56 protein-coding genes and 1 pseudogene (2 of these 57 running past the window's edge) are annotated in these 56,144 nt (G+C 72.0%); 10 read left to right on the top strand and 47 right to left on the bottom strand.

From position 1 onward, the window contains the following. Positions 1-1,024, bottom strand: the 5' portion of a protein-coding gene (rlmN, locus tag AMK18_RS15325; protein ID WP_018102368.1) for a 23S rRNA (adenine(2503)-C(2))-methyltransferase RlmN. Its footprint begins 83 nt before the window's first position; 1,024 of the gene's 1,107 nt are visible here — the first part of the coding sequence; it begins with the start codon at positions 1,022-1,024; its stop codon lies beyond the left edge, outside the window. Positions 1,025-1,132: 108 nt separating this feature from the next. Here rlmN and AMK18_RS15320 point away from each other — a divergent pair, with 108 nt between their 5' ends. Further along, on the top strand, positions 1,133-1,669 hold the full coding sequence (locus AMK18_RS15320; protein WP_018102369.1) for a hypothetical protein: 537 nt from the start codon (positions 1,133-1,135) through the stop codon (positions 1,667-1,669). A 65-nt stretch (positions 1,670-1,734) separates the two neighbouring features. Here the strand turns inward: AMK18_RS15320 and AMK18_RS15315 are convergent, their stop codons facing one another. The 5 genes from AMK18_RS15315 to rpsB form a co-directional block, all read right to left on the bottom strand. After that, entirely contained in the window at positions 1,735-2,832 is a 1,098-nt protein-coding gene (locus AMK18_RS15315) for a phosphatidate cytidylyltransferase (protein WP_026171421.1), read from the bottom strand. Next, a complete protein-coding gene (gene frr / locus AMK18_RS15310; protein WP_018102371.1) occupies positions 2,832-3,389 on the bottom strand; it encodes a ribosome recycling factor in 558 nt (185 codons plus the stop codon). Before frr ends, AMK18_RS15315 begins: the two co-directional genes overlap by 1 nt. Positions 3,390-3,546: 157 nt before the next feature. After that, positions 3,547-4,323, bottom strand: coding sequence for a UMP kinase (pyrH, locus tag AMK18_RS15305; protein WP_018102372.1), 777 nt, complete (start codon positions 4,321-4,323; stop codon positions 3,547-3,549). A gap of 156 nt (positions 4,324-4,479) precedes the next feature. Continuing rightward, positions 4,480-5,316 (bottom strand): translation elongation factor Ts, encoded by an 837-nt coding sequence (tsf, locus tag AMK18_RS15300; RefSeq protein WP_018102373.1) that lies wholly within the window; start codon positions 5,314-5,316, stop codon positions 4,480-4,482. Positions 5,317-5,413: 97 nt separating this feature from the next. Continuing rightward, a complete protein-coding gene (rpsB, locus tag AMK18_RS15295) occupies positions 5,414-6,322 on the bottom strand; it encodes a 30S ribosomal protein S2 (RefSeq protein WP_018102374.1) in 909 nt (302 codons plus the stop codon). Between the two features lie 276 nt (positions 6,323-6,598). Here rpsB and AMK18_RS15290 point away from each other — a divergent pair. After that, positions 6,599-7,018: pseudogene (locus AMK18_RS15290) on the top strand (murein hydrolase activator EnvC family protein); the annotation flags it as partial. Positions 7,019-7,293: 275 nt separating this feature from the next. Here AMK18_RS15290 and AMK18_RS15285 read toward each other — a convergent pair. The 18 genes from AMK18_RS15285 to AMK18_RS15200 form a co-directional block, all read right to left on the bottom strand. Further along, positions 7,294-7,866 (bottom strand): TetR/AcrR family transcriptional regulator, encoded by a 573-nt coding sequence (locus tag AMK18_RS15285; protein ID WP_073863156.1) that lies wholly within the window; start codon positions 7,864-7,866, stop codon positions 7,294-7,296. A gap of 104 nt (positions 7,867-7,970) precedes the next feature. After that, positions 7,971-8,807 carry an RNA polymerase sigma factor WhiG gene (whiG, locus tag AMK18_RS15280; RefSeq protein ID WP_026171422.1) on the bottom strand — a complete coding sequence of 279 codons (837 nt, stop codon included), beginning with the start codon at positions 8,805-8,807 and terminating at the stop codon, positions 7,971-7,973. Positions 8,808-9,002: 195 nt separating this feature from the next. Beyond that, positions 9,003-10,199, bottom strand: coding sequence for a DNA-processing protein DprA (gene dprA, locus AMK18_RS15275; RefSeq protein WP_107422343.1), 1,197 nt, complete (start codon positions 10,197-10,199; stop codon positions 9,003-9,005). Between the two features lie 92 nt (positions 10,200-10,291). After that, on the bottom strand, positions 10,292-11,917 hold the full coding sequence (locus AMK18_RS15270) for a YifB family Mg chelatase-like AAA ATPase (RefSeq protein WP_073863154.1): 1,626 nt from the start codon (positions 11,915-11,917) through the stop codon (positions 10,292-10,294). Between the two features lies 1 nt (position 11,918). Beyond that, a complete protein-coding gene (locus tag AMK18_RS15265) occupies positions 11,919-12,278 on the bottom strand; it encodes a YraN family protein (protein WP_018102379.1) in 360 nt (119 codons plus the stop codon). 84 nt (positions 12,279-12,362) lie between these two features. Beyond that, a complete protein-coding gene (locus AMK18_RS15260) occupies positions 12,363-12,671 on the bottom strand; it encodes a DUF2469 domain-containing protein (protein ID WP_018102380.1) in 309 nt (102 codons plus the stop codon). A gap of 63 nt (positions 12,672-12,734) precedes the next feature. Next, the gene (locus AMK18_RS15255; protein WP_018102381.1) at positions 12,735-13,223 is read right to left on the bottom strand and encodes an NUDIX hydrolase; all 489 of its coding nucleotides are present in this window, start codon (positions 13,221-13,223) and stop codon (positions 12,735-12,737) included. Further along, positions 13,213-13,962 (bottom strand): signal peptidase I, encoded by a 750-nt coding sequence (gene lepB / locus AMK18_RS15250; protein ID WP_073863256.1) that lies wholly within the window; start codon positions 13,960-13,962, stop codon positions 13,213-13,215. The genes AMK18_RS15255 and lepB (AMK18_RS15250) overlap by 11 nt, the downstream gene beginning before the upstream one ends. Before the next feature lie 51 nt (positions 13,963-14,013). Further along, a complete protein-coding gene (lepB, locus tag AMK18_RS15245; protein ID WP_073863153.1) occupies positions 14,014-14,871 on the bottom strand; it encodes a signal peptidase I in 858 nt (285 codons plus the stop codon). Then, complete coding sequence (lepB, locus tag AMK18_RS15240; protein WP_073863255.1) at positions 14,868-15,794, bottom strand: signal peptidase I; 927 nt, start codon at positions 15,792-15,794, stop codon at positions 14,868-14,870. The genes lepB (AMK18_RS15245) and lepB (AMK18_RS15240) overlap by 4 nt, the downstream gene beginning before the upstream one ends. Beyond that, positions 15,676-16,737 (bottom strand): signal peptidase I, encoded by a 1,062-nt coding sequence (gene lepB, locus AMK18_RS15235; protein WP_073863152.1) that lies wholly within the window; start codon positions 16,735-16,737, stop codon positions 15,676-15,678. Before lepB (AMK18_RS15235) ends, lepB (AMK18_RS15240) begins: the two co-directional genes overlap by 119 nt. Then, positions 16,730-17,512 carry a signal peptidase I gene (gene lepB / locus AMK18_RS15230; RefSeq protein WP_073863151.1) on the bottom strand — a complete coding sequence of 261 codons (783 nt, stop codon included), beginning with the start codon at positions 17,510-17,512 and terminating at the stop codon, positions 16,730-16,732. The genes lepB (AMK18_RS15235) and lepB (AMK18_RS15230) overlap by 8 nt, the downstream gene beginning before the upstream one ends. A gap of 45 nt (positions 17,513-17,557) precedes the next feature. After that, positions 17,558-17,908, bottom strand: coding sequence for a 50S ribosomal protein L19 (gene rplS / locus AMK18_RS15225; RefSeq protein ID WP_018102387.1), 351 nt, complete (start codon positions 17,906-17,908; stop codon positions 17,558-17,560). 129 nt (positions 17,909-18,037) lie between these two features. Then, the gene (trmD, locus tag AMK18_RS15220) at positions 18,038-18,859 is read right to left on the bottom strand and encodes a tRNA (guanosine(37)-N1)-methyltransferase TrmD (protein WP_073863150.1); all 822 of its coding nucleotides are present in this window, start codon (positions 18,857-18,859) and stop codon (positions 18,038-18,040) included. Next, entirely contained in the window at positions 18,859-19,443 is a 585-nt protein-coding gene (gene rimM, locus AMK18_RS15215; RefSeq protein WP_018102389.1) for a ribosome maturation factor RimM, read from the bottom strand. Before rimM ends, trmD begins: the two co-directional genes overlap by 1 nt. Positions 19,444-19,523: 80 nt before the next feature. Next, on the bottom strand, positions 19,524-19,763 hold the full coding sequence (locus tag AMK18_RS15210) for an RNA-binding protein (RefSeq protein WP_005311361.1): 240 nt from the start codon (positions 19,761-19,763) through the stop codon (positions 19,524-19,526). A gap of 2 nt (positions 19,764-19,765) precedes the next feature. Then, positions 19,766-20,200: a 30S ribosomal protein S16 gene (gene rpsP / locus AMK18_RS15205; protein WP_018102390.1), complete on the bottom strand. Its 435-nt coding sequence runs from the start codon at positions 20,198-20,200 to the stop codon at positions 19,766-19,768. A gap of 157 nt (positions 20,201-20,357) precedes the next feature. Continuing rightward, on the bottom strand, positions 20,358-20,951 hold the full coding sequence (locus AMK18_RS15200) for a hypothetical protein (RefSeq protein WP_018521397.1): 594 nt from the start codon (positions 20,949-20,951) through the stop codon (positions 20,358-20,360). 515 nt (positions 20,952-21,466) lie between these two features. Here AMK18_RS15200 and AMK18_RS15195 point away from each other — a divergent pair. Next, positions 21,467-22,312: a class I SAM-dependent methyltransferase gene (locus tag AMK18_RS15195; protein WP_073863149.1), complete on the top strand. Its 846-nt coding sequence runs from the start codon at positions 21,467-21,469 to the stop codon at positions 22,310-22,312. Positions 22,313-22,376: 64 nt separating this feature from the next. Here AMK18_RS15195 and ffh read toward each other — a convergent pair whose 3' ends face one another. The 5 genes from ffh to nsdA form a co-directional block, all read right to left on the bottom strand. After that, complete coding sequence (gene ffh, locus AMK18_RS15190; RefSeq protein ID WP_018102393.1) at positions 22,377-23,924, bottom strand: signal recognition particle protein; 1,548 nt, start codon at positions 23,922-23,924, stop codon at positions 22,377-22,379. A 98-nt stretch (positions 23,925-24,022) separates the two neighbouring features. After that, on the bottom strand, positions 24,023-26,476 hold the full coding sequence (locus AMK18_RS15185) for a [protein-PII] uridylyltransferase (RefSeq protein ID WP_073863148.1): 2,454 nt from the start codon (positions 26,474-26,476) through the stop codon (positions 24,023-24,025). A 52-nt stretch (positions 26,477-26,528) separates the two neighbouring features. After that, the gene (locus AMK18_RS15180; RefSeq protein ID WP_018102395.1) at positions 26,529-26,867 is read right to left on the bottom strand and encodes a P-II family nitrogen regulator; all 339 of its coding nucleotides are present in this window, start codon (positions 26,865-26,867) and stop codon (positions 26,529-26,531) included. Next, complete coding sequence (locus tag AMK18_RS15175) at positions 26,864-28,213, bottom strand: ammonium transporter (protein ID WP_073863147.1); 1,350 nt, start codon at positions 28,211-28,213, stop codon at positions 26,864-26,866. The genes AMK18_RS15180 and AMK18_RS15175 overlap by 4 nt, the downstream gene beginning before the upstream one ends. A gap of 377 nt (positions 28,214-28,590) precedes the next feature. Next, complete coding sequence (gene nsdA, locus AMK18_RS15170; protein WP_026171426.1) at positions 28,591-30,063, bottom strand: transcriptional repressor NsdA; 1,473 nt, start codon at positions 30,061-30,063, stop codon at positions 28,591-28,593. Positions 30,064-30,424: 361 nt separating this feature from the next. Between nsdA and AMK18_RS15165 the strand changes: the two genes are divergently transcribed. Continuing rightward, positions 30,425-31,087: a bifunctional DNA primase/polymerase gene (locus AMK18_RS15165; protein ID WP_073863146.1), complete on the top strand. Its 663-nt coding sequence runs from the start codon at positions 30,425-30,427 to the stop codon at positions 31,085-31,087. Positions 31,088-31,159: 72 nt separating this feature from the next. On the opposite strand, the gene ftsY is transcribed toward AMK18_RS15165, so the two are convergent. Further along, a complete protein-coding gene (ftsY, locus tag AMK18_RS15160; protein WP_018102399.1) occupies positions 31,160-32,350 on the bottom strand; it encodes a signal recognition particle-docking protein FtsY in 1,191 nt (396 codons plus the stop codon). 124 nt (positions 32,351-32,474) lie between these two features. On the opposite strand from ftsY, the gene AMK18_RS15155 reads away from it, so the two are divergent. Continuing rightward, on the top strand, positions 32,475-33,854 hold the full coding sequence (locus AMK18_RS15155) for a purine-cytosine permease family protein (protein WP_073863145.1): 1,380 nt from the start codon (positions 32,475-32,477) through the stop codon (positions 33,852-33,854). Here AMK18_RS15155 and AMK18_RS15150 read toward each other — a convergent pair. From AMK18_RS15150 to AMK18_RS15130, 4 genes are all read right to left on the bottom strand, one after another. After that, positions 33,851-35,275 (bottom strand): sugar porter family MFS transporter, encoded by a 1,425-nt coding sequence (locus AMK18_RS15150; protein ID WP_018102401.1) that lies wholly within the window; start codon positions 35,273-35,275, stop codon positions 33,851-33,853. The two genes, AMK18_RS15155 and AMK18_RS15150, sit on opposite strands and share 4 nt — an antisense overlap. A 100-nt stretch (positions 35,276-35,375) precedes the next feature. Then, positions 35,376-39,107, bottom strand: coding sequence for an AAA family ATPase (locus tag AMK18_RS15145; protein WP_073863144.1), 3,732 nt, complete (start codon positions 39,105-39,107; stop codon positions 35,376-35,378). Between the two features lie 229 nt (positions 39,108-39,336). Next, positions 39,337-39,546, bottom strand: a complete 210-nt coding sequence (locus AMK18_RS15140) for a hypothetical protein (protein ID WP_018102403.1) — start codon at positions 39,544-39,546, stop codon at positions 39,337-39,339. 437 nt (positions 39,547-39,983) lie between these two features. Continuing rightward, positions 39,984-40,265 (bottom strand): acylphosphatase, encoded by a 282-nt coding sequence (locus AMK18_RS15130; protein ID WP_051093064.1) that lies wholly within the window; start codon positions 40,263-40,265, stop codon positions 39,984-39,986. Positions 40,266-40,407: 142 nt separating this feature from the next. On the opposite strand from AMK18_RS15130, the gene AMK18_RS15125 reads away from it, so the two are divergent. Both AMK18_RS15125 and AMK18_RS15120 read left to right on the top strand, forming a co-directional pair. Further along, on the top strand, positions 40,408-41,433 hold the full coding sequence (locus tag AMK18_RS15125) for a CAP domain-containing protein (protein WP_073863143.1): 1,026 nt from the start codon (positions 40,408-40,410) through the stop codon (positions 41,431-41,433). A gap of 98 nt (positions 41,434-41,531) precedes the next feature. Next, positions 41,532-41,933 carry a winged helix-turn-helix transcriptional regulator gene (locus tag AMK18_RS15120; protein WP_018102406.1) on the top strand — a complete coding sequence of 134 codons (402 nt, stop codon included), beginning with the start codon at positions 41,532-41,534 and terminating at the stop codon, positions 41,931-41,933. Here the strand turns inward: AMK18_RS15120 and mutM are convergent. The 9 genes from mutM to AMK18_RS15075 all read right to left on the bottom strand — a co-directional run bounded on the left by mutM (position 41,930) and on the right by AMK18_RS15075 (position 51,002). Beyond that, the gene (gene mutM / locus AMK18_RS15115; RefSeq protein WP_018102407.1) at positions 41,930-42,787 is read right to left on the bottom strand and encodes a bifunctional DNA-formamidopyrimidine glycosylase/DNA-(apurinic or apyrimidinic site) lyase; all 858 of its coding nucleotides are present in this window, start codon (positions 42,785-42,787) and stop codon (positions 41,930-41,932) included. The genes AMK18_RS15120 and mutM overlap by 4 nt on opposite strands. A gap of 83 nt (positions 42,788-42,870) precedes the next feature. Beyond that, on the bottom strand, positions 42,871-43,695 hold the full coding sequence (gene rnc, locus AMK18_RS15110; protein WP_026171428.1) for a ribonuclease III: 825 nt from the start codon (positions 43,693-43,695) through the stop codon (positions 42,871-42,873). 19 nt (positions 43,696-43,714) lie between these two features. Next, positions 43,715-43,888, bottom strand: coding sequence for a 50S ribosomal protein L32 (rpmF, locus tag AMK18_RS15105; RefSeq protein ID WP_003965982.1), 174 nt, complete (start codon positions 43,886-43,888; stop codon positions 43,715-43,717). Positions 43,889-43,890: 2 nt separating this feature from the next. Further along, positions 43,891-44,499: a YceD family protein gene (locus AMK18_RS15100; RefSeq protein WP_018102409.1), complete on the bottom strand. Its 609-nt coding sequence runs from the start codon at positions 44,497-44,499 to the stop codon at positions 43,891-43,893. 189 nt (positions 44,500-44,688) lie between these two features. Beyond that, positions 44,689-45,780, bottom strand: a complete 1,092-nt coding sequence (locus AMK18_RS15095; protein WP_073863142.1) for a cell division initiation protein — start codon at positions 45,778-45,780, stop codon at positions 44,689-44,691. Between the two features lie 110 nt (positions 45,781-45,890). Beyond that, positions 45,891-46,370 (bottom strand): pantetheine-phosphate adenylyltransferase, encoded by a 480-nt coding sequence (gene coaD, locus AMK18_RS15090; protein WP_198957001.1) that lies wholly within the window; start codon positions 46,368-46,370, stop codon positions 45,891-45,893. 26 nt (positions 46,371-46,396) lie between these two features. Further along, the gene (rsmD, locus tag AMK18_RS15085) at positions 46,397-46,981 is read right to left on the bottom strand and encodes a 16S rRNA (guanine(966)-N(2))-methyltransferase RsmD (protein WP_073863140.1); all 585 of its coding nucleotides are present in this window, start codon (positions 46,979-46,981) and stop codon (positions 46,397-46,399) included. Positions 46,982-47,084: 103 nt separating this feature from the next. Beyond that, positions 47,085-49,301, bottom strand: a complete 2,217-nt coding sequence (gene recG, locus AMK18_RS15080) for an ATP-dependent DNA helicase RecG (RefSeq protein ID WP_198957000.1) — start codon at positions 49,299-49,301, stop codon at positions 47,085-47,087. A gap of 63 nt (positions 49,302-49,364) precedes the next feature. Continuing rightward, on the bottom strand, positions 49,365-51,002 hold the full coding sequence (locus AMK18_RS15075) for a DAK2 domain-containing protein (protein WP_018102414.1): 1,638 nt from the start codon (positions 51,000-51,002) through the stop codon (positions 49,365-49,367). 279 nt (positions 51,003-51,281) lie between these two features. Here AMK18_RS15075 and rpmB point away from each other — a divergent pair, with 279 nt between their 5' ends. Then, positions 51,282-51,467 (top strand): 50S ribosomal protein L28, encoded by a 186-nt coding sequence (rpmB, locus tag AMK18_RS15070; RefSeq protein WP_026171429.1) that lies wholly within the window; start codon positions 51,282-51,284, stop codon positions 51,465-51,467. Between the two features lie 98 nt (positions 51,468-51,565). On the opposite strand, the gene thiD is transcribed toward rpmB, so the two are convergent. Both thiD and AMK18_RS15060 read right to left on the bottom strand, forming a co-directional pair. After that, positions 51,566-52,375, bottom strand: a complete 810-nt coding sequence (gene thiD / locus AMK18_RS15065; protein WP_073863138.1) for a bifunctional hydroxymethylpyrimidine kinase/phosphomethylpyrimidine kinase — start codon at positions 52,373-52,375, stop codon at positions 51,566-51,568. A 49-nt stretch (positions 52,376-52,424) separates the two neighbouring features. After that, positions 52,425-53,393, bottom strand: coding sequence for a thiamine-phosphate kinase (locus AMK18_RS15060; protein WP_018102416.1), 969 nt, complete (start codon positions 53,391-53,393; stop codon positions 52,425-52,427). Between the two features lie 240 nt (positions 53,394-53,633). On the opposite strand from AMK18_RS15060, the gene AMK18_RS15055 reads away from it, so the two are divergent. Together AMK18_RS15055 and AMK18_RS15050 are read left to right on the top strand one after the other, a co-directional pair. After that, entirely contained in the window at positions 53,634-53,867 is a 234-nt protein-coding gene (locus AMK18_RS15055) for an Lrp/AsnC ligand binding domain-containing protein (RefSeq protein WP_018102417.1), read from the top strand. Between the two features lie 20 nt (positions 53,868-53,887). Beyond that, positions 53,888-54,373 (top strand): DUF3515 domain-containing protein, encoded by a 486-nt coding sequence (locus AMK18_RS15050; protein WP_241836562.1) that lies wholly within the window; start codon positions 53,888-53,890, stop codon positions 54,371-54,373. A 46-nt stretch (positions 54,374-54,419) separates the two neighbouring features. On the opposite strand, the gene AMK18_RS15045 is transcribed toward AMK18_RS15050, so the two are convergent. Continuing rightward, positions 54,420-55,577, bottom strand: coding sequence for a D-alanine--D-alanine ligase family protein (locus AMK18_RS15045; RefSeq protein WP_073863137.1), 1,158 nt, complete (start codon positions 55,575-55,577; stop codon positions 54,420-54,422). A 79-nt stretch (positions 55,578-55,656) separates the two neighbouring features. Continuing rightward, on the bottom strand, positions 55,657-56,144 hold the 3' end of the coding sequence (locus AMK18_RS15040) for an NAD(P)H-dependent glycerol-3-phosphate dehydrogenase (RefSeq protein ID WP_018102420.1). It continues 523 nt past the right edge of the window; only the last 488 of its 1,011 coding nucleotides appear in the window; the start codon falls outside the window, past its right edge — the gene reads right to left on this strand; it ends in the stop codon at positions 55,657-55,659.

Raw genomic sequence — 56,144 nt, 5'->3', positions numbered from 1 at the left:
GATTGGCGATGGCCTCCACGAACGCCCGCTCGTCCTCGGGCCGCGAGGCGGTCCACTTGGAGCCGGGGGTCGGGTTCAGCGGGATCAGGTTGACGTGGACCCGCTTGCCCTTGAGGAGGCGGCCCAGCAGGTCGCCGCGCCACGCCTGGTCGTTGATGTCGCGGATCAGGGCGTACTCGATGGAGATGCGGCGGCCCGACTTCTCCGCGTACTCCCATGCGGCGTCCAGCACCTCGCGCACCTTCCACCGGGTGTTCACCGGCACGAGGGTGTCGCGCAGCTCGTCGTCCGGGGCGTGCAGCGAGACCGCGAGGCGGCACTTGAAGCCCTCGTCGGCGAACCGCAGCATCGCGGGCACCAGGCCGACGGTGGAGACGGTGATCCCGCGCTGCGAGAGGCCGAGGCCGTCGGGCTCCGGGTCGGTCAGCCGGCGGATCGCGCCGACGACGCGGTTGTAGTTGGCCAGCGGCTCGCCCATGCCCATGAAGACGATGTTGGAGAGCCGGGCGGGCCCGCCGGGGACCTCGCCGTCGCGCAGGGCGCGCATGCCGTCGACGATCTGGTGGACGATCTCCGCGGTGGAGAGGTTCCGGTCGAGACCGGCCTGCCCGGTCGCGCAGAACGGGCAGTTCATCCCGCAGCCGGCCTGTGAGGAGATGCACATCGTGACCCGCTCCGGGTAGCGCATCAGGACGGACTCGACCAGCGTCCCGTCGTGCAGCTTCCAGAGGGTCTTACGGGTGGTGTCGTCGTCGCAGCTGATGTGCCGGACGACGGACATCAGGTCGGGGAACATCGCCTCGGCGAGCTTGTCCCGCGATCCGGCCGGGATGTTGGTCCACTCGGCCGGGTCGTGCGCGTACCGCGCGAAGTAGTGCTGCGAGAGCTGCTGCGCGCGGAACGGCTTCTCGCCGATCGCGGCGACGGCCTCCCTGCGCTCGGCGGGCGTGAGGTCGGCGAGGTGCCGCGGCGGCTTCTTGGCTCCGCGGGGCGCGACGAAAGTGAGTTCTCCGGGCTTAGGCATGGTTCCTCCAGTGTCGCAGACGCGCGAAGGTGCCCGTGTGCGTCGCGGTGAGGGGCGGCTCACGGGGTAACCGGGACAGCACAGGGAGTTCCGAAGCCGCCGCGGGAGGTGGGTGCCGTGCACACCGTCAAACACTGGTTCAACGACAGCCTGATCGGTCAGGGCCTGGTGGTCTTCGGACTCGGTGTGGGCCTGAACGCGCTGTTGCGCCACGACGACCCCCCGGCCATGTGGCTGGTCCAGGGCGCCGTCTACACCGTCGTCGTGATGGTGGCCGTGGCCCTCCAGCGGAGGCGGACGAGCCGGGTCACGGGCGCCTCCCCGAGCGCCGTCGCCGGGCTCCTGCGGAAGATCCGCCACCACGAGGTGCCGCGCGACCCGCGGGAGCGGGCCGTGCTGCGGCGGCTCGTCGACGACCAGCTGGGCCGGATCGAGCGGAGCAGGCGGTGGCTGCCGTACTGGCTGGGCGCCATGGGCCTGGTCGCGATCGGTCTGCTCGTCCTCGGCGCCACCGGTGGCTCCCTCGGGTACGCCCTGCTCTTCGCCGCCTTCGTGGCGGTGTTCTGTGCCTGGATCCTGTGGATGCGCCGCCGGGCGGTGGCCCTCTACCGCGACATGCGGGTGGCGCTGCGCGAACAGGGCTGACGCCACATGGCTGAGGGGCTACCGCTCGCGAGCGGTAGCCCCTCAGCCATGTACGGACGCCGGTCTCAGCCGGAGCCGACGAACAGCACCAGCAGCAGCCACACCACCGGGGCGGTCGGCAGCAGCGAGTCCAGCCGGTCCATGATCCCGCCGTGGCCGGGCAGCAGCGTGCCCATGTCCTTGATCCCGAGGTCCCGCTTGATCATGGACTCGCCCAGGTCGCCCAGGGTGGCGCTGGCCGCGACCGCGAGGCCCAGCAGCAGCCCCTGCCACCAGGAACCGTCGTCGATCAGGAACTGCATGCACAGCGCACCGGCCACCATGGCGAAGGTGACCGCCCCGAACAGGCCCTCGCGGGTCTTGCCGGGGCTGATGCGCGGAGCCAGCTTGTGCTTGCCGAACCGCCAGCCGACCGCGTACGCCCCCGTGTCGCTGACCACGGTCAGCAGCAGGAAGGTCAGCACCCGCTGCGGGCCGTCGTCGGCGGTCAGGAGCATGGCGACGAAGGTGGCCAGGAAGGGCACGTAGAACGCGGCGAAGATGCCCGCCGTGACGTCCCTGAGGTAGTCCTCGGGCGGCTGCGCCATCCGCCACACGAGCACCGCCAGGGCGGTCAGGGCCATGGCGACCCAGGCGCCCTCGGCCCCGCGCGCGTACCCGGCGATCACCATGGCGGCGCCGCCGACGGCGAGCGGCACGAGGGGCGCCTTGATGCCCTTGCGCTCCTCCAGCCGGGAGGTGAGCTCCCACAGGCCGACCACGACGGCGAGCACGATGACGCCGACGAAGACGGCCTTGACGACGAAGAGCGAGACGACGACCAGGGCACCGAGCCCCAGGCCGACCCCTATGGCGGCTCCCAGGTCCCGGCCCGCGCGCTTCTTCTGCGGCGGCGGGGGCGGGGGCGGCGGCGCGGTCGGCATGGGCTCCTGCGGCTTCTCGTCGCGGAACAGGGGGCCGCCGCTCAGGCGTCCGGCCCCCTGGTCCCGGTGATCACGGTCTTCAGCGTCTCTACCTGCGTCGGGAACGTCCGGCACGATGGGCATGGGCCGAGTCTGCTGGGCGTCGTGCACATCGTAGGCAGGACCCGCCGCAGCACCCTGCATCTCCGGCGCGACCCGGTGGCCGGCGCCCTGCGGAGCGCCCCAGGAAGAGTCGTTCATCAGACTTCGAGCAGCTCGGCTTCCTTGTGCTTCAGCAGCTCGTCCACCTGCGCGACGTACTTCGCGGTGGTGTCGTCGAGCTCCTTCTCGGCGCGGCGCACCTCGTCCTCGCCGGACTCCTTGTCCTTGACCAGCTTGTCGAGCGCTTCCTTGGCCTTGCGGCGGACGGCGCGGATCGAGATCTTGGAGTCCTCGGCCTTCGTCTTCGCGACCTTGATGTAGTCGCGGCGGCGCTCCTCGGTCAGCTCGGGGAAGTTGACCCGGATGATATTGCCGTCGTTGCTCGGGTTGACGCCGAGGTCCGAGTCGCGGATGGCCTGCTCGATGTTGCGCAGCGCGGTCTTGTCGAACGGCGTCACGACGGCCATACGGGGCTCGGGCACCGAGAACGAGGCCAGCTGGTTGATCGGGGTCGGCGCACCGTAGTAGTCGGCGACGATCTTGTTGAACATCGCCGGGTGCGCACGGCCGGTGCGGATCGCGGCGAAGTCCTCTTTCGCGACGACGACGGCCTTCTCCATCTTCTCCTCGGCCTCGAGGAGGGTTTCTTCGATCACCACGTGCTCCTGCGTGTCTTGAACGGGCCCGGCGGGCCCGGCGGGTCCTGCGTCGCGTCCTCACCTGCACGGTGTCCGACCGGCAGGCCGTTGTCCATCTTCCGGGGCGGTCCCGCGCCCCTGTTCCACCGGGCCTCACCGGTGGACGCGCCGGTGGTCAGGCGCGGGTGTCCTGGTCGCTCACGAGCGTGCCGATCTTCTCACCCTTGACGGCGCGGGCGATATTGCCTGCGGCGGTGAGCTCGAAGACGAGGATGGGCAGCTCGTTGTCACGGCAGAGCGTGATGGCGGTGGCGTCGGCGACCTTGAGGTCGCGGGCGAGCACCTCGCTGTACTCCAGCGCGTCGAACTTGACCGCGGCGGGGTTGGTCTTCGGGTCGGAGTCGTAGACCCCGTCCACGCCGTTCTTCCCCATGAGCAGCGCCTCGGCGTCGATCTCCAGGGCGCGCTGGGCGGCGGTGGTGTCGGTGGAGAAGTAGGGCATGCCCATGCCCGCGCCGAAGATCACGACGCGGCCCTTCTCCAGGTGCCGCACGGCACGCAGCGGGATGTACGGCTCCGCGACCTGGCCCATGGTGATGGCGGTCTGGACGCGGGAGTCGATGCCCTCCTTCTCCAGGAAGTCCTGGAGGGCGAGGCAGTTCATCACGGTGCCGAGCATGCCCATGTAGTCGGAGCGCGCCCGGTCCATGCCCCGCTGCTGGAGCTCGGCGCCGCGGAAGAAGTTGCCGCCGCCGATGACGACCGCGATCTCCGCGCCGTCCCGGACGACGGCCGCGATCTCGCGGGCGATGGCGTGCACGACGTCGGGGTCGACACCGAGGCCCCCGCCGCCGGCGAACGCCTCTCCGGACAGCTTCAGCATGAAGCGTCCGCGTACCTTGCCGTCCTCGCGCTTGTCGTCGTCTTTGGCGGCGTCCGCGCCCTTGTTCATGGGGATTCTCCTCGTGCACATACGAAGAAGGCCATTGCCGATGGGTCTGGTGTCCCTTGCGGCAATGGCCTCCTCGTCAGATCTGCGGTCGTACGGCGGTGTGCGGCCGTCGACTGCACCAGACCCTACCGGGTCCGCCGTTTTTCGCGGACGGACTCAGATGCCGACCTTGATACGCGTGAAGCGCTTCAGGGTGACACCGGCCTCGTCCAGAACCTTCTGGACCGACTTCTTGTTGTCCAGCGCGTACGGCTGGCCGAGGAGGGTGGCCTCCTTGAAGAAGCCGTTGACGCGACCCTCGACGATCTTCGGGAGGGCGGCCTCGGGCTTGCCCTCGGCGCGGGTGGTCTCCTCGGCGACGCGGCGCTCGGCCTCGACGACCTCGGCCGGGACGTCCTCGCGGGAGAGGTACTTCGGCGCGAAGGCGGCGATGTGCTGGGCGAGGCCCTTGGCCAGGTCGGCGTCGGCCTTGTCCAGCTCGACCATCACACCGATCTGCGGGGGCAGGTCGGGCATGGTGCGGTGCATGTAGACCGAGACGAAGGCACCCTGGAACTGCGCGAAGCGGTCCAGGACGATCTTCTCGCCGAGGTTGGCGTTGGCCTCGTCCACGTACGCCTGGACGGTCTTGCCGGGCTCGATCTCGGAGGCGAGCAGCGCCTCGATGTCGGCCGGGGAGGTCGCGGCGACGTGCGCGGCGAGGGCGTTGGCGACGGCCTGGAACTTGTCGCCCTTGGCGACGAAGTCGGTCTCGCACTTGAGCTCGACCAGAACGCCGGAGGTCTTGTCCTCGGAGACGAGGGAGACGACCGCGCCGTTCTCGGCGGAACGGCCCTCGCGCTTGGCGACGCCCTTCTGGCCCTTGATACGCAGCGCCTCGACGGCGGCGTCGACGTTGCCGTCGGCCTCGTCGAGCGCCTTCTTGCAGTCCATCATGCCGGCGCCGGTGAGCTCGCGGAGCTTCTTGACGTCAGCGGCGGTGTAGTTCGCCATGAGTCTGTGTTCTCTCTCGAAGTCTGAAAGATCTACGGGTGGACGGCGGGGGCGGTGCCAGTGCACCGGCCCCCGCCGTCTTCAGCCGTGACGGGTGTCAGGCCTGCTCGGCGTCCGCGGCCGGGGCCTCGGCCTGCTCGGCGTCGGCGGCGATGGCCTCCGGCTTCGCGTCGGCGTCGGCGGCCTTCTCGGTCTCGGCGGAGGACTGGACCTCGGCGTCGGCCTTCTTGTCGCCCTCGAGCAGGTCACGCTCCCACTCGGCGAGGGGCTCGCCGGCGGCCTTCTCGCCCGGCTTCGAGTCGCCGGTGGCGGCGCCGGAGCGGGCGATGAGGCCCTCGGCGACGGCGTCGGCGATCACGCGGGTGAGCAGGGTGACGGAGCGGATCGCGTCGTCGTTGCCCGGAATCTTGTAGTCGACCTCGTCGGGGTCGCAGTTGGTGTCGAGGATCGCGACGACCGGGATGTGGAGCTTGCGCGCCTCACCGACGGCGATGTGCTCCTTCTTGGTGTCGACGACCCAGACGGCGCTCGGCACCTTCTGCATCTCGCGGATACCACCGAGGGTCTTCTCCAGCTTGGCCTTCTCGCGGGAGAGGACCAGGAGCTCCTTCTTGGTGAGGCCGGAGGCGGCCACGTCCTCGAAGTCGATGAGCTCCAGCTCCTTCAGGCGCTGGAGGCGCTTGTAGACGGTGGAGAAGTTGGTGAGCATGCCACCGAGCCAGCGCTGGTTGACGTACGGCATGCCGACGCGCGTCGCCTGCTCGGCGATGGCCTCCTGGGCCTGCTTCTTCGTACCCACGAACATGATGGAGCCGCCGTGCGCGACGGTCTCCTTGACGAACTCGTAGGCGCGGTCGATGTACGACAGCGACTGGAGCAGGTCGATGATGTAGATGCCGTTGCGCTCGGTGAAGATGAAGCGCTTCATCTTCGGGTTCCAGCGACGGGTCTGGTGACCGAAGTGGACGCCGCTCTCCAGCAGCTCCCGCATCGTGACGACGGCCATGGCCGTACTCCTTGGTTTTCTCGGTTGCCGCGGCAGCAGGATTGCTGTCGCGCCTGACGCCCCGGCGCGCCGTGCCGCAAGGGACCGAGGGGCGCGGCCACCTCCGTGGAACCGGTGGTGGCGGGGCGTGCGAAGTCGACCCGGTGACCCGGGTCGCCTGAAGAAGTGTACGGGACCGTCCGGGTCCCGGGTGACGGCGTTGTCCACAACCGGCCGGTAGTCCACAGATCCGGCTCATGATCCCCACGCGGGCGGGGTCCGGGGGACGGTGGCGCCATGCGAATCACATGCGAACGGGCACGGTGGTGGCTGCCCTGGGCCGTGGTGCTCGCCGCGCTGACGGCGTGGGGCGGGTGGCCGGGCACCGCCGTGGCGGCGGACGGCGGGGAGCGGGCCTGGCCGCTGGCCGGGCGCCCTTCGGTCGTACGGGGATGGGAGCCGCCCGCCGGTCCCTACGGGCCGGGCCACCGGGGCGTGGACCTGGCCGCCGCGCCGGGCACCGAGGTGCTGGCGGCCGCCGCGGGCCGGGTGTCGTTCGCGGGGGCGGTCGCCGGGCGCGGGGTGGTCTCCGTCGAGCTCGCGGGCACGGGCGACCCGCCGCTGCGGACGACGTACGAGCCGGTGCGCCCGCTGGTCGCGGAGGGCGACGAGGTCGCGGCGGGCCAGGTGGTGGCCATGCTGGAGGCGGGGCCGTTCCACTGCGCGGCGGGCTGCCTGCACTGGGGGCTGCGCCGGGGGGAGGCGTATCTGGACCCGCTCTCGCTGCTGCCCCCGTCACTGCTGCGGCACGGCCCTTCGCGCCTGCTGCCGGTGTACAGGGTGCCGCTGCCGGAGCCGCCGAGGGCGGGGGCGCCGGCAGCGCACGGGGCCGTCGGACCCGCCCTGCTGGTGGCGCTCGCCGCGCCGTGGCGTCGGGCGACGCGATGGGGCCCGGCGCGGTGGGGCCGGTCGCGGGTGCCGACGCGGCGGGGTCAGTCGCGGGTGCCGGCGCCCCGGACGCCGTCGAGGATCATGGCGACGGCGGTGTCGGCGATAACCCCGGGCTCCTCCGCCACGGTCAGCTCGATGCGCCGGACGGCGGCGTCCACGGAGCCCTGGAGCAGCATGGCCGCGAGGCGGGGCTCCGCGTGGCCGAGGTCGCCGAGCGCCTCCACGATCATGGCGATGAGCCCGCCGTGCGCGGCCCGGATCTTCTCGCGGGCGCCCGCGTCCAGTTCGCTGGCGGAGATCGCGACCACGGCCCGGTGGCGCCGGTCCCCGACCAGGTCGAGCTGGCGCCGGACGTACGCTTCGATCTTCTCCTCGGGCGTCCCCGCCCGCTCCATCGCGCTCTCCACCTCGGCCGCCCAGACGGGGAAGTCGACGGCGCAGAGCTCCTCCACGACGGCGGCGCGGGAACGGAAGTACTCGTAGACGGAGGACCGGGCGAGGCCCGTGCGTTCGGCGAGGGCGGGGAAGGTCAGCGCTTCCGTGCCGCCTTCGGACAGCAGGGAGCGCGCTGCGTCCAGGAGGGCGCCGCGCTGCATGGTCCGGTGCTCGGCCACGGAGGCCGCTCGAATCCTGGGCACGACTCCACTCTACGGCGACCGCCGCCGAGCGGTACCCGCGCGGGCCGAGGTGACCGGGTCCGGATCCCCCGCGCACCGGCTCAGCGCCCGGCGTCCGCCAGCTTCGCGCGGAGCTGGAGCACCGACTTGGTGTGGATCTGGCTGACCCGGCTCTCGGTGACCCCGAGGACGTTGCCGATCTCGGCGAGGGTCAGGCCCTCGTAGTAGTAGAGCGTGACGACCGTCTTCTCGCGGTCCGGGAGGGTGTTGATCGCCCGGGCGAGCAGCCGTCTGAGCTCCCGGTCCTCCGCCACCTCCACCGGGTCGTCGGCGGCGGTGTCCTCCAGCGTGTCCATCAGGCTCAGCCGGTCCCCGCCCTCGCCGCCCACATGCAGCAGCTCTTCCAGCGCGACCACGTTGGCCAGGGACAACTGGCTGAAGACGGCGTGCAGTTCGTCCAGCGTGACGTCCATCTCCGCCGCGACCTCCGCCTCGGAGGGGGTGCGGCGCAGCTGCGCCTCCAGCGTCGCGTAGGCGCGTTCGACGGCGCGCGCCTTCTGCCGCACGGAGCGCGGGATCCAGTCCAGTGCCCGGAGTTCGTCGATCATCGCGCCCCGGATGCGGGTGATCGCGTACGTCTCGAACTTGATGGCCCGTTCGACGTCGAACTTCTCGATCGCGTCGATCAGCCCGAACACCCCGGACGAGACGAAGTCCGCCTGCTCGACGTTGGACGGCAGGCCCACGCTCACCCGCCCGGCGACGTACTTGACCAGGGGCGAGTAGTGCAGGATCAGCTGCTCCCGCAGCCGCTCGTCGCCGGTCGTCTTGTACGAGCGCCACAACTCGTCGAGCGAGGACGGGGCGGGAGGGCGCACAGTGCCACGCGCAGCCGGTGGTACTGCCGCGCGGTCAGACCCGGAGGTGTGAGGGGGCATGTGGTGCCTTGAGCCGTTCTGCCGTGAAGTACTGGGACTTGTCTCTGGGGCGGAATCCTTGTGAGCGTAGCGTGACTGGGCTGTCGCGGTGCGCGCAGGATAAGGGATGGAGACCCGGCGCTCACCGGCCCCGGAGTCACCGCAGAAGCGTCCGCCGAGGTCATCGGCATCACCTTTTCACCCGAATGCCCCAGGTCAAGAACCGCCTCGCCGCGCGTCGTCCCGGCAAGTCGGCCTCCGCGTCAACCTCCATCCCTCACCCACACGTTCGACGTATCCCAGTGAGAGCAGTTCGTACAGCTTGCCGAGGGCCTCGTCGGCGCTGGTCCCCGCGCCCCGCGCCACCTCCCGGGCATCGACGGCGGAGCGCGCCGGCAACGCGTCCAGCACCCGCCCGGCGACGGCGTCCAGCAGGTCCCGGGCCAGCACCGGACCGCTCCTGGACGGCGCCAGGTCCCCGATGTCGCCCACCAGCTCGGCCACTTCGGCGGCGTCCGTCACCAGCACGCCCTCCCCGCGCAGGAGTTCGTGGACACCGGCCGACAGACCGCTGGTCGCCGGCCCCGGAACCCCCATGGTGAAGCGCCCCAGCCGCTGCGCGACCCGCGCCGTCACCAGCGAACCGCTGCGGTACTCCGCCTCCACGACCACCGTCCCCCGCGTCAACGCGGCGATCACCCTGTTCCGCAGGACGAACCGGCTGCGCGTCGGGTGCTCGGACGGCGGGAGCTCACCGATGACGAGCCCCTGCCCGGCCACCCGGGCGATGAGCTCGGCATGGCCCGGCGGATAGGCCACGTCCACCCCGCAGGCCAGCACCGCCACCGTCGCCCCGCCCGCCGCCAGCGCACCCCGGTGCGCCGCGCCGTCCACCCCGAAGGCGGCGCCCGAGACCACCACCCAGCCGCGCTCCGCGAGCCCCGCGCCCAGTGTCGTCGCCATGTGGGCCCCGTACGGGGTGCAGGCGCGGGCGCCGACCACGGCGACCGAGCGCAGCGCCCAGAGCCGCAGATCGGGCCCGCCGCGCACCCACAGCCCGGTCGGCCGCGCGTCGCCCAGGTCGTCCAGCTGAGTCGGCCACTCGCGGTCGCCGGGGCAGACGAAGCGCCCGCCGACCGCGGCGACGGCGGCCAGGTCCCGCTCCGGGTCGGCCCGGGCGGCCCGGAGCCGGTAGCCCGCGAGCCGCCGCACCGTCATGCCGCGCAGCCGCTCCGCCTCTCCGGCCGGGTCGGTGATGCGCCGCCACAGCCCGACCGCGCCGCACTCCCGCAGCCACCGCCCGCCCCGCTCGTCGCCGGGCTCCAGCACCCGGGTCAACGCCGCCCGCGCCAGCCGCTCCGCCGCGCCCGCGCCCCCGGCCGCCGCCGAACCCGCGCGATCCGCCGGGTCCACACGGTCCACCGGACCCCCGCGATCCGCCGGGCCCGCGCCCCCGCCCGCACCCCGGTCCGCGCCGTACGCGAGCTCGCCTCCCCCGTGCCCCGTCACGGCGCCCCCGCCCCCAGCGGCACCCCGCGCGGGATGCCGCTGCGCAGCTCCAGGGCGGCGGCCACGTCCGACGCGTCCGGGCGGGCCGCGCCGCGCAGGTCCGCGACCGTCCACGCCACCCGCAGCACCCGGTCCAGGCCCCGGGCCGTGAGCAGCCCGCGCTCCATGTCCCGCTCGGCCGCCATCAGCGCGCCCGGGGCCGCGGCCAGCCGGGTCCGCAGCTCGTGTCCCGGCACCTCGCTGTTGGTCGTCCAGGGCGTCCCGGCCAGCCGCTCGGCCGCGCGCTCCCGGGCCTCCCGCACCCGGGCGGCGACGGTCTCCGTGGACTCGCCCCGGCCACCCCGCCCCATCAGGTCCTCCCGCGTGACCGGGGCGACGGTCACCCTGAGGTCCACCCGGTCGAGCAGCGGCCCGGAGAGCCTGGCCTGATACCGCCGCACCGCCGACGGCGGGCACTCGCAGCCCTCACCGCTCAGGGTGTGCCGCCCACAGGGGCACGGGTTGGCGGCGAGCACCATCAGGAAGCGGGCCGGAAGCCGGACCACCCCCGCACTGCGGGCCACCACGACGTGCCCGGACTCCAGGGGCTGGCGCAGCGCGTCCAGTGTCTTCACGGAGAACTCGGGCGCCTCGTCCAGGAAGAGGATTCCGCGATGGGCGAGCGAGACGGCACCCGGCCTGGGCAGTCCGTTGCCGCCGCCGACCAGCGACTGCATGGTCGCCGAGTGGTGCGGCGCGCAGTACGGCGGCCGGGCGATCAGGGGCTCGCCCGGCGGCAGGATGCCGGCCACCGAGTGGACGGCGGTCACTTCGAGGGACTCCTGCCGGGTGAGCGGCGGCAGGATCGCGGGCATGCGCTCGGCCAGCATGGTCTTGCCCGCGCCCGGCGGACCGGTCAGCAGCAGATGGTGGCCGCCGGCCGCGGCGATCTCCAGGGCCTTGCGCGGCCGCTCCTGGCCCGCCACGTCCGCCAGGTCCGGCCGGGCCCCGTCCCCGGCCGCCGGGCCCCTGGTGAGGCCGGTGCCCAGTCCGGCGCCGGGCACCATCAGCCCGGCGAGCATCGGATCGGGGCGGCCCTCCTCCTCGGCCCGCTGCTCGTCCGGCACCGGTTCGTCGCACAGCACCGCGATCAGCTGCCGCAGGCTGCGCACCCCGAGCACGGAGACGCCGGGGACGAGGGCCGCCTCGCCCGCGGTCTGTTCCGGGACGACCACCTGGCGGTATCCGGCGTCGGCCGCCGCCAGGACCGCGGGGAGCACACCCCGTACCGGACGCACCCGGCCGTCGAGCCCCAGCTCCCCGATCATCACCACATCGGCGATCGACTGAGGGTCGATCCGCTCCGCCGCACCGAGAACCGCGCAGGCCACGGCCAAATCGAAGCCCGAGCCGCCCTTGGGCACCGAGGCCGGGGAGAGCCCCACGGTGAGCTTCTTCTGCGGCCACTCGGCCCCGGAGTTGACCACGGCCGCCCTGACCCGGTCCCGGCTCTCCACCAGGCTCTTGTCGGGCAGCCCCACCAGCGTGAACGCCGCCACACCGGCCTCCAGGTCCGCCTGGACCTCCACCACCACGCCCTCGACGCCGACCAGGGCGACCGAGCAGGCACGTGCGAACCCCATTTCAGGCCACCCCCCGCGCGTGCTCGGCCAGGGGCGCGCCGCGTTCGGGCAGCACCACCCCGACCAGGTCGATGCGCACCCCGCCCGGCGGCGGGCCGCCGTGCCGCTCCAGCCAGAGCGCGGCCAGCCGGCGCAGCCGCTCGGCCTTCGCCGGGGTGACCGCGGCCATCGGATGCTCGTACGCACCCGATCTGCGGGTCTTCACCTCGCAGATGACGAGCGCGTCCCCGTCCATCGCGACGATGTCGATCTCACCGGCGCGACAGCGCCAGTTCCGTTCCAGTACGGACATGCCGGCGTCGGCCAGCAGCCGCGCCGCCAGGTCCTCGCCGTACCGCCCGAGAGCCCCCCGTGCGTTCATATCGGCACCACCTCCGGCACCGACTCTGACGCGTCCGCCCTACTTCAGTGGATCTTGGTGGACAAGCGGGCGATTGTGGATAACTCAGCCACTTGGAAGTTCGAGATCGCTCTTGTTGAGCTCCTCGATGTTGACGTCCTTGAACGTGAGCACCCGTACCTGCTTCACGAACCGGGCGGGCCGGTACATGTCCCAGACCCAGGCGTCCGCCATGGACACCTCGAAGAACACCTCGCCCTGGACCGAGTGCACCTGCATCTCGTAGTCGTTGGTGAGGTAGAAGCGCCGTTCGGTCTCGATCACGAATTTGAACAGACCGACGACATCGCGGTACTCCCGGTAGAGCTTCAGCTCCATCTCGGTCTCGTACTTCTCGAGGTCCTCGGCGCTCATTGGCATGTTCCCCTTCAGCCGTGCGTTTCCCCATTGTGCGCCGGGCTCCGGCGCCCCGGCCGCTCAGCCGCTTCCGGGGGCCAGGTCCACCGGCGTACGCGGAGGGCCCTCTTCGAGCAGCCTCCGGAGCAGGTCGGCGAGCCCGGTGGGGTACACCGTCTCACGCGCCGCCGACAGTTCGGCGGAGGTCCACCACCTCAGCCCCGTGACACTGCGGCGTTCCAGCCATGTGTGGCCGCTGGTGTCCGTGGCGGTCTGTGCCGTACGGGCCAGGAAGTACCACTCGTCCTGGTCCCATCGTCTGCCGTCGAAGTCGAAGGAGCACCGGCGCCGCCAGATCACCGGGCCCAGTTCGGCCTCGGTGATCCCGGTCTCCTCGGCCAGCTCGCGCAGCGCGGCCCGCTCATGGGTCTCGTCGCCCTCCAGGCCGCCGCCCGGGGTGAACCACCAGGTGCGGGCCGGGTCCTCCGGTTCGAAGCCGTGCATCAGCAGAATCCGGTCGTCCGGATCGAGGAGCACCAGGCGGGCGACCCTGCGCACCTCAGCGGACACCGGCGGTCGCCTTCGGCTGCGCGCTCCGCTTGGGCCGGGCGGCCCGGGCCGCGAGCGGGCCGTACGCCGCCCCGCCCAGGATGAGCACGATGCCCACCACCATCGAGGTCAGCTGGAGCCCGAGCGGCCCGGCCGACGAGACGCCGCCCGGCAGCGCGGCGAACGCCTCGGGCCGGTCGATCATGGAGCCCAGCGGCCAGGCGACGGCGTCGATCCTGGACTCCACGGCGTCCCGGGGCACCGAGCCGTGCATGGCGTCCTCCAGGTGGACCCGGGAGTCCAGCGAGACCGTGCGGTCGTCGCCCAGCAGGAAGAGCTGGCCCTTGGGGACCTCGGCGGTGAAGTCCTGGGCCGAGGCGCGGCCGGGTGACCGCAGATACGGTTCGTCCATGGGTATGCCGTTGACCGTGAGGCGGCCGTCCTTGCCGCAGCAGGCGACCTTGTCGCCGCCGACGCCGACGACCCGCTTCACCATGGGGGTGTTGCCCCACTCCGGGTCGTTGAACACCACGACGTCACCGCGCCGGACCTCGCTGCCGTCCACGCGCTGCGCGAGGACCTTGTCGCCGGCCTCGACCGTCGGGGTCATCGACCCGGTGGGCACCGTGTAGGGCTGGTAGACGAACGCGCCCCAGGCGAAGCCGCCGAGGAAGAGCAGGCAGCCGAGGGCCACCGCCGCCCCGGACAGCCTGCTGCCGAGCCGGCCGCGGCCGTCGTCCGTACGACCTGTTGCACCCATACCGGCGTCCCCCATCGGAGATCGACAATCGCGCTGATCCGCGTGGGCACCCTACCCGGCAGTACGCCCGGCGGTCAGCCTCCGCCTGCGCCGGATCACGAAGGGCACCGCGCCCGCGAGCCCCAGGACGCCCGGTGCGGCACCGGCGGCGGCGCTGATCCCGGGCTGGTCGAAGGTGTCCGGGACGGACAGCACGGACCAGCGGTTCACCGGCCACGCGACGACCACGGCCCGGCCCACGACCTGGCTCACCGGAACGAAGCCCTTGTTGGCGTCGTCGGTGTGGTAGCGGGAGTCCGCCGAGTCCTGGCGGTGGTCGCCCATGACCCAGATCTTCCCGTCCGGCACCTTGAACGGCCCGAAGGGCATGTCGTCGCAGGCGCTGTTGCCGGCGAAGACGTACGGCTCGGTGAGCGCCTTGCCGTTGACCTCGACGGGGCCGCCCTTCTTGCACTCGACGGTGTCACCGGCGACCGCGATCGTCCGCTTGATCAGGTCCTTCTCCTCGGCGGACGGCATCAGCCCGACGAAGCTCAGGAACTTCTGCGCGGCGTTGGGCTTCGGGGTCGGTTCGCCTTCGAGCCACTTGTCCGGGTCGTGGAAGACGACGACCTCACCACGCTCCGGCTCCGAACCGAACCACGGCGTCAGCTTGTCCACCAGGACCCGGTCACCCCGCTGCAACGTGTTCTGCATCGAGTCCGACGGAATCGAGAACGCCTGCACCAGAAACGTCTTGATGAACAGGGCCAGGACCAGCGCGATACCGATGAGGAGCGGCAGCTCCTTCCAGAACGGCCGGCTTTTCTTCTTCTTGCCGGCCGCGGGCTCGGCGGAAGCAGGCTCGGCGGCCGAGGGCTCCGCGGACCGCGCCTGTTCGGACTGTGTTCCGTCTGCCAGGTCGCTCACGCGTCGTTCCTCACTGTGCCGGCGGTCGTGGTCCGGCGCCGCCTGCGCCAGAGCACCAGGGGCACCGCCCCCGCGAGGCCGATCACCCCGGGGGCCGCCGCGGCGGCGGCGTTGATGCCTGGCTGGTCGAAGGTCTTCGGGACCGGGAGGGTCGCCCAGCGGCTGATCGGCCACGCGATCACGATGGCCCGGCCGACCACCTCGTCGTTGGAGACGGTGCCGTTGCCCGGCAGGTTCTGGTGGTACCGCGAGTCCAGGGAGTTCTGCCGGTGGTCGCCCATGACCCAGATCCGGCCCTTGGGCACCTTGATCGGCCCGAACGGCTCGTCGTCGCAGGCGCTGTTGCCCGCGAAGATGAAGGACTTGTCGTCCAGCGCCTTGCCGTTGACCTGGACGGGGCCGCCCTTCTTGCACTCCACGGTGTCACCGCCGATCGCGATGACCCGCTTGATCAGGTCCTTCTCCTCGGCCGAGGGCATGAGGCCGATGAAGCTGAGGAACTTCTGCACCGCGTTCGGCTCGGGGGCCTGGCTGTCCTCCAGCCAGCCGCCCGGGTCGTGGAAGACGACGACCTCGCCGCGCTCCGGCTCCGAACCGAACCACGGCGTCAGCTTGTCCACCAGGACCCGGTCACCCCGCTGCAAGGTGTTCTGCATCGAGTCCGACGGAATCGAGAACGCCTGCACCAGAAACGTCTTGATCAGCAGCGCCAGGACGAGGGCGACGCCGATGAGGAGCGGCAGCTCCTTCCAGAACGGGCGGGGGTTCTTCTTCCGGGCCGTGCTGCCCCCGGACGCGCCGCCGTCACTGTCCGTCCCGCTCACCGTCGTCCCGTCCTCCGCCGCTCCGGCGGGCTCGGAATGTGCCGGACGGCCCGGCCGGTCCTCGGGTTCGTCGTGTCCGGATCGTGCGCCGACCGCCAAATCCCCCACATCCACTCCTTACTCCGTGCCACCGCCCGCGTCCTAGCCGACGCAGGCCCACCACTCCCATAACGAGCGGGAGTTCCGCAGGGGTCGGGAGCCGGATCAATCCGCCTGGATCACTGGACACACTATTCGACGGTCCCGAGGCGGCCGCCGTACCGGCACGCGCGTCCGGGACCGAGGCGAAGGCCGAGCGCTGCTCCAGGCCGGTCCAGTGCCCGAAGGGCCAGACGATCCATTTGGCCCGCCCCACGACCGCGTCCTCGGAGATCGTGCCGTTCGCCGTCTTGTCCATGTGGAAGCGCGAATCGGCGGAATTGGAGCGGTGGTCGCCCATGACGAAGAGGCGGCCCTCCGGAACCTTTACCTCGAATTTGATGGTGGAGGGTGAATCCCCGGGATAGACGTACGGTTCCGTGACCGCCATGCCGTTGACGAGGAGCCTGCCGTCCGACGCGCAGCACTTCACGGTGTCGCCGCCGACGGCCACGACCCGCTTGATGAGGTCCTGCTCGTCGTCCGAGGGCAGCAGCCCGACGAAGGTGAGCACCTGCTTCACCTGCTTCACGACGACGGGCGACTCCCCGGGGCTCTCCTGGATCGGCGGCGGCCAGTCCGAGGGGTTGCGGAACACGACGACGTCGCCGCGCTGCGGCTTCGAGCCGAACCAGGGCGTCAGCTTGTCCACGAGCACCCGGTCGCCGATCCGGATGGTCTGTTCCATCGAGCCGGACGGGATCACAAACGCCTGTACGAGGAAGGTCTTGAGGACGAGCGCGATCAGCAGCGCCACCATGATCAGCAGCGGGATCTCCCGTGCCGCCGATCTGCGGCGCTTGCGCTGCACCTTGCGGGCCAGCCTGCGCCGCTCGGCCCGGGTGGGCAGGGAGCGCGCCCCTCCGTCCGCCGCCGGGGCACCGTGGCGCCCGTGGCTACCCATGCGACGGGCCGGGCGCCGGTACGGAGTCGAAGGCGGCGGTGCCCGGCAGCGAGCCGACCCGGCCCAGCGGCCAGCCGAACCAGTCGACCCGCCCGACCACCCGGTCCACCGGCACCATGCCGCCGCCCGGCTCCCCCAGGTGGTCGCGGGAGTCCCGGGAACGGGAGCGGTGGTCGCCCATCATCCACAGGGTGCCCTCCGGCACCACGATGTCGAAGGGCACCTTCGAGGGCGCGTCCCCGGGAAAGAGGTAGTCCTCGTCCAGCGGCCGGCCGTTCACCTCGATCCGGCCCCGCACGTCGCAGCAGACCACCCGGTCGCCCCCCACGCCCACCACCCGCTTCACGAAGTCGGTCTCGGCGGGCTCGGCGAGCCCGAGGGACGCCGCGGCCCCGTGCAGCAGCGCGGTGACGGGGTTCTGCTCCGCCCCCTCGCGTACGAACGAGCCGGTGCCGTCGAAGACCACCACGTCACCGCGGCGGGGGACGGCGCCGAAGCGGTACGCCAGTTTGTTGACGAGCACCCGGTCGCCCACCCGGAGCGTCTGCTCCATCGAACCGCTGGGGATCAGGAAGGGCTGCACCACGAAGGTGCTGAAGAGGAGCACGAACACCGCGCAGACCGCGCCGAGCCCGAGCGTGCCCCGCCAGGACAGCCGCCAGGACCTCGGTGCGGTGAGCCGGACGCGGACACGCGAAGAGCGCGACCCCTCCCCCGGACCCGTATCGGGTGCGGAGGAGCGATCGCGCTCCTGAAGTTCTGCTTGCGTGTCCATCGGGGCCAGAGCTTAACCGGACACCCTGTGGACCAGGCAGTCAGCTCAGCGGTCGCGCTTCTCCTTGATCTTCGCGGCCTTGCCGCGCAGCTCACGGAGGAAGTACAGCTTGGCGCGACGGACGTCACCGCGGGTCACGAGCTCGATCTTCTCGAAGATCGGGCTGTGCACCGGGAAGGTGCGCTCGACGCCGACACTGAAGGAGACCTTGCGGACCGTGAAGGTCTCGCTGACGCCCGCGCCCTGGCGGCGGATGACGACGCCCTTGAACTGCTGGACACGGGAGCGGTTGCCCTCGATCACGCGGACGTGAACGTTGACGGTGTCACCGGGGCGGAACGCCGGGACGTCGGTACGCAGCGACGCGGCATTGACGTCGTCGAGCAGGGAAGCCATGTTGTCTGCTTTCTTCGCCGATGCCACAGGTCATCGACGGGAGAGTGATGAATGTCAGGGGCCGGTCTCGTCGGAGCGGGCGTCGTGTCCCCCTGTGGCAGGGGCGCACGCCGGACGGACGGCAGCGGCCTATTCTTCCACGGCCTCGGGCCTGCGCCAAAATCGGCCACCCGGCTCGGGCGACCAGCCGAGGATGGAGAGCATCTCCCGGTCCTTCTTGTCGAAGGCGGACGCCTCCCAGCGCTCGATCAGATCGGGCCGGTGGGCGGCCGTACGGCGCAGCGCCTCGTCCCGCCGCCAGCGCGCGATCCGCCCGTGGTGACCGCTGAGCAGCACCTCGGGGATGGACCGGCCGCGCCACTCGGGCGGCTTGGTGTAGACGGGCCCCTCCAGCAGATTGGCCATCGCGCCGGGGGCGAAGGAGTCGTCCTGGTGGGAGGCCGCGTTGCCGAGGACGCCGGGCAGCAGCCGGGCCACCGCCTCGGTGATCACCAGCACCGCGGCTTCCCCGCCCGCCAGCACGTAATCGCCGATGGACACCTCGACCACCCGCAGCCGGGTGGCGTACTCCTCGGTCACGCGCCGGTCGATGCCCTCGTAGCGGGCCGGGGTGAAGACCAGCCAGGGGCACGCGGAGAGCCCGACGGCGAGCTCCTGCGTGAACGGCCGTCCGCTCGGCGTGGGCACCACGAGAACCGGGGAGTGCGCGCCGGCCTCGTAACCGTCCGCGAGGGCCTCGTCCAGCGCCTCGCCCCACGGCTCGGTCTTCATGACCATGCCGGGGCCGCCGCCGTACGGGGTGTCGTCCACGGTGTTGTGCCGGTCGTACGTCCAGTCGCGCAGGTCGTGCACATGGACGTCGAGGCGGCCGGACGTACGGGCCTTGCCGACCAGGGAGACGTTCAGCGGTTCCAGGTACTCGGGGAAGATCGTGACGACGTCGAGCCGCATCAGGCGTCCTCGGCCTTCGGCGCGGAGCCCTCGGCCTCGGCCTCCGCTTCGCGCGCGGACGCCACGACCGCCTCGCTCGGGTCGATCAGACCGGGCGGCGGGGTGATCACCGCGCGCTGCTCCTCCAGATCGATCTCGGTGACGATCTCCTCCACGAACGGGATCATCACCTCGCTGCCGTCCGGCCGCTCGACGATGAAGAGGTCCTGCGAGGGCAGATGCGTGATCTCGGTGATCCGCCCGATCTCGGTACCGTCGGCGAGGACCACGTCCAGGTCCATCAGCTGGTGGTCGTAGAACTCCTCGGGGTCCTCCGGAAGCTCCGCCGGGTCCACATCGGCGATCAGCAGGGTGTTGCGCAGCGCCTCGGCGGCCGTACGGTCCTTCACGCCCTCGAAGCGCAGCAGGAGCCTGCCGCTGTGCACCCGGCCGGTCTCGATCGTCAGCGGGCCCGTCGTGGCGGGGTCGGTGGCCAGGACGGCGCCGGGCGCGAGCCGCAGCTCCGGCTCGTCCGTGCGCACCTCGACGGTGACCTCGCCCTTGATGCCGTGGGCGCGGCCGATCCGCGCGACTACCAACTGCACCTTGTGTCTCTCCTGTCGTACGACGACGGGCCGGGGCGGGCGCTTGGCCCTCCCCGGCCCGTGCCGGTGTTCAACTTCTGTCAGCGAACCTGATCCACGTCGACGAGGTCGACGCGGATGCCACGGCCGCCGATGGCGCCCACGACGGTACGCAGCGCGCGTGCGGTGCGGCCGTTGCGGCCGATCACCTTGCCGAGGTCGTCGGGGTGGACCCGGACCTCCAGCACACGGCCACGGCGCAGGTTGCGCGAGGCGACCTGCACATCATCGGGGTTGTCGACGATGCCTTTCACGAGGTGCTCGAGAGCCTCCTCGAGCATGCTCAGGCCTCGGTCGACTCGGCGGAGGCGGCAGCAGCCTCGTCCGCCTTCTTGTCGGCCTTCTTCGCCTTCGGCGTGATGGCCTCGCCCTTCGACTCCTCACCATCGCTGGAGAGGGCCTCGAACAGGGCGCGCTTGTCGGCCTTGGGCTCCGGCTGCAGCAGCGGCGCGGGGGCCGGGAGGCCCTTGTGCGCCTGCCAGTCGCCGGTGAGCTTCAGGATCGCGAGAACCGGCTCGGTCGGCTGGGCGCCGACGGACAGCCAGTACTGCGCACGCTCCGAGTTGACCTCGATGCGCGACGGGTTCTGCACCGGGTGGTACAGACCGATCTCCTCGATGGCCCGGCCGTCACGGCGGGTACGGGAGTCGGCGACGACGATGCGGTAGTGAGGCGAACGGATCTTGCCCAGACGCTTCAGCTTGATCTTGACTGCCACGGAAGTGGTGTCTCCTGGTCTATGACGTGGTTGGGCACAACGAAGATGCCACGTGGGGTTGCGGTACTCGGGTGCCCGATGGACGCGTCAGCCGGAGGAGAGAGGGGTCCTGTGCGACTGTCGAGTACAGCTAGCCATTGTGCCACACCCCATCGGCTCACCCCACCGCGACCGCGGTCTCCGGGATCCGGAACGGCTTTCCGCAGCCGCCGCAGACGATCGGCGCCTGGGCGAGGACCGAGGGGACCACGCGCACATTGCGCCCGCAGTCGCAGACGGCCTTGACCCGCACGCCCCCTCCGGAGGAGCCGTGCCGGGCGGCCGGGCCGCGGAAGGAGCGCTTGGTGTCGGCGGCGGTGGCCACGGTGTGCGCCTTGAGGGCGCGCTGCAGCCGCTCCGTCGTCGGCCGGTAGCGGCGCTTGGCCTCGGGGTTGAGCGTGACCAGCGAGAAGCCGCTGCTGGGATGGGGCTCCTCGGCATGGTCGAGGCCCAGCTCCTCGGCGATCGCCAGGAATCGTCGGTTGTGATAGCGGCCGGCGCGCGAGGTGTCGCGGACACCTCTGGCGGCGGCGATGCCGTGGACTGCCTCGTGGAGCAGTCGCTCGAAGGAGAGCTCGGCGCCACAGGCGGACGAGGACTCTCCGATCAGGGACTCGGGTGCGGCGAGATCGGGCAGCTCGGGGTGGTACCGCTGAATGTCGGCCCACGCCTGCGCCAGCTCTGCGGCAAGTACAGGTGGTGTCGTGCTCACGTCGTGACCAACGAGCGCGGGGCCCTCGGTGTTCCGATTCCGGGCCATCCCAAATATTTTGCACGTACCAGTCGGTTGACCTTCATGCGTCACGACGCAGGGCGGGTGCGCTGATCTGCGGAGAAGCCTCACAGCTCGCACCAAGCCGGTACGTAGCGGCGCGTACGCCTGCGCGCGCAGCCGCGGTACGCGCCCCCTCCGGGGGCGGACGGCAGGGGCGAGGGTACCCGCACCGCCCTGACGTGCTCGACGTGCCCCCACCGGCGTGTCGGGTGAGACTGGACCGGCAGAGGGCGGGACGGACCCCCCGGGGCGTCCCCGCCGTCCGGGTGCGCCGGTGCCGTCGTGCGCCGGACGGCAGTGCGGACAACCACGCCCCGCAGACCTCTGGACGCGGCGGCGGATGCGCAGTTCTCTGGCATACGGGGGAGCGCGCGTCACCGGACGGCACGGCCGTCCACTCGGGCACGACCGATCGGCAGAACCGGCAACCTCGGCGGATTGGGGCGCATTCCATGACACCAACGCTCGTTCGGCACCACCGGCACACGGAGTCGTCCGCCCTCGCGGACGGCGCCACCCGCGCCCGCGACTGGGCGGAGATCCAGGAACGGATGCTGGCACCGCTGTACGAAGCGGTGTACACGCGGCTGGAGGTGGGGCCCGCCACGCGGATGCTCTCGCTCGGCTGCGGCTCCGGCCTGGCGCTGCTGATGGCCGTGGGCCGGGGCGCCTCGGTCACCGGCGTGGACACCGACCCGGACCGCCTCGCCCTCGCCAGGACCCGGCTGCTGCCCGCGCCGGAGGACCACGGCACACCGGCCGCCGCCCCGCTGCTCACGGAGAGCGTCGCCGAGGCGGCGGACGACGGGCCGCACCACCTGATCACCGCGTTCACCCCGATCGGCTGCGAGGCGGGCGACGGCGAGGAGCTGGTGCGCGCGCTGGAGACCGCGGTGCCGTCGGCGGACCGGCGCGCCACGGTCGTCCTGACCGGCTGGGGCCCGCCGGAGCGGTGCGCCACGGAGTCGGTGCTCCGGGTGGCCGGGCGGCTCGCCGACGACGGGCGCGGACCGGGCGGCGGCTGGCGCGGACCGCGCCGCGACGATCTGGAGGACGTGGCCTTCAGGGCCGGGCTGCGGCCGGACGGCTCCGGCCGGGTGGCCTGCCCGTTCGGTTACGCGGACATGGACAGCGCGGTACGCGGCCTGCTGTCGACCCGGCTGTTCGAGGCGGCGGTCCGGGCGACGGACCGGTGGCAGGTGGAGAAGGAGCTCGCCGAAGCGCTGCACCCGCACCGGCGGCCGGACGGCACGGTGTGGATGTCCAACGTGTTCCGGTACCTGGTCTGCACGACGTGAACGTACGCCGGAGGGGCGCCCACCGACTCGGTGAGCGCCCCTCCGGCATGGCGTGACGCGAGCGTCAGCCCATGAACTTCTTGAACTCGTCGGGCAGCTCGAAGTTCTGGGCGTCCTGCCCGGCCGGGAGGCCGGGGACGCCGTTCTGCGCGGCCTCGCGGCGGGCGGCCGCGGCCTGCTCCTCGGCCTTGCGCTTCATCGGGTTGCCGCTCTTGCGCTTGCCCTTGGCCTGCTTGACCTGCTTCTTCTGCCGGCCGGGCCCGCCGCCCATGCCCGGCATCCCGGGCATCCCCGGCATGCCGCCGCCCTGGGCCATCTTGGACATCATCTTGCGGGCCTCGAAGAACCGCTCGACCAGTCCCTTGACGGCGGAGACGTCGGAGCCGGAGCCCTTGGCGATACGAGCCCGGCGCGAGCCGTTGATGATCGTCGGCTCGGCGCGTTCCTTCGGGGTCATCGACTTGATGATCGCGGCCATGCGGTCGATGTCGCGCTCGTCGATGTTGTTGATCTGGTCCTTGATCTGCCCCATGCCGGGCAGCATGCCGAGCAGCTTGGAGATGGAGCCCATCTTCCTGACCTGCTCCATCTGGGCCAGGAAGTCGTCGAACGTGAAGTCCTTGCCCTTGCTGGACGCCAGCTTGGAGGCCATTTTGGCGGCCTCTTCCTGGCTGAAGGTCTTCTCCGCCTGCTCGATCAGGGTGAGCAGGTCACCCATGTCGAGGATCCGGGACGCCATGCGGTCCGGGTGGAACGCGTCGAACTCGTCCAGCTTCTCGCCGTTCGAGGCGAACATGATCTGCTTGCCCGTGACGTGGGCGATCGACAGGGCGGCACCACCGCGGGCGTCACCGTCGAGCTTGGAGAGCACCACGCCGTCGAAGCCGACGCCGTCGCGGAACGCCTCGGCGGTGTTGACCGCGTCCTGACCGATCATCGCGTCGACCACGAACAGGATCTCGTCCGGGCTGACGGCGTCGCGGATGTCCGCGGCCTGCTGCATCAGCTCCTGGTCGATGCCGAGGCGGCCGGCGGTGTCCACGATCACGACGTCGTACTGCTTGGACCGGGCGTACTCGATGGAGTCCTTGGCGACCTGGACCGGGTCGCCGACGCCGTTGCCCGGCTCGGGGGCGTACACCGCGACACCGGCGCGGTCGGCGACGACGCTCAGCTGGTTGACGGCGTTGGGGCGCTGGAGGTCACAGGCGACGAGCAGCGGGGAGTGGCCCTGGCCCTTGAGCCAGAGGCCGAGCTTTCCGGCGAGGGTCGTCTTACCGGCACCCTGGAGACCGGCGAGCATGATCACGGTGGGCGGGTTCTTGGCGAACCGCAGCCGCCGGGTCTCGCCGCCGAGGATGGAGATGAGCTCCTCGTTGACGATCTTGACGACCTGCTGGGCCGGGTTGAGGGCCTGGGAGACCTCTACGCCGCGCGCCCGCTCCTTGACGTTGGCGATGAAGGACCGGACGACGGGCAGCGCCACGTCCGCTTCGAGCAGGGCGATACGGATCTCGCGAGCCGTGGCATCGATGTCCGCCTCGGACAAGCGGCCCTTGCCCCGGAGGTTCTTGAAAGTCGCGGCAAGGCGGTCGGAGAGAGTATCGAACACGGCGCTCGTCGGTCCTCAGGGTCGGGGGCGGGTCGGGTCAGTAGGTTCCCAGGGTATCCGGACGCCGGAGAACGCCAAGACCTCGCCCGGTTCCGGACTCAGCCGAGCGCCTTCTCGACCTCCTGGGCCAGCTCCGCTGCCCGCGCCGCGGGCAGCGGCTCCCCGTCGGTGTCCGTGACGTAGAAGGCGTCGACGGCATTGGCCCCCAGCGTGGACACATGCGCGCTCCGCACCCGTACCTCGCTCCGCTCCAGGGCCTGCCCGATGCGGTGCAGCAGCCCGGGGGCGTCCTGTGCGCGGACCTCGATCACCGTGGCGAGCCGGGAGCCCGCCGGGGCCACCGTCACCCGGGGCGGCGGCGCCTTCACACCGCGCCGCCGGGGGTAGGCCGCCTCCCGCTCGGCGAGGCGGGCGGGGATGTCCAGGGTGCCGTCCAGGGCGCGTACGAGGTCGGCGCGGAGCCGGTCCGCCCGGGGCAGCGAGCCGTATTCGGCGGCCACGCGCCAGCTGAGCAGCAGCAGGTCCGCGGAGTCCCCCAGCTCCGTGGGCAGCTCCACGGCGCGCAGGTCGGCGGCGCGGACGGTGAGGCGGTGCAGGGCGAGGACGCCCGCGGCGGCGGGCAGCACGCCGGGCCGGTCGCGCAGCGCGATGAGGAGTTCGACGCCGACCGGTTCCGGGCCGTCCTCCTCGTGCGGGGTCTCGGGCCGGGTGTGCAGGGCGAGGACGGGGGTGCCGGTGCGCAGCGCCTCGATCGCGAGGCGTTCCTGCTCGGCGCTGGGGGCGGCCGGCTCGGGCTCCTCGGGAGCCTCCCCCGCCAGGACCTGGGCGACGCGTTTGACGAGTTCGGTGACGAGGGAGGCGCGCCAGGCGGACCAGGCGGCGGGCCCGGTGGCGAGCGCGTCGGCCTCGGTGAGGGCGTGCAGCAGCTCCAGGGTCGCGGCGCTGCCGACGGCGTCGGCGACGGCGCGGACGGTGGCCGGGTCGTCCAGGTCGCGCCGGGTGGCGGTCTCGATGAGCAGCAGGTGGTGGCGTACGAGGGTGGCGATGACGCCCACGTCGTGCTGGTCGAAGCCGATGCGGGCGGCCATGTCGCGGGCGATGACCTCCCCGGCGACGGAGTGGTCGCCGGGCCAGCCCTTGCCGATGTCGTGCAGCAGAGCGGCGACGAGGAGGAGGTCGGGGCGGCCGACGCGACGGGTGAGCGAGGCGGCGCGGACGGCCGCCTCGACGAGGTGGCGGTCGACGGTCCAGGTGTGGACGGGGTTGCGCTGGGGGCGGCAGTGGACGCGTTCCCAGTCGGGCAGCAGGCGGGTGATCAGCCCCTCGGCCTCCAGCGCCTCCCAGACGGGAATGGTGGCCTCCCCCGCGCCGAGCAGGGTGACCAGCTCCTCGCGGGCCTCGGCCGGCCAGGGCACGGGGAGCGGCTGGGCGGTGGCGGCGAGGTGGCGTACGACGTGGCGGGAGAGCGGCAGTCCGGACTGGGCGGCCGCGGCGGCGGCGCGCAGGACGAGCACCGGGTCGCGTTCGGGCCGGGCGGTGCGGGCGAGGACGGCCTCGCCGTCGGCCTCCACGACTCCGTCGGCGAGCGGGGTCCGGTCGGGAGTGGGGGTCCGGCCGCCGCCGAGCAGGGCGCGCAGCCGGGGCCGGGCGGAGCGGGCGCGCAGGACCCGGTTGACCTCGCGCCAGGTGACGTCGGTGGCGTACGAGACGGTGCGGGCGGCTTCGTAGACCTGGCGGAGCAGGGCGTCGGCGTCGAGGAGGCCGAGGGCCTGGGCGACCTGGTCCTGTTCCTGGAGGGCGAGCCGGTCGGTGGCGCGGCCGGTGGTGAGGTGGAGGGCGTCGCGGGCGTCGAGGAGGGTGCGGCGGGCCTCGGCGAGTCCTTCGCGGGGGGCGTCGGCGACCCAGGATGCGGCGACGGCGCGCAGGGCGGTGACGTCGCGCAGGCCGCCCCGGGCCTCCTTGAGGTCGGGTTCGAGGAGGAACCGCAGTTCGCCGTGGCGTTCGGCGCGTTCGCGGCAGAGCTCGTGGAGGTCGGGGAGGCGTTTGGGCGCCTGGTTGCGCCAGTCGGCGAGGATCGCGGTGCGCAGGGCGGCGACGAGGCCGAGGTCGCCGGCGACGGGGCGGGCGTCGAGCAGTCCGAGCTGGACCTTGAGGTCCTCGCCGGCGGTCTTGCGGGCCTCGGCGGGGGTGCGGACGGAGTGGTCGAGGGAGAGGCCCAGGTCCCAGACGGGGTACCAGATCCGGTCCGCGAGGGCGGCGACTGCCGCGGCGTCGGCGGTGCCGTCGTGCAGCAGGAGGAGGTCGAGGTCGCTGCGCGGGGAGAGTTCGCCGCGGCCGTAGCCGCCGACGGCGACGAGGGCGGCGCCCCGGACCCCGGCGTGCTGGGCGGCGCCGGTGAACAGGGCGGTGAGCCAGTCGTCGGTGAGGGCGGCGAGGGCCGCACGGCGCGGCGGCCCGGGCCGCTCCTTCTCCTGGAGAAGGCTCAGCCGGGCCGCCGCGTAGCCGCTGGGGCGCGAGTCCTCGGATTCGGTGGTCGCTTCGATGCTCGTCACCCAGCTGCCCTTTCCGTGTGCGGAACCGTGCGAAACAGTCGGCGGGGGCCGGTCAGAGGGCGTCCGGGCCGCGTTCGCCCGTACGGACCCTGACGGCCGTCTCGACGGGGACGGTCCAGACCTTGCCGTCACCGATCTTGCCGGTGCGGGCGGCCTTGACGACGACGTCGAGGAGCTGTTCGGCGTCCTCGTCCTCGACCAGCACCTCGATGCGGATCTTGGGGACGAGGTCGACGGTGTACTCGGCGCCCCGGTAGACCTCGGTGTGGCCGCGCTGACGACCGTAGCCGCTGGCCTCGGTGACGGTGAGGCCCTGGACGCCGAACGCCTGGAGGGCTTCCTTGATCTCGTCCAGACGGTGGGGCTTCACGACTGCGGTGATGAGCTTCATGCGTCCACCTTCTTGTTCGTCGGGGCGGCCGGGCCGGGGGCGGGGGCGGCGGTACGGGAGGCCGCGCCGCCGCCGGCGCCGCTGAAGTCGTACGCGGTCTCGGCGTGTTCGACCTGGTCGATGCCGGAGATCTCGTCGTCCTCGGCCACGCGCATCCCGAGGATCTTGTCGACCAGGAAGGCGAGGACCGCGGAGACGACGAGAGAGTACGCGAGGACCGCGAAGACGCCGACGGCCTGCTTGCCGAGCTGGTCGAGCCCGCCGCCGTAGAAGAGGCCCTTGGCGTCGGACTGGACGCCGCCGGTGGCGAAGAAGCCGATGAGCAGGGAGCCGATGATGCCGCCGACGAGGTGGACGCCGACGACGTCGAGGGAGTCGTCGTAGCCGAACTTGTACTTGAGGCCCACGGCCATGGCGCACAGCACACCGGCGATGGCGCCGACCGCGATGGCGCCGAGCGGGCTGACCGCGCCGCCGGCCGGGGTGATGGCGACGAGTCCGGCGACCGCGCCGGAGGCGGCACCGAGGGTGGTGAAGGCGCCGTGGCGGATCTTCTCGTAGGCGAGCCAGGCGAGCATCGCGGCGCCGGTGGCGACCTGGGTGTTGACGAACATGACCGCGCCCACGCCGTCGTCGTTGCCGAGCCAGGAGCCGGCGTTGAAGCCGAACCAGCCGAACCAGAGGAGACCGGCACCGAGCATGACGAGCGGCAGGCTGTGCGGCCGCATCGGGTCCTTCTTGAAGCCGACGCGCTTGCCGATCACCAGGATCACGCCGAGGGCGGCCGCACCCGCGTTGATGTGGACGGCGGTACCGCCGGCGAAGTCGATGACGCCGAGGTCGTACAGCCAGCCGCCCGCGCCCCACACCCAGTGCGCGACCGGGAAGTAGACGATGGTGACCCACAGCGTGATGAAGAGGGCCCAGGAGGTGAACTTGACCCGGTCGGCGAGGGCACCGCTTATCAGGGCGGGCGTCAGGATGGCGAACATCAGCTGGAACACGGCGAAGACGTAGACCGGGATGGTGTAGCCGTCCCAGAGTTCCGTGACGCCGATCCCGCTGAGGCCGACGAAGTCCTCGCTCCAGCCGATGACCGATCCGGCGTCGGCCCCGAAGGCGAGGCTGAAGCCGTACAGCACCCAGAGGATCGTGACGATCCCGAGGCTGATGAAGCTCATCATCAGCATGTTGAGGGTGCTCTTGACGCGGACCATGCCTCCGTAGAAGAAGGCGAGGGCCGGGGTCATGAGCATCACCAGGGCCGAGCAGATGAGCATGAAGCCGGTGTTGGCGGCAGACAGCGTCGGGGTGTCTGCGGCAAGCGTCGTGATGCCTGGGGGCATCGGCGTCTCCTCGTCGTCGGTGCGGCCGCGTGCGGGCGGTGGGGGCACAACCACTGCGGAACCACTGGGGAAAAGTGCGGGCCGGTTATGAGCCACGAGGTTCGCCCAGCGCCGTTTCGGCCGGTGCGCCGCGATGTTTCGCGGCAGTGACGAAGGAAAGCGACGTGTTACGTCCCCATGAACCGCGCATGCCGTACCCACGCTCGCGCCCACTCTGCGGCCCGGGCCGCATACGGTGCGGTTACGACGCTCCGGCGAGGGAACGACCACACGAACCGGCCACGGCGATCACCCGTTGACCTGGCAATGGGGGGAGCCGAAGTCGGTCTGTGCTGGGTGATCGTCGTGGCCGGGGTCTGGGGGCCCGAGGGCCGTCGCTAGACGGTTTCCACGGTCTCGGGCAGCTGTTCGATGAGGAGTTCGGTGAGCTCGGCGACCTCGGGCACGTCCCCGAAGTCCCTGGCGGCGGTGTCGACGGTCTTGCGGAGCCGGGTGTTGACCCGCTCGGAGCGCACCTTTTTGGCCACGCGCAGCGCCTGCCCGGCGGGCACGGTGGACGCCTCGGGCTCGCCCTTGAGGAGGTGCACGGTGGCGAGGCCGATCAGATTGAGCGCGTAGGAGCGCTGGTGCTCGTCGTCCTCGCCGAAGAGCTGGACGGCCCGCTGCATGACGGGCTCGGCGAGCGAGGCGTACGTGGGGCTGCGGCCGGCCACGTAGGCGAGGTCCCGGTACGAGTGCGAGTTCTCGCCGTTCAGCTCGGCCTCGGAGAAGAAGCGGATCCAGTCGGGCTCGGGCTCGCCGTCGACCCCGGCGTCCAGGAAGGTGTCCTCGGCCATGCGGACCGCCCGCTTGCACTTGCTGGGCTGGCCCATGTTCGCGTAGGCGCGGGCCTCCATCGCGTACAGCATGGCCTGGGTGCGCGGGGTCGCGCAGTCGCGGCTGCCGTACTGGGCGAGGTGGATCAGCTCCAGGGCGTCGTCCGGGCGGCCGAGGTGGATCATCTGGCGGCTCATGCTGGACAGGACGTACGAGCCGAGCGGCTTGTCACCTGCCTCCTTGGCGGCGTGCAGCGCGAGCACGAAGTACTTCTGGGCGGTGGGCTGGAGGCCGACGTCGTAGCTCATCCAGCCCGCCAGCTCGGCCAGTTCGGCGGCGCAGCGGAACAGGCGCTTGGAGGTGGCGGCGGGCTGGGGCTCCTGGAGCAGGTCGGTGACCTCGTGGAGCTGGCCGACGACGGCCTTGCGGCGCAGTCCGCCGCCGCACTGCGCGTCCCACTGGCGGAACATCGCGGTGGTCGACTCCAGCAGGTCGAGCTCGGGGCCGGAGAGCCTGGAGGGGCGGCGGGCGGCGGCGGCTTCCGGTTCGGCGGCGGGGACGGCCGCGACCGGCACCAGCCAGCGCTGCATGGGCTCGATGAGCGCGGGACCGGCGGCGAGGGCGAGGGAGCTGCCGAGGAAGCCCCGGCGGGCGAGCATCAGGTCGCTCCGCGAGAACTCGCTGAGCAGGGCCACGGTCTGCGGGCCCGCCCACGGCAGGTCCACACCGGCCACGGAGGGTGCCTGGTGCGGGGTGCGCAGCCCCAGGTCCTCGACGGCGACGACGCTGCCGAAGCGCTCCGAGAACAGCTCGGACAGGATGCGCGGGATCGGCTCGCGCGGCTGCTCGCCGTCCAGCCAGCGCCGCACCCGGGAGGTGTCGGTGCTGATGTGGTGGGCGCCCATCTGGCGCGCCCGGCGGTTCACCTGCCGCGCCAGCTCGCCCTTCGACCAGCCGCTGCGGACGAACCATGACCCCAGTTGCCCGTTCGGGCGCTTGCCGGCATTCGTCTCGCCTGCGCCGCTGCCACTCACGGATAAGCCCCCATCCCGCCGAATACGTGTCGCGCGAAGCACTACCAGAATGCCCCGAACTCATGTCGTCCGTACGGGCGTTGGGCCCGATCGAACAGAAAACCGGGTTGCCTGCGGCATACCCATGGGCGCACATACTTCCATGGTTCGTGTACCGACGGTAATCCTACGATCACGGGCCCGGCGAGGCCCTTTGCGTAATCGCCACCATTCGCCACCCCTTCGATTGAACGCCACCCCCATGGGCCGCGATTCACTTGACAGGACGATTCGCACGGGCGCGAGGAAGCGCCCGGGGGCGCGCGGGCGGTTGCACGCTCCTCTTCGTAACCACCGGCGAACCGGACCCGTTGGAGGGGGCATGGGCTTCACGATCGGAATCCGCGAGATGCGCACCGGCGCACGGCGTCGCGCCCGTGCCGCCGCCACCGGCGGTACGGAGGTGGCCGAGTACACCGGCCTGTGGGGCTGGGCCGTGGTGCCCGGGGCCCGCGCGGCGGACGGTGTCTGCTCCTGCGGGGACCCCGGCTGCGCCGCCCCGGGAGCGCATCCGCTGGAGTTCGCCCGTGAGGTGCCCGCCGGGGCGACGCTCGACGCGGCGGCGCGCGCCTGGGCCGAGGTGCCCGGCGCCTCGATGATGCTCCCCGTGGGCCGGAGCTTCGACGTGCTCGACGTGGCGGAGGGGGCCGGGCGCCGGGCCCTGGTGCGGATGGAGCGGATGGGCCTGCCGCTGGGCCCGGTCTCGGTCACTCCGCAGGGCCGGGCGCAGTTCTTCGTGGCGCCGGGCGCCGCCGCCGGGCTGCCCCGGCTGCTGTACCGGATGGGCTGGGACGACGCGGGGCTCGATCTGCGGGCGCTCGGTCCGGGCTGCCACATCACCGCGCCGCCCTCGGACCGGGGCGGGCTCGGTCCGGTCCGCTGGCTGCGGGCGCCCGGGCCGGACAGCGCGACGCCGCCGGAGGCCCGGCTGCTGCTGGGGACGCTGGCGTACCTCTGTCACCGGTGGGCGGCGCCCTGCGGCTGAGCCGCGTACGTCCCGCACAGCAGGAGGCCCGGCCGTACGAAACGGCCGGGCCTCGGAGCTGTCGAGTGGGGGTCAGTCCCCGATCAGCGCGTCCACGAACGCCTCCGGCTCGAACGGGGCCAGGTCGTCCGGGCCCTCGCCGAGTCCGACGAGCTTGACCGGGACGCCCAGCTCGCGCTGGACGGCGACGACGATGCCACCCTTGGCGGTGCCGTCCAGCTTGGTCAGGACGATGCCGGTGATGTCGACCACCTCGGCGAAGACCCGCGCCTGCACCAGGCCGTTCTGCCCGGTGGTGGCGTCCAGGACGAGCAGCACCTCGTCCAGCGGGCCGTGCTTCTCCACGACGCGCTTGACCTTGCCCAGCTCGTCCATGAGCCCGGTCTTGGTGTGCAGCCGTCCCGCGGTGTCGATGAGCACCACGTCGGCGCCCTCGGCGATGCCCTCCTTGACCGCGTCGTAGGCGATGGACGCCGGGTCGCCGCCCTCCGGACCGCGCACGGTGCGGGCGCCGACGCGCTCGCCCCAGGTCTGGAGCTGGTCGGCGGCGGCGGCGCGGAAGGTGTCGGCCGCGCCGAGCACCACACTGCGGCCGTCGGCGACGAGCACCCGGGCCAGCTTGCCGGTGGTGGTGGTCTTGCCGGTGCCGTTGACCCCGACGACCATCACGACGCCGGGGGTCTCCAGACCGCCCTCCGTCTTCACGGCGCGGTCGAAGTCGGTGCCGAGCAGGGTGAGCAGCTCCTCGCGGAGCAGGGCGCGCAGCTCCTCGGGGGTGCGGGTGCCGAGCACCCGGACGCGCTCGCGCAGGCGCTCGACCAGCTCCTGGGTGGGGGCGACGCCGACGTCGGCGGTGAGGAGGGTGTCCTCGATCTCCTCCCAGGTGTCCTCGTCCAGATTGTCCCGGGACAGCAGGGCGAGGAGCCCCTTGCCCAGGGTGTTCTGCGAGCGGGCGAGGCGGGCGCGCAGCCGGACGAGCCGGCCGGCGGTGGGCTCGGGGACGTCGAGCGCGGGGGCTTCCGGCTCCACCGTCTCCGGCTCGGCCTCGGCGGGCGGGGCCGCGACGTCCTCGATGGTGCGGCGCGATTCCTCGCGCGGCTCTTCGGCCTCCTCGCCGACACGGGGCTCAGCGGGAGGTGTGAGGGTCGGCGTGCTCGACGGTGCCGGGGGCAGCTGCTTCTTCTTGCGGCTGCTGACCACGAGCCCGCTGACCACGCCGACCGCGACCAGGGCGATGACTACAGCAAGGATGACGAATTCCATAACCCTCCCAGTATCGGTCACCCGGGCCGGCAATCGAGGGAGGGACGGTTTCGGTGCGGGATCGCGGGCCGGTGTGCCCTTGCGATCACCAAGCCCGGTATGTCGGAAAGGTACGATTTCGGCCGTGGAGACCCGTGGCCTGGACCCCGTGCCCGACGAGGAGCGCACCGGCCGGGTCCGTGCCCTCTTCCCCACCTGGGCCACGGCGAACATGACCGCGCTGCTCGTCACCGTGGGCGCGGGGCTCGTCGTGCTGAACGGACTGAGCCTCTGGCAGGTCCTGGTGGCGGCCGCGGTGGCGCCCCTGATCTCGTTCGGTCTGGTCGGCTTCGTCTCGCTGGCCGGGAAGCGGGGCGGCGCCCCCGGCATGGCGCTGTCGCGGGCGGTCTTCGGCGTACGGGGCAATCTGGCGCCGGGCGCGCTGATCTGGGTGGCGCGGTGGGGCTGGGAGACGATGAACGCGGTCACCGGCGCGTACGCCCTGCTGACCGTGGGCCAGCTGCTGTTCGGGGTCCGGAGCACGACCGCGCTGATCATGACGACGCTGCTCGCGTTCGTGGCAGGCAGCTTTCTGCTGTCGGGGCTGGGGCTGCGGGCGCTACGGGTGTGCTGCACCTGGTCCGCGTACCTCTTCGGCGCCTTCAGCGTCCTGGTGCTGGCGCATCTGGCCGCGACCGTGCCGTGGCGCGCGGTGCTCGACCGGCCGCCCGGCGCGGTGTCGGCGGTGATCGCGGGCATCGGCACGCTGACGGCCGGGGGGATCAGCTGGGCGCCGTCCGGTCCGGACTTCGCCCGCTATCTGCCGCGCGCCTCGAAGGGCGGGGCGATGGTCGCGGCGACGGTGGGCGGGGCGCTGGTGGTGCTGGTGCCGCTGGTGGTGATGGGGGCGGTGATGGCGGTGCGGACGCCGCAGCTGGCGCTGACCCGGGACCCGGTCTCCTTCATCGGGGTCATGCTGCCGACCTGGCTCTCCGTCCCGTATCTGATCGTCGCGGTCACGGGCATGGTGCTGATCAACGCGCTGTCGATGTACTCGGCCGGGTTCACCGCGCAGACCCTCGGCTTCACCGTGCCGCGCGCCTGGGCCGTCGGGGTGAACGCGGCGATCAGCCTGTTCCTGGGCGCGCTCCTGATGATGGTGGCGAGCAGCTTCATCGACGCCTTCGTATCGTTCCTGCGGCTGCTCGCGGTGACGTTCTCGGCGTGGATCGGGGTCTTCGCCACGGACATGCTGCGCGGCCGGAGCTACGACCCGGTGGCGCTGATGGACACCGGCCGGGGCGGTGCGTACTGGTACACGGGCGGCGTGGCGTGGCCCGCGGTCGCGGCGTGGGGCGCGGGGCTCGTGGTGGGGCTGCTGTTCACCGGCGTGGAGTGGTTCACCGGTCCGCTCGCCGGCACCTGGCCGGGCCGCAGCGGCCTGGGCTGGGCGGCCACGGCCCTCGTCTCGGGCGGCCTGTACGCGGTGCTCCCGCGCCCGGGCCGCCCTGACGAGACGTCTTAGCCCATCTCCTCCAGCGCCTTGCCCTTGGTCTCCTTCACGAACTTGAGGACGAAGGGGATCGAGAGCGTGGCGAAGCAGGCGTAGATGATGTACGTGCCCGAGAGGTTCCAGTCCGCGAGGCTCGGGAAGCTGGCGGTGATCGCCCAGTTGGCGATCCACTGCGCGGACGCGGCGACGCCGAGCGCGGCGGCGCGGATGCGGTTGGGGAACATCTCGCCGAGGAAGACCCAGACCACGACACCCCACGACAGGGCGAAGAAGAGCACGAAGATGTGGGCGGCGGTGAGGGCCACCGCGCCCTGGGCGGTCGGGAGCTTGCCGTCGACCAGGTCGGCGGAGAAGGCCCAGGCCTCGAAGGCGAGGGCGACGGCCATGCCGCAGGAGCCGACGAGGGCGAGCGGGCGGCGTCCGACCCGGTCCACCAGGACCATCGCGATGACGGTACCGATGATGTTGACGATCGACGTGGTGAACGACCAGAAGAAGGAGTCGGTCGGGTCGATGCCGACGGACTGCCACAGCGTCGCGGAGTAGTAGAACGCCACGTTGATGCCGACGAGCTGCTGGAACACCGAGAGGCCGATGCCGACCCAGACGATCGGCAGGAAGCCGAAGCGGCTGCCGAGCAGGTCCTTGAAGGTGGACTTGTGCTCGCGGCGCATCGCGGTCTCGATCTCCTGGACGCGCGCGTCCAGGTCGACGTTCTTGCCCTCGACCTCTTCGAGGATCTTCCGGGCCCGCTCCCGCTTGCCGATGGAGAGCAGGAAGCGCGGCGACTCGGGGATCGCGAACGAGAGGAGCCCGTAGAGGATCGCGGGCACGACCATCACGCCGAGCATCCACTGCCAGGCTTCCAGGCCGCCGATCTTGCCGCGCTGGTCGCCGTCGGCGATCTGCAGGATGCCGTAGTTGACGAGCTGGGAGATGGCGATGCCGATGACGATCGCGGCCTGCTGGAAGGAGCCGAGGCGGCCCCGGTAGGCGGGCGGCGAGACCTCGGCGATGTAGGCGGGGCCGATCACCGAGGCCATGCCGATCGCGAAGCCGCCGATGATGCGCCACATCGCCAGGTCCCAGAGCGCGAACGGGAGCGCGGAGCCCACGGCGCTGATGGTGAACAGGACGGCGGCGATCTGCATGCAGCGGATGCGCCCGATGCGGTCGGCGATCCGGCCGGCCGTGGCGGCGCCGATCGCGCAGCCGATGAGCGCGATGGCGATGACCTGGGCGAGGGTGCCGGAGCCGATGTCGTAGCGGTGGCGGATCGCCTCGACGGCGCCGTTGATCACGGAACTGTCGTAGCCGAAGAGGAAGCCGCCCATCGCGGCCGCGGCGGTGATGAAGATGACATGGCCGAGATGGTCCGGGTGGGCCGAACGGGCCCCGGACTCCGGTCCGGATCCTGGCGACGTACTGGTCACGTAAGTCCTCCCTGGGGCGGGGCCACGGCATCGGACATGGGTAAGTGGATCTCAAGTGGCGCACATCTTCGGCCCCGCCACCACTCGGGTACCCCCGCGCTCAGCGCAGACGCTGGCTGATCACCTTCGAGACGCCGTCGCCCTGCATCGACACGCCGTACAGCGCGTCGGCGACCTCCATCGTCCGCTTCTGGTGCGTGATGACGATGAGCTGCGAGCTCTCCTGGAGCTCCTCCATGATCCGGATCAGCCGCTGGAGGTTGGTGTCGTCCAGCGCCGCCTCGACCTCGTCCATCACGTAGAACGGGCTGGGCCTCGCCTTGAAGATCGAGACCAGCAACGCCACCGCCGTCAGGGACCTTTCGCCGCCGGAGAGCAGGGAGAGCCGCTTGACCTTCTTGCCCGGCGGCCGGGCCTCGACATCGACCCCGGTGGTGAGCATGTGGTCGGGATCGGTCAGGATCAGCCGCCCCTCACCGCCCGGGAAGAGGCGCGAGAAGACGCCCTCGAACTCGCGCGCGGTGTCCCGGTACGCCTCGGTGAACACCTGCTCGACCCGCTCGTCGACCTCCTTGACGACCTGGAGCAGATCGGCCCGGGTCTTCTTCAGGTCCTCCAGCTGCTCGGAGAGGAACTTGTGCCGCTCCTCCAGCGCGGAGAACTCCTCCAGGGCGAGCGGATTCACCTTCCCGAGTTGCTGATACGCCCGTTCGGCGGACCGGAGCCGCTTCTCCTGCTCGGCCCTGACGAACGCCCTGGGCCGGTTACGCGGATGCTCCGGGTCCTCCGGCAGCTCCTCGCCCTCGGCGGGCGGCGACGGCGGCACCAGCTGGTCGGGCCCGTACTCCGCGACCAGCCCGGCCGGCTCGACGCCCAGCTCCTCCAGCGCCCTGGTCTCCAGCTGCTCCACCCGCAGCCGCTTCTCGGCACCCAGCACCTCACCCCGGTGCACCGAGTCCGTCAGCTTGTCCAGCTCCCCCTTGAGGTCCCGGCCGCGCAGCCGCTCCGCGGCCAGCTCGCGCTCCCGCTCCCCCTTGGACTCCTCGGCCGCCGCCCGCTCCCGCTCCGCCCGTACGACGGACACCTCGACGTGCGCCAGGAGCTGCCGGGCCCCCGACGCCACGGCCGCCGCCACCTCCGCCTCGTGGCGCAGCCGGGCCCGCCGCCGCTCGGCCCGGGTCCGCGCCTCGCGCTCGGCGCGCGCGGCCCGGTCCAGCGAGTCGGCGCGCCCGGCAAGGGCCTTGACGCGTTCCTCGTGCGTACGGACCTGGAGGCGGGCCTCCATCTCGGTCTGGCGGGCGTTGGCACCGTCGGCCGCGAGCCGGTCGCGCACGCCGGTGTCCGGTTCGTCGTCGGCACCGTCCCCGGCCGCCTCCTCCGCGACGAGCAGCCGCTCGGCCAGCTCCTCCGCCTCCTCGGTGGCCCGCTCCAGCGCCTCCTGGGCCCGGGCGGCGGAGGCGTCCATGCGCTCCGCCTCACCGGCGGCGCCCCGCGCCTGCCCGGCGAGCCGCCCGAGCTGCTGGGCAACGCCCGCCCGCTCCCGCTCGGCGGCGCGCCGCCGCTCCCCCAACTCCTCGACCAGCGCCGCCGACCCGGTCCGCCGCCCGGCCGCGAGCCGCTGGGCCTCGGCCAGTTCGGCGCACCGCACGGCGAGCCCGGCGAGTTCGGCGGCGGCCTCGTCCACGGACGCCTGTACTTCGAGGAGGCTGGGCGCCCCGGCGGAGCCGCCGTGCGCGAAGTGGGCGGAGAGCAGGTCGCCCTCGCCGGTCACCGCGGTCAGCTCCGGGTGCGCGGCGACCAGGTCCTCGGCGTCCTCCAGGGTCGGGACGACCACCATGTCCCGGACCAGCCTGCGGACGGCGGCCACCAGTTCGGCGGGGCCGCTGACGAGATCGGCGACGTGGGCGGCGGAGCCGCCGGGGGCGAGGGCCTGCACGGTGTGCGCGGGCTCCGGCGCCCGCGTCGCCGGTACGGCCTCGGCCGCTCCCCCACCGTCCGTGCTCGGGCCGGGCAGCGCGACGTGCGGGGCGTCCCCGTGGTGCGGCGGGTGGGCCGAGGTGCCCTGGCCGGGTACGTGTCCGGTCGCGTCGCCGTCCCCGGTGGCGGCCCGTGCCGGGGCGCCCAGCAGCAGCGCCGCGCGCCCCGCGTCCTGCTTGCGGAGCAGCCGGATCGCCTCGGCCGCCGTGGCCGGGTCCGTGACCGCGACCGCGTCCGCCGCCGCGCCCAGCGCCGCCGCCACCGCGACCTCGTGGCCCGGGGCCACCGTCAGCAGTTCGGCGGCGGGCCCGAGCAGGCCGGTGAGCCGGTCGCGGGCGCCGAGCAGCGCACCGGTGCCGTCCTTGCGCCGCAGCCCGAGGGCGAGCGCGTCGTGCCGGGCCGCGACGGCGGCGCGCTGCCGTTCGGCGGCGGTGGCCTCCTCGCGGGCCCGGGAGTGCGCCGCCTCGGCCTCCTTCAGCGCGCGACGGGCGGCTTCGTGCTGTTCGCCGAGCTCGGTGTCCCCGGCGTCCAGGCCGTCGACCTCGGCCTTCAGCTCCTCGTACTCCTCCTGGGCGGCGACGGCCCGCTCCCGGGCCTCGTCGCGCGAGGCGGAGAGCCGGTCGATCTCCGCCTGGGCCGAACCGGCGCGGCCGCGGGCGGCGTTGACCTGGCCGTGCAGCCGGGCGAGCCCTTCGCGGCGGTCGGCCAGGGCGCGCGCGGCGTCCTTGAGGCGGCGCTCCTCGGCCGCCAACTCGCGCTCCAGCTCGTGGCGGTGCGATGCGGTGTCGTCCAGCGCGTGCTCGGCCGCTTCCAGGGCGGCGGTCAGCTCGGCCTCCTGCTCGCGGATGCGGGCGGCCTCGCGCTCCATGTCCTCGGGGTCGCGGCCGCGGCGCTCCTCCTCGGGCGGGGCGGTGGCGCTCTTCACCCGGGCGTCGGCCAGCGAGATCGTGCCGCGGACCCGTTCGGCGAGCTGCGAGAGGTCGTACCAGGTCTGCTGGGCGCGCTGGAGCCTGGGCGTCAGCCGCCGTACCTGGTCCTCCAGTTCGGCCTCGCGGGCGAGGGCGGCCTTGAGCTCCGCCTCGGCGGCCTCCCGGCGCTGCTTGAGCGCGGCCTCGTCGGCGATCTCGCTGCGCAGGGCGGTGCGCAGCGTCACGAGGTCGTCGGCGAGGAGGCGCAGCCGGGCGTCGCGCAGGTCGGCCTGGATGACGGCGGCGCGGCGGGCCACGGCCGCCTGCCGGCCGAGGGGCTTCAGCTGTCTGCGCAGCTCGTCGGTGAGGTCCTGGACCCTGGCGAGGTTCGCGCCCATCGCGTCCAGCTTCCGCAGCGCCTTCTCCTTGCGCTTGCGGTGCTTGAGGACGCCGGCCGCCTCCTCGATGAAGGCGCGGCGGCCCATGGGGTCGGCGTGCAGGACGGAGTCCAGCTGGCCCTGGCCGACGATGACGTGCATCTCGCGGCCGATACCGGAGTCGGAGAGGAGTTCCTGGATGTCCAGGAGCCGGCAGGTGTCGCCGTTAATCTGGTATTCGCTGCCGCCGTTGCGGAACATGATCCGCGTAATGGTGACTTCGGCGTATTCGATGGGCAGGGCGCCGTCGGAATTGTCGATGGTCAGCGAGACCTCGGCCCGGCCCAGCGGCGGCCGGCCGGTGGTCCCGGCGAAGATCACGTCTTCCATCTTGCCGCCGCGCAGGGATTTCGCGCCCTGTTCACCCATGACCCAGGAGAGCGCGTCCACCACATTGGATTTGCCCGACCCATTGGGCCCGACGACGCAGGTGATGCCGGGTTCGAACCGCAGCGTCGTGGCGGAGGCGAACGACTTGAAACCGCGCAGGGTCAGGGCCTTGAGGTGCACGCCGCCGGACTCTACCTTTCGCTCTCGGTTTCGCTGATGAAGGTGCAGGGCACATCAGACGGTAAGGGAAGGGCTGTACGTCCGGGGCGGGACCTGCGCGAGGCGGGGGAAAAGAAAGAAGGGACGCCGAAGCGTCCCCTGTGATTCTGCGGATCAGGCGGTACCGCACACGTACCCGCGGCCTGACGGAGAATGCGGGTGTGCCGTGCGGGTCAGGCCGCCGTGCGGGTCAGGTGAGTGCGGGCTCCGCCTGGGGTACGTCGATGTCGATGCTGTCGAGCAGCGACTGGTGCTGGGCGGCGGCGTTGAGCGCGTCGTTCTCCTCCTGAATCCGTACAAGCTCGGATTCGAGGTCCTGGACGCGCTGCTGGAGCCGTCGCATCTCGGCGAGGAGTCGCGGGTCGGAACCGCCGACGTAACCGAGAAGCGCCTTTGCCATGATGGATGGTCCTCCACAATGAGTGACCGACCGATGCGGTGTGGGTCGTGAGGGATCGCACCCGCGGTGTTCGGCAGTGCTCGCTGTCACTGCTGTCCTGCTGCCTACCAGCTCTGCCGAACAGCTGAGGTGCGCGGGGATTTCAGAGTCTCACCAAAAAGTTTGACGGTCAACACGATCACACCCCACAGAGGCGGGCGTCCCGGGGGCGCGCGGCGAGACGATCATGCGGCGCGGCTCTCCGACGGGGCCCTCAGGGGTACGGAGATCATCCTTAGGGCGGCAGCCTGGCATGCCAACTGAATCTTGGCAACCATCAGGACATTCCGCAGGTCATTTCATGTGCACGCGCGACGGGTGCCCTTGCCGTCACCGCCCGCCGCGCATCGGACACGGGCCGGATGCGGGCCCCTTTCGAGGTCCTTTCGGGAGCGGTCTCAGCGGATCGCGAATCCCTCGTATCCGCCCCGCGGCGTGTCCCATATCTCAGTGACGCCGTCAACGCGGCCGGGTGTGTCGTCGGACCGGAGCCAGTCGAGAAGACGGTGGCAATTCTCACGCGGGCCCTCCGCCACGACCTGTACCCGGCCGTCGTCCAGATTGAGTGCGAAACCGGTGAGGCCGCCGATCTCCAAAGCGTTTGCCCTGGTGAACCAGCGGAAGCCTACTTGCTGTACTCGGCCGCGTACCCAAGCGGTGAGCCGTGCATCTTCGTTCATGCCCGAACGCTATCGGTCACATTGCTTTCGGAGCACCTCCCGGCGAATCGCCATGGCGTACAGTCCCCTCGCAAAAGCTTCACTCGTTCGGGTGAGCACGGGCGTCGAAAACGGCGTCCAGGTCGTCAGAAGGGCACAGCAGATGGGACGCCATCGACGCAGCGCCGCAGCCCCCGCCGCCGAGGAACAGGCGGACGGGGCCTCGGCCCGGCACCGCGGGGCGGGCCGCAGGAAGCGGTCCGCGATCCCCGTGCGCACCGGACTCATAGGTGTCTCGGCGGCCGTGGCCGTCGGCGCCGTCGCCGTGGCGTCGGGTCTGCTGCCCGGCGGGGACAGTCTCACCGTGAGCGGCGGTCCGACCGCCGACCAGGTCCGCTCCCAGGCCGCCCCGGACCTGCTCACCCAGGGGGGCATTACCGCATCGCCCTCCGACCGCTCCTCCGCTTCCACCCCGGCGAGCCGCGGAACCGACCGCCCCGAAGCACCCAAGAAGTCGCATTCCGCGACGTCGAAGCCCTCCGGCTCGGCCTCGCCCAGCGCCTCCCACTCGCCCTCCGCTTCGGCCACCGCCTCGCCCTCGAAGACGGCCTCGCCCTCCAAGTCCGCGTCGCCGTCGAAGACCGCGTCCGGCAAGAAGGCCCCGGTCCAGAAGAAGGAGTCGGCCAAGCCCTCCTCCTCCTCCTCCTCGTCCTCGAAGGCCCCGACCACCAAGGCCGCGAAGAGCTCGGCGCCGGCCGCCCCGAAGTCCTCCGCGCCGGCCCCCTCGAAGAGCAGCGCTCCGACGAGCACCGCCGCCTCGGCGCAGGCCGCGATCCTGGCCCTCGTCAACGAGGAGCGCGGCAAGGTCGGCTGCAGCCCGGTCACCGCCAGCTCCTCGCTCGCCTCGCTCGCCCAGAGCTTCAGCGACGACATGGCCGCGCGCGGCTTCTTCGACCACACCGACCCCGACGGCAAGACCCCCTGGGACCGGGCGGACGCGGCCGGTGTCTCGGGACTCGGCGGCGAGAACATCGCCCGCGGACAGGCCGACGCGGAGGCCGTGATGGACGCCTGGATGAACAGCGACGGCCACCGCGCAAACATTCTCAACTGCGATTACAAGACGCTCGGCGTCGGCGTCCACTACGGGGCCGGCGGCCCCTGGTGGACCCAGGACTTCGGCTTCTGACCGGCACCACCGCCGTACCCACCACCTCGTACGCCCCACTCGCCTCCCTCGCATCACACTGACTCAGGGAAAGCGCTGTGCGGGCGTACGCTGGTTTCATGGACCAGAGCACCGCACCGGAGACGTCGGCGTTGGACGACCTGCCCTTCGACGTGTTCTCGAAGCAGTGCCCCTCGCGCGGCCTGCTCGAACACGCCACCGGCCGCTGGGGCGCGCTGACGCTCGGCGCCCTGTACGAGGAGAGCCTGCGTTTCAACGCGCTGCGCCGCAAGGTCGACGGGGTGAGCGAGAAGATGCTGTCCCAGACGCTGCACGCGCTGGAGCGGGACGGCCTGGTGCACCGCGAGGCCCAGCTCACCAATCCGCCCCGGGTCGACTACGAGCTGACCCCGCTGGGCCACGAGGTCGCGGAGCGGCTGCTCGGCCTGATCCACTTCGTGGAGGGCCGGATGCCCGAGGTCCTGGCGGCCCGGGCCCGCTACGACGCCCGCGAGAACTAGGGCCTGACGCGCGGCGGGCGCTGGCAGCGGGGGCAGTAGTAGCTGGACCGGTTCATCCAGGGGCGCCGTGCCATCGGCGTACCGCAGCGGTGGCAGGGCTCGCCCTCGCGGCCGTAGGCGTCGAGCGAGCGGTCGAAGTAGCCGGACTCGCCGTTCACGTTCACGTAGAGGCTGTCGAAGCTGGTGCCGCCCTGGGCGAGGGCCGCGTTCATCACGTCGCGGACGTGGCCGAGGAGCTCGGCGGACTTGGGGCGGGTGAGCGTCGCGGTCGGCCGGTCGTAGTGCAGCCGGGCGCGCCACAGCGCCTCGTCCGCGTAGATGTTGCCGACCCCGCTGATCAGCGACTGGTCGAGCAGGGCGCGCTTGACCGTCGTACGGCGCAGTCGCAGCGCTGTGTGGAACGCGGCGTCGTCGAAGGCCGGGTCCAGGGGGTCGCGGGCGATGTGCGCGATGACGTCGGGCAGCCCGTCCGGGGTGTTCTCGTGGAGCGAGAGCCCGCCGAAGGTCCGCTGGTCCACGAAGCGCAGCTCGGTGCCGACCGCGTCGGCGAACCTGATCCTGACCCGCAGATGCTTCTCGTCCGGCGCCCCCACGGGCTGGACGAGCAGCTGACCGCTCATGCCCAGGTGGCCGAGGAGCGAGCCGGCGTCGTCCAGCGGCACCCACAGGTACTTGCCCCGGCGCATCGCCGTCCCGAACCGCATGCCCGTGAGCCGGGCCGCGAAGTCCACGCCGCCCGCGAGGTGGCGGCGGACCGCGCGCGGGTGCAGGACCTCGACCTCGCCGGCCGTCCGCCCGGCGACCCAGCGCTCCAGACCTCGGCGGACGACTTCGACCTCGGGCAGTTCGGGCACGGGGAGGCTCCTGGGACGAGAAGGCGTACAGAGAAAAGGGAGAACCCCCCGGCGCGCGGTGGCGTCGGGGGGTTCTCCGCAGGTCAGGCCGGAGCGACGTCCGTGGACGGCGCGGGGTCGGCAGGGGTGTCGGCGGCCCCTCCGTCGGCGGCGGCCTTGGCCGCTGCCTCCCGTGCCTCGGCGGCGGCGGTGATCTCCCGCCAGGCGGACTCGGCCGCCTGCTGCTCCGCTTCCTTCTTGCTACGGCCGGTGCCGGTGCCGTACGAGACACCACCGACGCGGGCGGCAGCAGTGAAGGTCTTCTCGTGGTCCGGGCCGGTCTCCGTGACGAGGTACTCGGGGACTCCGAGGCTCTCGCTCGCGGTGAGCTCCTGGAGGCTGGTCTTCCAGTCCAGGCCGGCACCGAGGTTCGAGGACCTGTCGATCAGCGGGTCGAAGAGCCGGTGAACCAGCTCGGACGCCGCGTCGAGGCCCTGATCGAGATAGACCGCACCGATCACCGCTTCCAGGGTGTCGGCGAGGATGGATGCCTTGTCCCGGCCTCCCGTGCCCTCTTCACCTCGGCCGAGCCGGATGAAGGAGCCGAGTTCGAGGCCGCGGCCCACCTCCGCAAGCGCACGCGAGTTGACCACCGCGGCCCGCAACTTGGCCAGCTGGCCTTCGGGCAGGTCGGGGTGGGTGCGGTACAGCGTGTCCGTGACCACCAGACCGAGCACGGAGTCCCCGAGGAACTCCAGCCGCTCGTTGGTGGGCAGACCGCCGTTCTCGTACGCGTACGAACGGTGGGTCAGCGCACGCACCAGAAGGGCGGACTCGAGTTGGTACCCGAGCCGCCCTTCCAGAAGCGTGTGGGACGAGGCTGTGTTGACGTTGTCTGCCTGCTTCTTGGCGTGGGACAACTCAGACATCGGGCCTCTCACCAGCCGCTCAGACCTCGAGGACCTGGCGCTTGTTGTACGTGCCGCAGCTGGGGCACGCGATGTGCTGCAGCTTCGGCTCCTGGCAGCGCTCGCACGAAACCAGGGTGGGGACCGCAGCCTTCCACTGCGACCGGCGGTGGCGCGTGTTGCTGCGCGACATCTTCCGCTTCGGAACAGCCACGGCTACTTCTCCTGCTTCTTGTCGACGCCGGGTGCGGCGCCGCCCATGTTGTCCTTCTCGCCGTCCTGAATGGTCTCGGCGAGTCCTTGCAGTGCCGCCCAACGAGCGTCGACGGCATCGTGGTGGTGGCCGGGATTCTCGTCCAGCCTGACTCCGCACTCGGAGCACAGACCGGCACAGGATTCCTTGCACACCGGCTGCATCGGCAGTGCGAGCACCACCGCATCACGCAGCACCGGCTCGAGGTCGAACAGGCCGTCCTCGAGGAAAAGCCTGTCCTCGTCGTCCTCGGCGTCGTCGGCCGGATCCGCGGGCTTGCCGTGGTTCCGGTCATCGGCGTCAGGGTACGAGAACATCTCCTGGAAGTCCGCCTCGACCTCGCGGCTCAGCGGCTCCAGACACCTTACGCACTCCCCCTCGACCGTCGCACGGGCGGTCCCGGTCACGAGCACGCCCTCCATGACGGATTCGAGACGGAGGTCCAGCTTCACCGGCGCGCCCTGCGGCACTCCGATGACGTCGCCGATCCCGAGGTCGGCGGGGGCGTCGGCCGTGCGGGTCAGCCGCTTCATGGCACCCGCACGCCGGCCCAGCTCGTGCGTGTCGAACACGAGGGGGTTTCGGTGGTCGAGCTGGCCGTTCAGGGCTTCTCCTGCTTTCGGATCGAACGCGTCACGCGTGGTGGGAGGGGCCGGCCCGTCCGGAGTCGAAGCGGGCAGCCGGGATCGCGGACATACGCGCGACCGAAGAGCCAGGATACTGGACACACCGCCCAGCTCCCAATCCGGCCCCTTCGGCGGTCAGCGCTCCTGTTCGTAACGGCGCAGCTGGTCCAGGTCGATCATGCTGGTGTCGAAGAGGCTGGTCTCGTCCAGGGCGCTCTCGCCGTGCTGCGGCAGCTGCTGGGGCTGGGCCTGCTGCTGCCAGGCGTCGTAGCCGCCCTGGGCCTGCATCGCGTCCTGCCCCTGACCCTGGTCGTAGCCCTGCTGCTGGTAGGCCGCGTACGGGTCGGGCTGCTGCTGGTAGCCGTAGACGTCCTGCTGTGCCTGGTACGCGTCCTGCTGCTGGTCCTGGTAGCCGTAGCCCTGGGCGTACTGCGGTTCCGGCTGGGCGTACTGCGGCTCGGCCTGGTGCGGGATCGGGAGCGGCTGCGGGGCCGCGACCTCGGCCAGTCCGGCCCAGTGGTCCTCGTCGCTGGTGTGGCCCTGGTCGCCGGCCGCGTCCTGGGCGGCGATGTGCGCGCCGAGCTCGTCGGTGGCGACCCGGCCGTGCAGCTTCTGCCGGCCCCGGCCGACGGCCTCCAGGGTCTTGGCGAGCACCGCCTCGAAGGCGCCGAGCTTGGTGTCCACGTACGCGTCGGCGCGCTCGCGGAGCGTGTCCGGGTCGGTGCTGCGCTCGGGGGCCTCGGCGAAGTCCGGGTCCTCGTAGCCCTGGGCGTCGAAGCCCTGGCCGCGGCCGAGGAGCTTCTCGCGGCCCCGGTCGACGGAGCCGATGGTCTTGGTGAGGACGACCTCGAAGTTGGCGAGCTTGCTGTCGACGTACTCGTCGGCCTCGGCGCGGACCTCGTCGGCCTCCTTGCGGGCCTCGGCGAGGATGCGGTCCGCCTCGGCCTGGGAGCGGCGGGCGATCTCGGTGTCGGAGATCAGGGAGGTGCGCTCGGCGTGGGCGTTCTCGATGATGCGGCCGGCCTCCTGGCGGGCCTGCTCGACCAGCTGCTCGTGGCCGCCGATGACCTCGGCGGCCTGGGCGAGCGAGCCGGGCAGGGCCTCGCGCACCTCTTCGAGCATCGCGAGCAGGTCGGCGCGGTTGACCACGCAGGACGCCGACATGGGCATGGACCGGGCGTTCCCGACCGTCGCGACGATCTCGTCCAGCTTCTTCTGCACGTCCACCGTGTGCTCGCCACTCTCTACTGCCGGTTGGAGACGGACGGGACGACTGTACGGCCAGTCGGCGCCCGCCCGACACCTGCGGTGCGTGACGCTGACGCGCCGTCAGTGGCTCAGCGCTGCGGGAGGCGTTCGGTCAGGGCCCGCTGGACGACCGGCGGCAGCAGGTGGGAGACGTCGCCGCCCCACGCCGCGACCTCCTTGACCAGGGAGGACGACAGGAAGCTGTAGGTGGGGTTGGTCGGCACGAAGAGCGTCTCGACGCCGGAGAGCCCGTTGTTCATCTGGGCCATCTGGAGTTCGTAGTCGAAGTCGCTGACGGCCCGCAGGCCCTTCACGATGGCCGGGATGTCGCGCTGCTTGCAGAAGTCCACGAGCAAGCCGTGGAAGGACTCGACCTGGACGTTGCCGAACTCGGCGGTGACCTCGCGGATGAGCTCGATCCGCTCCTCGACCGTGAACAGCCCCTGCTTGGACTGGTTGATCATCACGGCGACGTGCACGACGTCGTACAGCTTCGAGGCTCGGCCGATGATGTCGAGATGTCCGTTGGTGATGGGGTCGAACGACCCCGGGCATACGGCGCGGCGCAACTTGATTCCCTCGCTCTCCGGTCCGGTCATCGTGCGTCTTCGCACGTGGCGGCGGCGCGACCGTACCAAAGCGTTCCCTCGCCGTAGCGACGGGATCGCAACGGCTCGAAACCCTTGGGCCAGCTGAATTCTCCGCCTCTGGTGCCGCGTTCCACGGTGACGAGTGCGTCGCCCGTGAGCCACCCCTGGGTACGGAGTGTGAGCAGGATCTCCCCAAGATCGTCGTCGGTGACGGCGTACGGCGGGTCCAGGAAGACCACGTCGTACGGCTCCGCGGGTGCCGGACCCGTCACGATCTGTTCTGCTTTGCCGCCGCGGACCTCGGCGCCGGGCAGGCCGAGGGTGCGGGCGTTGTCCTTGACGGTGCGCAGGGCCTTGGCGTCGGCCTCCACGAGCAGGGCGTGGACGGCGCCCCGGGAGAGCGCTTCGAGGCCGACGGCGCCGGAGCCGGCGTAGAGGTCGGCGACCCGGATGCCGTCGAGGGTGCCCAGGAGCGCCTGCCAGGTGGAGAACAGGCCCTCGCGCGCGCGGTCGGATGTGGGCCGGGTGCCGGTGCCGGGCGGGACGGCCAGGCGGCGTCCGCCGGCCACGCCTGCGATCACGCGGGTCATGGGTGACTGGTCCTCGGGTCGGGGCGGCGCGCGGGGTGCCGTGGGCGCCGTACCTCCCACGATATGGCGTCGGGGAGGGCGGGGCGCCCCGGGGCGGGCGGGGTCACCCCTTGTCCAGGTACTCCTCGCGCTCCTTGTCGAGCAGGGCGTCCAGGGCGGTGCGCAGCTCGGGCAGGTGCGCGAGCTCGGGGTCGGCGGCGACGACGGCGACGGCCTCCTGGCGGGCGGCGGCGATGACCTCCTCGTCGTCGATGACGCTGAGGACGCGCAGCGAGGAGCGCACCCCGGACTGGGCCTGGCCGAGCACGTCGCCCTCGCGGCGCTGTTCGAGGTCGATACGGGAGAGCTCGAAGCCGTCCAGAGTCGCGGCGACGGCGGAGAGCCGGGCGCGGGCGGGGCTCGCTTCGTGGGCCTCGGTGACCAGCAGGCAGAGTCCGGGGGCGGAGCCGCGGCCGACCCGGCCGCGCAGCTGGTGCAGCTGGGAGACGCCGAAGCGGTCGGCGTCCATGATGACCATCGCGGTGGCGTTGGGGACGTTGACGCCGACCTCGATGACGGTGGTGGCGACCAGGACGTCGACGTCACCGGCGGCGAAGCGGCGCATGACGTCGTCCTTGTCGTCGGGCTGCATCCTGCCGTGCAGCACCTCGACGCGCAGTCCGTGCAGGGGGCCCTTGGCGAGTTGTTCGGCGATCTCCAGGACGGCGAGCGGCGGGCGCTTGTCGGCCGTCGCCTCCTCCTCGGCCGTCTTCTTCCCCTTCTTCTTCCCCGGGTCGTCCTCGTCGTCGCCGATGCGGGGGCAGACGACGTACGCCTGGTGGCCGTTCTCCACCTCCTCGCGGACGCGTTCCCAGGCGCGGCTGAGGAAGTGCGGCTTGTCCTTGGCGGGGACGACGTGGCTGGCGATGGGCGAGCGGCCGGCCGGGAGCTGGTCGAGGACGGAGGTCTCCAGGTCCCCGAAGACGGTCATGGCGACGGTACGGGGAATGGGCGTCGCGGTCATGACGAGGAGGTGGGGCGGTTGCTTGCCCTTCGAGCGAAGGGCGTCGCGCTGCTCGACCCCGAAGCGGTGCTGTTCGTCCACGACGACCAGGCCCAGGTCGTGGAACTTGACCTTGTCCTCGATCAGGGCGTGCGTCCCGATGACGATGCCGGCCTCGCCGGTGACCAGGTCGAGCAGGGCCTGCCGGCGGGCGGCGGTGCCCATGGACCCGGTGAGCAGCACGACCTTGGTGCCCTGGTCGGAGCCCCCCAGCATGCCGCCCTCGGCGAGCTCGCCCATCATCTCGGTGATCGACCGGTGGTGCTGCTGGGCCAGGACCTCGGTGGGCGCGAGCATGGCGGCCTGGCCGCCCGCGTCGACCACGGCGAGCATGGCGCGCAGGGCCACCATGGTCTTGCCCGAGCCGACCTCGCCCTGGAGGAGGCGGTGCATCGGGTGTTCGGTGGCGAGGTCGTCGAAGATCTCCTTGGAGACCTTCTGCTGGCCGTCGGTGAGGGTGAACGGCAGCTTCGCGTCGAAGGCGTCGAGGAGGCCGTCGGGGGCGGGCCTGCGGGCGACGGCGGGGAGCTGGTTGTCGGCGTACCTGCGGCGGGCCAGGGCGACCTGGAGGACGAAGGCCTCGTCCCACTTGAGCCGGTCCCGGGCCGCGGCCACGTCGGCCTTGGTGGCCGGGCGGTGGATCTTGAGCAGGGCCTCGGGCAGCGAGGTGAAGCCGCGCCCCTCGCGCAGGGCTTCGGGAAGCGGGTCGACGGCTTCCCGGGCGCTGGGCAGCACCGCGTCGACCGCCTTGGCGATCCGCCAGGAGTCGAGCTGCTTGCAGGCGGGGTAGATCGGCAGCAGCTTGCCCGCGAAGGCGTCCACGACCTCCGTCGCCCCGGCGTCGTCCGTCGAGGCGGCGTCGAGCAGTTGGTACGTGGGGTGGGCGAGCTGCATCTTGCGGTTGAAGACGGAGACCTTCCCGGCGAACATCGCCCGTCGGCCGGGCAGCAGGTCCTTGTGCGGTTTGTGGACGCCATGTCCGAAGAAGACGAGCTGGAGGCGGCCGTGCCCATCGGTGAGGGTCACTTCGAGGCGCTTGCCGCGGCCGCCGTTGAAGGTGAGGACGCGGGCGTCGGCGACCTGGGCGACGACGGTGACGTGCTCGTCCAGCGGGAGATCGGTCAGCGCCGTGAGCCGGCCGCGCTCCTCGTACCGGCGGGGGTAGTGATGGAGGAGATCACCGACGGTGTGCAGGTCGAGGTGTTCGGCCATCACCTTCGCGGTGGGTCCGCCGAGCAGCTTCTTGAGGGGTTCTTCGAACGCAGACACGCGATCCATTGCACACCACGGCAGTGACAGTTGTCCGTCGGGCGCCGCCGGGGCCCGTCGTCGCGCCGGGTGCTACTCGACGCCGATCAGCAACGGCGCGCCCTGGTGGCCGCCCCGGTACGTGGTGGTGTCCACCGCGAGGTGGCCGTCGCGGACGTGCTGTTCCAGGGCTTCGGCCAGCGTGGGCGGGGTGTTCTCGCCCAGGACCAGGGTGACCAGTTCGCCGCCGGCCGCGAGCATCCGGTCCAGCACCTTGCGGGCGGTACCGGGGACGTCCTGGCCGATGACCGCCACGTCGCCGTCGATGAGCCCGAGGATGTCCCCGGCCTGGCAGATGCCCGCCGTGGTCCAGGACTGCCGTTCGGCGACGGCGAGTTCGGCGTAGCGGGTGGCGCCCGCGGCCGAGGTCATCGCGACCACGTCCTCGTCGAAGCTGCGGTCCGGCTCGTGGACGGCGAGGGCCGCGATGCCTTGGACGGCGGCCCGGGTGGGGATGACGGCGACCCGGACGCCGTGGGCCCTGGCCTGTTCGGCGGCGGCGGCCGCGGTGTGGCGCAGGTCCGCGTCGTTCGGGAGGAGGACCACCTCGCGGGCGTGGGCGCGGCGGACGGCGTCGGCCAGCTCGCCGCTGGCGGGCGGTTCGCCGGGCCGGGCGAGCACGGTCGTCGCGCCGGCCTCCCGGCAGAGGGCGGCGAGGCCGTCGCCGGGGACGACCACGACGACCGCGCGCCGGGCGGGCTCGGGGCGGGCGTGGGCGCGGTCGGCGGCGAAGTGGGTGATGCGGATGCGGTACGGGCGGCCGGCCTCGACGCCCGCCTCGACCGCGGCTCCGGCGTCGTCCACATGGACGTGGACGTTCCACAGCCCGTCGCCGCCGACGACCACCAGGGAGTCGCCGAGGGCGTCCAGCCGGGCGCGCAGCCGCTCGACGGCCTCGTCGCCCGCTTCCAGCAGGTAGATCACCTCGAAGGCGGGGCCGCCCCCGTCCCCGTCGTCGCCCGCCGGGCACTCCGCGTCGCCGCCGCCCACCGGGACGAACGGGACGGGGGTCTCGTACGGCCGCTCCGGGCCCCGTCCGGAGACGGCTTCGACCAGGGCGCCGAGCAGGGTGACCAGGCCGCGCCCTCCGGCGTCGACCACCCCGGCCCTGGCGAGGGCGGGGAGCTGTCCGGGCGTCGCGTCCAGTGCGGCGCGGGCGCCCTCGTAGGCGGCCCGGGCCACCTCGGCGGTGTCCGCGCCGGGGGCGGCCTGTGCGGCGGCGGCCGCGGCCCGGTCCGCGACGGTGAGGACGGTGCCCTCGACGGGGTGGGCGACGGCTTCGCGGGCCCAGGCGGCGGCCTGGGCGAGGGCGAGGCGCATCCGGTCGCCGCCGGTGCCCTCCGCGAGGACGCCGGCCATGCCGCGCAGGAGCTGGGCGAGGATCGTGCCGGAGTTGCCGCGGGCGCCGATGAGGGCGCCGTGGGCCATGGCCCGTACCGCGTCGGCGGCGGAGGGCACCGAGGTGCCGGTCGCGTGGGCGGCGAAGACCGCTTCGACGGCGGCGGCCGCGGATTCCACGGTCAGGTAGAGGTTGGTGCCGGTGTCCCCGTCGGCGACGGGATAGACGTTGATCGCGTCGATCGCCTCCCGCTCCCGGCCGAGCGCTTCGAGGGCCAGGGAGCACCAGCTCCGTACCGCGACGGCATCCGGTTCGTCGGCGGTCTGCGGCACCTCGGGTCCTCCTCGGACGGGACTCGGAACGGGGACTCGTGACGGGGTGGGGCGGCTGGCTGCACCGCAGGTTAGCCCCGGTCGGAGGGTGCGGGCGGTCCGGGGGCCGGGAGGGCGGGGGCGGAAGACATGGTAGTTTCGTATCTCCGGAGCAGGCGTTGTATGCTGCTTCGGTTGCCCGACGAAAGTCGGGACATTCCCCCGGTACCGCCACTTCAGTCCTTGAATCCGGCGTACCGGAATTCACTGTAAGTGCATCTGAAGTCTTTGGAGTGACCCGTGGCTGCCAACTGCGACGTTTGCGGCAAGGGGCCGAGCTTCGGCAACAACATTTCGCACTCGCACCGCCGTACGTCCCGTCGCTGGAACCCCAACATCCAGCGCGTGCGTGCCGTGGTCGGTCGGACGCCGAAGCGGCTCAACGTCTGCACCTCGTGCATCAAGGCCGGCAAGGTCGCGCGCTGACGTTCCCGTCGTAGCGCAGCCCTACCGGTTGCCCGAAAAGCCGGTCCACCTCGGTGGACCGGCTTTTTGCTGTGCCCGTACGGGTCCGCGCCTCCCGGTCAGCCCGCGTCGCGCAGCCGCCAGCCGTGGCGGACCGGGCCGATGCCCGCGCCCAGCGGGAAGCCCGCCTCGATCGCCCCGGTGACATAGGCCTTCGCGGCCCGGACCGCCTCCGGCACCCCGGCGCCCCGTGCCAGGTGGCTCGCGATGGCGGAGGCCAGGGTGCAGCCGGTGCCGTGGGTGTGCCGGTTGTCGTGGCGGGGGGCGCGCAGCCAGTGCTCCTCGCTGCCGTCGGTGAGCAGGTCGACGGGCTCGCCGGGCAGGTGGCCGCCCTTGACCACGACCCAGCGGGGCCCGAAGGCGAGCAGCGCGCCGGCGGCCTGGCGCATCCCGGCCTCGTCGGTGACGGCGATGCCCGTGAGCTGCGCCACCTCGTCCAGGTTGGGCGTCGCCACGGTCGCGACGGGGAGCAGCTTCGTACGGACGGATTCCAGGGCGTCGGCGGCGAGGAGCGGGTCGCCGTGCTTGGAGACGCCGACGGGGTCCACGACGACGGGCGCCGCGGTGTCGGCGAGGAGTTCCGCGACGGTCTCCACGAGCGGGGCGGACGCCAGCATTCCGGTCTTGACGGCGTCGACGCCGATGTCGTCCACGACGCTGCGGTACTGGGCGCGGACCGCCTCGGGGGGCAGCTCCCAGGCGCCCTGGACGCCGAGGGAGTTCTGCGCGGTGACGGCGGTGAGCACGCTCATCCCGTGCGTGCCCAGGGCGAGCATCGTCTTGAGGTCGGCCTGGATGCCCGCACCGCCGCCGGAGTCGGATCCGGCGACGGTGAGCACGCGGGGCGGTACGGAGGTGGTTATCGGCATAGGCCGCAATCTACTAAGGCGTGTCCGGCCCCGATCCGCCGGACAGGCCTCAGGAATCCTCGATGTCGCCGAAGTGGTCCCAGCCGTTCTTGCTGGTCCAGGGCGCTCCGTCGACGGTCACCTGGGGCAGCGCCGAGGGGTTGAGTACCTCGCCGATCACCTTCCAGCGGGCCGGGAGCTTCACGTCGGGCGGGAAGGTGGCGACGATGGCGTGGTCCTCGCCACCGGTCAGCACCCACTGCATGGGGTCGACGCCGACGGCCTGTCCGATGTCCGACATCTGGGACGGCACGTCGATGAGCCCGGACCGCAGGTCGATGCGGACCTTGCTGGCCTCGGCGATGTGCCCGAGGTCGGCGACGAGCCCGTCGCTGACGTCGGTCATGGCGGTGGCACCGAGCCCGGCGGCGGCGGGGCCCGCGTGGTACGGCGGTTCGGGTCGGCGGTGGGCCTCCACGAAGGCGCGCGGCGAGCGGAAGCCCCGGGAGAGCACGGCGTATCCGGCGGCGGACCAGCCGAGCCAGCCGGTGACGGCGACGACGTCCCCGGGCTGGGCGCCGGCCCGGGTGACGGGTTCGTGGTTGCGCAGGTCGCCGAGCGCGGTGATCGAGACGGTGATGAGGTCGCCGCGCACGACGTCCCCGCCGACCACGGCCGCCCCCGCGACCTGGCACTCGTCGCGCAGTCCGTCCATCAGCTCGGCGGCCCAGGTGACCGGGAGTTCGGCCGGGACGACGAGGCCGAGCAGGAGCGCGGTGGGCACGGCGCCCATGGCGGCGATGTCGGCGAGGTTCTGCGCGGCGGCCTTGCGGCCCACGTCGTACGCCGTCGACCAGTCGCGCCGGAAGTGCCGTCCCTCCAGCAGGATGTCCGTGCTGGCCACGACCCTGCGGTCGGGGGCGGTCACGACCGCGGCGTCGTCGCCCGGGCCGAGCCGGACCGCCGGAGTGGTGGTGAGCCGGGACGTGAGCTCCTTGATGAGCCCGAACTCCCCCAACTCGCCCACGGTTGCCTTCACCGAGTGTCACCTCTCATCTGTCGGGCCGGACGCTCCGGCCTGTCCCCCGTGCGCGCCGCCCCACTCGCGGTCGCGTGCCGTCTCTGCTGTCGGTACTGTCAAGAGTTACGTCAACTTGCGCGTTCTGTACGCCACGCTGAGGACGTCATCCGGCCCGCGGGTCTCCCCGCTCCGCGCGGCGACGCGATAACGTGGCGTCCCTTTCCCCCACATGATCCTCGTGGCCGCCCTGGAGGTTCCGTGGTACAGGCGTACATCCTCATTCAGACCGAGGTGGGCAAGGCGTCGATCGTCGCCGAGACCATCTCCAAGCTCCCGGGAGTCATCCAGGCAGAAGACGTCACCGGTCCCTACGACGTGATCGTGCGTGCCCAGGCCGACACGGTGGACGAGCTCGGGCGCATGGTGGTGGCGCGGGTCCAGCAAGTGGACGGCATCACCCGAACCCTGACCTGCCCGGTCGTTCACCTGTAGCCCCCGTCTACGCTGGGCCGGTGACGTCCTCCAGCCGCCGGCTCCTCCACCCCGTGTTCCTCGGTCCGTCCGCCGCCCTGGTGCTGCTGGTGGCGGGCTGTTCCGGGGGCGAGGCGAAGGCGTCGGTCACGGTGCCCTCGCCGTCCCCGGAAGCCGCAGCCTACTGCCGCGCGCTGGACGGGGAACTGCCGGACACCGTCGCCGGTCTGGAGCGGAACGACCCCGAACCCGCCTCGGTGCTGACCGCCGGGTGGGGGGACGGGGCGATCGTACTGCGCTGCGGTGTCGAGCGCCCCGCCAAGATGGACGACGACCAGTCGAAGGGCATCACCGCGAGCGGGGTCAACTGGATGCTGGAGCAGCGGGACGGCGACGGCCCCCGGCTGACGACGACCCTGCGCAAGACGTACGTCGAGGTGTCGCTCTCGGAGGCGTACGCGCATGACACGACGCCGCTCGCGGCGTTCGCCCCGGCGGTGAAGAAGACGATCCCGAACCGGTTCTAGGGTGTGCGCCCCTCGCGGGCGCACACCCTTCGCCGTGTCCGCGTGGTCAGCGCAGGCCGGTCGGCCGGTTCAGCGCGGCCTGGATGAGCCGGTCCACCAGCTGCTGGTAGCTGACGCCGCTCTCCTGCCACATGCGCGGGTACATGGAGATCGGGGTGAAGCCCGGCAGGGTGTTGATCTCGTTGATGACGAAGCCGCCGTCCTCGGTGAGGAAGAAGTCGGCGCGCACCAGGCCCTCGCAGGAGCAGGCGTCGAAGGCCTCGACGGCGAGCCGCTGGACCTCGGCGGTCTGCTCCTCGGTGAGCGGCGCCGGCACGATCCCGGAGGCGGAGTCGATGTACTTGGCCTCGAAGTCGTAGAAGTCGTGCGCGGTGACCGGCGGGATCTCGGCCGGGACGCTGGCGCGCGGCCCGTCCTCGAACTCCAGGACGCCGCACTCGATCTCGCGGCCCCTCAGCAGCGACTCGACCAGGAACTTCGGGTCGTGGCGGCGGGCCTCCTCGATGGCCGCGTCGAGACCGGAGGCGTCCTCGACCTTGGTGATGCCGATGGACGAGCCGGCCCGGGCGGGCTTGATGAAGAGCGGCCAGCCGTGCTCGTCGGCGAAGCCGGTGATGCGCTTGCGGACGGCGGTGGGGTCGCCCTCCCACTCGCGGGGGCGGACCACCAGGTACGGGCCGACGGCGAGGCCGAAGGAGGTGAAGACCCGCTTCATGTACTCCTTGTCCTGGCCGACGGCCGAGGCGAGCACCCCGGCGCCCACGTAGGGCACACCGGACAGCTCCAGGAGTCCCTGGAGGGTGCCGTCCTCGCCGTACGGGCCGTGCAGGACGGGGAAGACGACGTCGACCTCGCCGAGCGCCTTGGGCACCGCGCCGGGCTCGGTGTAGACCACTTCGCGGCTGCCGGGGTCGACGGAGAGCACGACCCCGCCCTCCTCGGACTCGGCCAGCTGCGCCACGTCCGGCATGGTCCGGTTGGCGATGGCCATGCGTTCGGGTTCGTCGGCGGTGAGCGCCCAGCGGCCGTCCGTCGTGATGCCGATCGGCAGGACGTCGTACTTGGTCCGGTCGATGGCGTTCAGGACGGCGCCGGCCGTGACCACCGAAATGCCGTGTTCGGAGCTGCGGCCGCCGAACACGACGGCCACGCGCGGCTTGCGGAGCTGCTGCTCCGGGCTCTGGGGGAGGTTCTCGCTGCTCATATCGCGATGAGCGTACCTGCTGGTACCGGCCGAGTCAGCGCGGCACGGGCCGCCCGGGGCGCGTGGGCCCCGGGTGGCGTCAGTGCCGTTCGGCCTTGGCGCTGCGCGACATGAGCTCCTTGACCGCGACCTTCGGCGGCTTGCCCTCGTGCACGATGCTGACGATGGTCTCGGTCAGCGGCATCTCGACACCGTGCCTGCGGGCCAGGTCGAGCACCGATTCGCAGGACTTGACGCCCTCGGCGGTCTGCTTGGTGGCGGCGATGGTCTCCTGGAGCGTCATGCCGCGGCCGAGGTTGGTGCCGAAGGTGTGGTTGCGCGAGAGCGGCGAGGAGCAGGTCGCCACCAGGTCGCCGAGACCGGCGAGTCCGGAGAAGGTCAGCGGGTCGGCGCCCATGGCCGCGCCCAGCCGGATCGTCTCGGCGAGGCCCCGGGTGATGAGCGAGCCCTTGGTGTTGTCGCCGAGCCCCATGCCGTCCGCGATGCCGACGGCGAGGCCGATGACGTTCTTGACGGCGCCGCCGAGTTCGCAGCCGACCACGTCGGTGCTGGTGTACGGGCGGAAGT

Origin of the sequence: Streptomyces sp. CB01249, assembly GCF_001905735.1 — a bacterium.
Classification (GTDB): Bacteria; Actinomycetota; Actinomycetes; order Streptomycetales; family Streptomycetaceae; genus Streptomyces.
The sequence above is the reverse complement of the archived record's forward strand: the minus strand, read 5'-3'. Positions and strand labels throughout refer to the sequence as shown.

Bases quoted from the DNA above. Each gene is read 5' to 3' on its own strand.
- AMK18_RS15260 (WP_018102380.1), bottom strand. From the start codon at position 12,671: ATGAGCGCCGAGGACCTCGAGAAGTACGAGACCGAGATGGAGCTGAAG.
- tsf (WP_018102373.1), bottom strand. From the start codon at position 5,316: ATGGCGAACTACACCGCCGCTGACGTCAAGAAGCTCCGCGAGCTCACC.
- AMK18_RS15195 (WP_073863149.1), top strand. From the start codon at position 21,467: ATGACACCAACGCTCGTTCGGCACCACCGGCACACGGAGTCGTCCGCC.
- trmD (WP_073863150.1), bottom strand. From the start codon at position 18,859: ATGCGGCTCGACGTCGTCACGATCTTCCCCGAGTACCTGGAACCGCTG.
- AMK18_RS15165 (WP_073863146.1), top strand. From the start codon at position 30,425: ATGGGCTTCACGATCGGAATCCGCGAGATGCGCACCGGCGCACGGCGT.
- AMK18_RS15140 (WP_018102403.1), bottom strand. From the start codon at position 39,546: ATGGCAAAGGCGCTTCTCGGTTACGTCGGCGGTTCCGACCCGCGACTC.
- lepB (WP_073863151.1), bottom strand. From the start codon at position 17,512: ATGGACACGCAAGCAGAACTTCAGGAGCGCGATCGCTCCTCCGCACCC.
- lepB (WP_073863152.1), bottom strand. From the start codon at position 16,737: ATGGGTAGCCACGGGCGCCACGGTGCCCCGGCGGCGGACGGAGGGGCG.
- ftsY (WP_018102399.1), bottom strand. From the start codon at position 32,350: ATGGAATTCGTCATCCTTGCTGTAGTCATCGCCCTGGTCGCGGTCGGC.
- AMK18_RS15175 (WP_073863147.1), bottom strand. From the start codon at position 28,213: ATGCCCCCAGGCATCACGACGCTTGCCGCAGACACCCCGACGCTGTCT.
- rnc (WP_026171428.1), bottom strand. From the start codon at position 43,695: ATGTCTGAGTTGTCCCACGCCAAGAAGCAGGCAGACAACGTCAACACA.
- AMK18_RS15270 (WP_073863154.1), bottom strand. From the start codon at position 11,917: ATGGGGTTCGCACGTGCCTGCTCGGTCGCCCTGGTCGGCGTCGAGGGC.
- recG (WP_198957000.1), bottom strand. From the start codon at position 49,301: ATGGATCGCGTGTCTGCGTTCGAAGAACCCCTCAAGAAGCTGCTCGGC.
- AMK18_RS15265 (WP_018102379.1), bottom strand. From the start codon at position 12,278: ATGAACGCACGGGGGGCTCTCGGGCGGTACGGCGAGGACCTGGCGGCG.
- AMK18_RS15315 (WP_026171421.1), bottom strand. From the start codon at position 2,832: ATGAACGACTCTTCCTGGGGCGCTCCGCAGGGCGCCGGCCACCGGGTC.
- AMK18_RS15120 (WP_018102406.1), top strand. From the start codon at position 41,532: ATGGACCAGAGCACCGCACCGGAGACGTCGGCGTTGGACGACCTGCCC.
- AMK18_RS15180 (WP_018102395.1), bottom strand. From the start codon at position 26,867: ATGAAGCTCATCACCGCAGTCGTGAAGCCCCACCGTCTGGACGAGATC.
- rsmD (WP_073863140.1), bottom strand. From the start codon at position 46,981: ATGACCCGCGTGATCGCAGGCGTGGCCGGCGGACGCCGCCTGGCCGTC.
- thiD (WP_073863138.1), bottom strand. From the start codon at position 52,375: ATGCCGATAACCACCTCCGTACCGCCCCGCGTGCTCACCGTCGCCGGA.
- rpsB (WP_018102374.1), bottom strand. From the start codon at position 6,322: ATGGCCGTCGTCACGATGCGGGAGCTGCTGGAGAGCGGCGTCCACTTC.
- rplS (WP_018102387.1), bottom strand. From the start codon at position 17,908: ATGGCTTCCCTGCTCGACGACGTCAATGCCGCGTCGCTGCGTACCGAC.
- pyrH (WP_018102372.1), bottom strand. From the start codon at position 4,323: ATGAACAAGGGCGCGGACGCCGCCAAAGACGACGACAAGCGCGAGGAC.
- whiG (WP_026171422.1), bottom strand. From the start codon at position 8,807: ATGCCCCCTCACACCTCCGGGTCTGACCGCGCGGCAGTACCACCGGCT.
- AMK18_RS15125 (WP_073863143.1), top strand. From the start codon at position 40,408: ATGGGACGCCATCGACGCAGCGCCGCAGCCCCCGCCGCCGAGGAACAG.
- AMK18_RS15130 (WP_051093064.1), bottom strand. From the start codon at position 40,265: ATGAACGAAGATGCACGGCTCACCGCTTGGGTACGCGGCCGAGTACAG.
- AMK18_RS15210 (WP_005311361.1), bottom strand. From the start codon at position 19,763: ATGCTCGAGGAGGCTCTCGAGCACCTCGTGAAAGGCATCGTCGACAAC.
- lepB (WP_073863256.1), bottom strand. From the start codon at position 13,962: ATGGGTGCAACAGGTCGTACGGACGACGGCCGCGGCCGGCTCGGCAGC.
- AMK18_RS15045 (WP_073863137.1), bottom strand. From the start codon at position 55,577: ATGAGCAGCGAGAACCTCCCCCAGAGCCCGGAGCAGCAGCTCCGCAAG.